We start from the raw sequence: 57,192 nt of genomic DNA, 5'->3' as shown, positions 1-57,192 counted from the left end.
CTCACCCGCCGCCCGTGGTGGACTGGGCCACCACCGGTGCCGGCCCGATCTCGCACCACACCGCCTTGCCCTCGCCGCGCGGCTCCACGCCCCACCGGGACGCGAGCGCGTCGAGCAGGAGGAGCCCGCGCCCCGAGGTGGCCGCCTCGCCGGGCGTACGGCGCCGCGGCCAGGCGCTGGACCGGTCCTGCACCGAGAGCCGGACCCGCCGCACCGGTTCGGGCAGCACCTCCAGGGTCAGCACCGCCCCGCCCTCGGTGTGCAGCAGCACGTTCACGAGGAGCTCGCCCGTCAACAGCTCGGCGTCGTCCGCGAGTTCCTCCATGCCCCAGTCGCGGAGCGCCTGCCCGACGGCCGCGCGCGCGTCCGAGAGGCCCTGGGGGTCGGCCTGGTGGATGTACTGGTGGATGCGCGGCGCCCGGGGCGTGCCCGGGTCGGGGCTGCGCCGGAGCACCAGGAGCGCCACGTCGTCGCCCGAGCCCCACCGCTCCCAGAGGCTCTCGGAGAGGTGGTCGGCGAGCGCCTCGGCCTGCGGCGGGCCGCTGCTGATCGCGTTCGAGAGCGCGGCGAGTCCGGTCTCGATGTCCGTGCCGGGCTGTTCGACGAGTCCGTCCGTGCAGAGCACCAGCGTCTCGCCGGGCACGAGGTCGAGACGGGTCTCGGGGAACTCCTCCTCCCCGAACACCGTCGCGAGGCCCAGCGGCAGCCCGCCCCGCAGCTTGGGCTGCCCGACCCGGCCGTCGGTGTGCCGGATCAGCGGATCGAGATGCCCGGCCCGCACCGCGCGCAGGGTGCCGCTCGTCAGGTCCACCTGCGCGTACGTGCACGTCGCGAAGCGGTTGGTGTCCAGCTCGGCGAGGAAGCGCGAGGCCCGGGCGAGAACGGTCGACGGGGCGTGGCCCTCGCCTGCGTACGCGCGGAGCGCGATCCGCAGCTGCCCCATGATGGCGGCGGCGTGCGTGTCGTGGCCCTGGACGTCGCCGACGACGATCCCGACCCGGCCGCGGGGCAGCGGGATCACGTCGTACCAGTCGCCGCCGACCTGCCGTCCGCTCCACGCCGCGTGATAGCGGACGGCGATCTCGCCGCCGGTGAACTGCGGGATCCTGCGCGGCAGCATCGTGGCCTGGAGTCCGGTCGCCAGCTCCCGCTCCTCGTCGAAGAGGATCGCCCGCTGGAGCGACTGGGCGACGATCGCGGCGAGACCGAGGGCGAGGTTGCGCTCGTCGGCGTTGAACGAGGTGCGGCCCCGGTAGAAGAGCGCCATGCCGCCCAGCGAACGCGCCTGCGCCACCAGCGGGAGGTAGCAGGCGGCCCGGAAGTCGAGCCGTGCCACGTAGGGGGCGAGCTCGGGGAAGTCCCGGCCCAGTGAGGGGAACGAGGAGACGAACCGGGGCCGCCCGCTCAGGACCGCGTCGGCCAGGGGCAGCTTCCGGTCGAGACGGCGGCTGCGGAAGTCGTTGAGGATGTCGAGGGATTCGCCGCTGAGCGCGATGATGTTGAGCGAGCCGTTCTCCACGAGACCGAGCGCGAGACCGTCCGCGCCGAGCCGGGCGAGACCGCCCGGACCGGTCAGGGCGGCCGTCACGTCGTCCACGGTCACCGCGCGCGACAGCGCGTTCGTCGTCCGCTCGACGATGCTCGTCTGGACCTCGCGGCGCTTCTCCAGTTCGTGCACGAAGGCGACGTGCGCCACCTCGGCGGTCGTGTCCCGCACGACGCCGACGATCCGCCGGGCGCGGCCGTCCGGAGAGCGCAGGATCCGCGCCTGCACATGGGTCCAGTGGGGTGAACCGTCGGCCTGCGGGATGGGGAAGTGCGCCGTGTACGACACCGCGCCGCCCTTGACCGCCTTCCGAACGACGCCCTCCAGCTTGGCCCGCTCGTCGGGGTCCAGGCGCGTCACGAGCGACACCGGGCGGCCGTCGTAGGTGTCCGGGCCCACGCCGAAGAGCAGCAGCCCGGACTCGTCGACATCGATGGTGCCCGTGTCGAGATCCCAGTCGAAGCTGCCGGTCCGGTTCATGGCGAGCCACTCGGCGGGCCCGATCTCGCCACTGCGCGTACGCGGGTCGTCATCGGTCATCCTCCCCATTGTCGAACCCGCGCCCCGCGGACGCCATGGCGATGACACGGCGTGGCGCGAGTTCGCCGCGCCCGGCGCCTCGCGGGGGACGGCCGCCCCCGGCCCCGCCGGTCCCCGGACCCGGGCCCCGGTGCCGTGGCCGTCCCCCGCACCGGCCGCCCCGCCCCGGCCCGGCCGGACCCGGACCCGGGCGCCGCCGCGCCGGCCGCAGCCGCGTCCCACCCCCGGACCGGCCCCCGGCCGCGGCGGGCCGCGGGGGCGTGCCGGGGCAGAATGGGCCGGTGCAGCCGTCCTACCGTGTTCTCGGTCCGTGCCAGGCCTTCCGTACCGACGACGGTACGGAGGCCGCCCTCAGCGGTGCCCGGCTCAGGGCCCTGCTCACCGCGCTCGCCGCGGCCGGCGGACGGGCCGCGGGCCCCGGCGCGCTCATCGGCCAGGTCTGGGCCGACGCCGACCCGGCCGACGGCCAGGACCGTACGGCTGCGCTCCAGGCCCTCGTCGGCAGGCTGCGCCGCGCGCTCGGCCGCGAGGCCGTCGTCTCCGCGCCCGGCGGCGGCTACCGGCTCGCCGCCGGACGGGACTCCGTCGACCTGCACCGCTTCGAGCGGCTCGCCGACGAGGGCGCGGCCGCCCTCGCCGCCGGTCACGCCGAACGCGCCGCCTCCCTCCTCGACGAAGCCCTCGGACTGTGGCGCGGACCCGCGCTCGCGGACCTCCCCGGCCGGGACGCCGACCCCCTGGTCGTACGGGTCGAACAGCGGCACGCCCAGGCGCGGCGCGACCGGCTCGCCGCCGACCTGGCCCTCGGGCGGGCCACCGCCGTGCTCGCGCCCCTCGCCGGGCTCGCCGCCGGGCAGCCGCTCGACGAGCCGCTCCAGGCCCTGCGGATCCGCGCCCTGCGGGCGGCCGGACGGCCTGCCGAGGCCCTCGCGGCGTACGAGGAGGTACGCGTGGCCCTCGCGGACCGGCTCGGTACGGACCCGGGGCCGGAACTGCGCTCCCTGCACACCGAGCTCCTCGCCGGGACGAGCCCCGCACCGGCCGCGCCGCCGGCGTCCGGCACCCTTCCGGCCCGCCTGACCTCGTTCATCGGCCGGGACGGCGAACTGGGCGCGCTCGCCGCCTGGGAGGGGCGACGGCTCGTCACGCTCACCGGGCCGGGCGGCGTCGGCAAGACGCGGCTCGCCCTGGAGGCGGCCGGGACGTACGAGGGCCCCGTCCACCTCGCCGAACTCGCTTCCGTACGCGAGGAGTCCACGGTCGCCGCCGCCGTCCTCACCGCGCTCGGAGCCCGCGACACCCAGCTCTGGCACACGCCGGCCGTCGCCCCGGCAGGGCCCGAGGACCGGTTCGCCGACCTCGTGGAGCGCTGCGCCGGGCGCCGGATGCTGCTGGTCCTCGACAACTGCGAGCACGTCGTCGCCGAGGCGGCGGAGCTCACGCAGGCGCTCCTCACGCGCTGCCCGGGCGTGACGGTCCTCGCGACGAGCCGGGAGCCCCTGGGGGTGCCGGGGGAGGAGGTGCGGCCCCTGGGACCGCTGCCCGGGGACATGGCGCTCCGGCTCCTCGCGGACCGGGGCGCGGCGGCGCGTCCCGGGTTCGACCCGGCGCGGGACCCGGAGGCGGCGGCGGAGGTCTGCCGACGGCTCGACGGGCTGCCGCTGGCGATCGAACTGGCGGCGGCCCGGCTGCGGATGCTGTCGGTCCGTCAGATCGCGGACCGCCTCGACGACCGCTTCCGGTTGCTGACCTCGGGTGCGCGGACCGTGCTGCCGCGTCAGCAGACCCTGCGGGCGGTGGTGGACTGGTCCTGGGACCTCCTCGACGCGGACGAACGCGCGGTGCTGCGGAGGCTCGCGGTGTTCGCGGGCGGGTGCGACCTGACGGCGGCGGAGGCGGTGTGCGCGGACGGCGGGGGACCGGGGGACCCGGCCGCCGACGGACCCGCCGGGCCCGTCGCGGAGGCCGTCCCGGCCGCGCCGGACGGCCGCGTCCCGGGCCCGGCGGCCGTCCCGGCCGCCGCCGTCCTCGACCTGCTCGGCGCCCTCGTCGACAAGTCGCTCGTCGTGGCCGCCCCCGACGGCGGCGGGATGCGCTTCCGGCTCCTGGAGACCGTGGCCGAGTACGCCGGGGAGCGGCTCGACGAGGCCGGGGAGCGGGCGGCGGCCGAGCGCCGGCACCTCACGTACCACCGGGAGCTCGCCCGTCGGACCGACCCGGAGCTGCGCGGCCCCGGCCAGGTGGCCGCCGTCGCCCGCCTGGAGCGGGAACACGACAACCTGCGCGGCGCCCTCCGGACGGCCGTGGCCCTCGGCGAGGAGCAGGAGGTGCTCTGCCTGGTCCACGCGCTGAGCTGGTTCTGGCAGCTGCGCAACCACCAGGTCGACGCCCGGACCTGGGCCGCCGAGGCCTGCCGGCTGGGTCCCGACCCCTTCCGGGAGCCCGTCCGGCCCGCCGGGCCGCTGGAGGGCCGGTGCCTGGACGTGCCGCCGCCGTGGACCGGCGAGCGGCTGTGGGAGGCCCGGCGCGGCGGCCGGCTGTACGCCCTCGCGACCGAGGGCGGTGAGTCCGGCGAGGGCGCGACCGTCCTCGAACGGCCCGAGACCCGTGCCCGGCTCTCCGCCCTCGTCGCCGCGTACCGCCCCGGCCTCCCGCAGACCTGCCGCCAGCCGGGCACGATGTGGTACTTCGCCCGGCTCATGACCGGAGAGCTCACCGGCCTCGACGAGACGCTCACTCTGATCGTGGACGCCTGCCGCGCCGACGGCCCCGGCTGGGACCTGGGCTTCGCGCTGCTCATGCGGGCCAAGCTCGCCGGTCACGGCGCCGACGCCGCCGAGGCGCTCGCCCACTTCGAGGCCGCCGGGGACTCCTGGGGCATCGCGGAGTCCCTCGCCGCCCGGGGCGAGGCGCACGAGCGGGAGGACCGGCCGGCCGAGGCCGCCGCCGACTTCGAGCGGGCCACCGAGGCCGCCGCCCGGGTCGGCGCCCGCTCACAGGTGCCCGTCTTCACGGCCCGCCTCGCGGCCGTCCGGCTCCGCCTCGCTCCGGAGGGCGACGCGGCGGCCGAGCGGCTCCTTGCGGAAGCCGCCGACGAGGCCGGGCAGTGGGGAGCGGAAGCCGCCGGGGCCGGCCGGCTGCTGCTCGCCCAGCACTACGGCCACACCGCGCGCACCGGCCTCGCCCGCGCGCAACTCGTCCGTCTGGAGCAGGAGTTCGGCGAGGTCACCCCCGCGCTCTTCTGGGGTCTCGCCGGTGGGACGTGGGCCTGGCTCGACTGTCTCGACGGCGACCACGACCGGGCCCTGGAGCGGCTCGCCCGGGCCGTCGCCGACATCGAGACCCTCGCCCACCTGGTCGCACCGCACCTGGTCGTCGCCCAGTTCGGGACCGCCGCCTGGGCCCGTGGCGGACGCGGAGCACCGGGCGACGCCGGGACGGGCGCGCGGCTCCTCGGGGCGTACGACGCCCACGCCGCCTCCGACACCGGCGGCGGCTTCCGCCCCTTCACCCCGAGGACCGAGGCCGCGATCCGTGCGCGCGCCGAGGAGGTCCTCCGCGCGGCCCTGGACCCGCGGACGTACGCCCGTCGGTACGAGGAGGGCGCGGGTCTCTCCCTCGGAGCCGCCACCGACCTCGTCCGCCCGCCCCGCTAGGCCGTCTCTTTCGGATCTCGCCGGGCTCGCGGCGTGATCCGAAAGGAACGGCCTAGCCGAGCGACAGGCGCTCGCGCGCCTCGGCCAGGTCCTCCTGGGTCGGCGCGTCGTCCTGGGTGAGGCGGCGGCGCCAGTACCCGGTGAAGTGCACCGAGCGCCGGTCGACGCCGCGCTCCTCCACGAGGTGGCGCCGCAGCCCGCGCACCGCCGAGGCCTCGCCCGCGAGCCAGGCGTACGGCCGGCCGGGCGGCAGGCGGTCCGCCCGCACGGCCTGGGCCGGCGAGTCGCCGTCGCGCAGACGGCGTACGGTCAGGTCGCCCGCCGTCGGCAGCGGCTGCTCCTCGGAGCGGTCGGGGACCTGGACGTACGCGAGGGCCCGCCGTCCCGGCGGGAGCGCGGCGACGACCGTGGCGAGCGCGGGGAGGGCGCAGGCGTCGGCGTACAGGAGCGTCCAGTCGCCCGCGCCGGGATCGACGGGGACCGCGAAGGCCGCCGACGGGCCGAACATGCCCAGCACGTCACCGGGGCGCGCCGAGGCGGCCCAGCGGGTCGCCGGGCCCGCGTCCCCGCCCTCCGCGTGGAGGAAGAAGTCGACGTCGACGGTTCCGGCCGCCGGGTCGTGCGCGCGGAGGGTGTAGCTCCGCATCCACGGGCGCTCCGTCTCGGGGAGCGCCGCGTAGGCCCCGTACCAGCGCATCGCGTCGCCGTCGGGCCCGGGCGCCGGCAGGACCGGCTCCGTCCTGCCCGGCCGGGGGAAGAACAGCTTCACCTGCTGGTCGGGGCCCGCGAGGGCGAAGCCGTCGAGGCTCGGGTCGCCGAGGGTGACCCGGCGCATGCGCGGGGTCACGGCGCGGACGGCGGTGACCGTCAGACGGCGCAGGGGCAGGGGCTCGGAGGGGTGCTGGGTCATCGACTGCTCCTCGGGAGGCGGGTCCGGGCCCCCACCCTCCCCGGGGCGGCCGACACGGCGTCGACACCGCGTCGACACGGGAGGGCCGCGGCCCCGGATGCGCGCACGGGGAGCGGACACGAGAATGGCGAGTGCCGGACGCACACGTAGGAGGCGGCATGAACGCTGAGCCCGACAAGACGTCCCCGGGGGACATCCCGACGCCCGACCGGCTGCTGCACACAGGGTCGGAGGGCGAATTCACGCCGGAGGACGTGGTCCTCGCCTCCGGGCGTGACGTGAATGCGAAGAACCTCGCCTGGGCGGAACGCCGCATGGCCGAGAAGGGCCGCGCCTGCATGGACGAGCTCCTGCCCTAGGAACGCACACCACCCTCCCGTGGGCCCCGGACCGGTCTTCCGGTCCGGGGTCGCGCGCGTTCCCGGCGGGTCCCGAGGCTTCCGCATTTGTGGAACACGTTCTACCGTGGCCGCCGTCGCGCGTCGCACCGCACGGGGACGCGGCGGACACCGCGCGCCCTCGCGCGGACACCGACGGACGCCCGCCACGGGAGGACGCCATGCACCTCGAGTACACGCCCGCACAGAACAGCCTGCGCGCCGAGCTGCGGGCGTACTTCGCCGGGCTGGTCCCGGACGACGTCCACACCCGGTACGCGGACCCGGCCGCGCAGAAACGCTTCTACCGGCAGACCGTGCGGCGCCTCGGCACCGACGGCTGGCTCGGGGTGGGGTGGCCCACCGAGTACGGCGGGCGCGGGCTCACCCCCATGGAACAGTTCATCTTCTTCGACGAGGCCGCGCAGGCCGGTGTGCCGCTGCCGCTGATGGCGCTGAACACCGTGGGCCCCACGATCATGCGGTACGGCACGGACGAGCAGAAGGCGTACTTCCTGCCCGGCATCCTGTCCGGCGAGATCGACTTCGCCATCGGCTACAGCGAGCCCGACGCGGGCACGGACCTGGCCGCCCTGAAGACCCGCGCGGTGCGGGAGGGGGACACGTACGTCGTGAACGGCCAGAAGATCTGGACGACGAACGGCGACACCGCCGACTGGGTCTGGCTCGCCGTCCGCACGGACCCCGACGCGCCGCCGCACAAGGGCATCACCATGCTCCTCGTGCCGACGAGCGACCCCGGCTACTCCTGCACGATCATCAACACCCTCGCCTCGCACGACACGACCGCGAGCTACTACGACGACGTCCGCGTCCCCGTCTCCCGCCGCGTCGGCGAGGAGAACAAGGGCTGGCGGCTCATCACCAACCAGCTCAACCACGAGCGCGTGACCCTCGCCGCCCACGGGACCATGGCGATCCGCGCCCTCCACGACGTGCAGCGCTGGGCCGCCGGCACCCCGCTCTCCGACGGCGGCCGGGTCATCGACCTCCCCTGGGTGCGGCGCACCCTGGCCCGCACCCATGCCCGGCTCGACGCGATGAAGCTGCTCAACTGGCAGATGGTGAGCGCCGTCCAGAACGGCACGCTCACCCCCCAGGACGCCTCCGCCGTCAAGGTGTACGGCTCCGAGGCCCGCCGCGACGCGTACGCCGCCCTGATGGAGGTCGTCGGCGCGGCCGGCGCCCTCAAGGAGGGCTCGGCGGGCGCCGTCCTGCACGGCGAACTGGAGCGGGGCTACCGCTCGGCCGTCATCTTCACCTTCGGCGGCGGCAACAACGAGATCCAGCGCGAGATCATCTCCTGGATCGGCCTGGGCATGCCCCGCGTCCGCCGGTAGCGGGCGTCCCGGCGATCTCTTGCCCCGCCTGCCCGCCTGCCCGGCGGGCGGGCGGGCAGGTCAGGCGAACGCCTGCGCGTGGTCCGCCGCCCAGGCGCCGAAGGTCCGTGCGGGGCGTCCCAGGAGCGCGGGCACCGCGGATTCCACCCGGGCCTTCGCGCCGGCCCGCTGGCGCCCGGCGCTGTGCAGCAGCGCTTCGGCGATCGCCTCGGGATAGCGGTCCAGCAGGGCCGAGCGGGCCCGCTCCGGTCCGAGTTCCTCGAAGCGCAGCGGTCGCCCCAAGACCTCGGAGAGCACGGCGGTCTGTTCGAGCGCGGTGACCGGCTCCGGACCCGAGAGCGGGTGCACCCGGCCCCCCTGCCCGTCCCGCGTCAGGGCGTGCACCGCCACCTCGGCGATGTCGCGCGGGTCCACGCAGGCGTTGGCGGACTCCCCGTGGAGCGCCCGCACGACGCCCTCGGAACGGATGGCCGATGCCCACGACAGGGTGTTGGACATGAAGGACCGGGGGCGCAGCAAGGTCCACTCCAGACCCGACTCCCGCACGGCCCGCTCGTTCTCACGCTGCCAGCGGGTGATGAGGTCGTCCGCCTCCGGATCCTCCACGGCGGCCGCGGAGAGCTTGACCAGGTGCCGTACGCCGCAGGCCCTGGCCGCTTCGATGAACCGCGCGTCGTCCTCCTCCGTCACCCGGTTGGTGACCAGGAAGGCGGCGCGGACTCCGGTCAGTGCCCGGTGGAGGCTCTCGGGGTCCGTGAAGCCGCCGCGGACCACGGTGACGGCGGGCCCCTGGGCGGTGACGAGTTCGGGCCGCCTCGTGAGGATGCGCAGCGGCCGGCCGGGGGCCAGCAGGCGGGCGACCTCCCGTCCGACCGTGCCGGTTGCTCCGGTGACAAGGATCATGTCTGCGATACCGTCCGTCAGCAGGCGGGAAGGGCCGAGGAGAGCTCGGCGAGGAACACCGCGCCGTCGTCCTGGCTCCCGGTGATGGTGACGCCGGTCGTCCCGGCGCGCGATGTGGGCAGGGCGTGGGTCCGTATCCAGCAGGGGGTGCCGAACTCGGCGTAGCGCTGGAAGCTGATGCGTCCCGAGGAGGGGACGAACGGCTGGGACGGCGTCCCCAGTCCGGCCGCCTGCCTGGCCGCTTCGAGGAGCAGCATCCCGGGCACGTGGTCCTTCTCGCTCTGGAACAGGATCGGGTGCGTGGTGTCGACGCGCAGCTGCCACAGCCGTTCCTGCGGGGTGGGCGAGAGCAGGACGTCCTCCGCGCTCGACCGGCCGACGAGCGCGGCCGGCACCGGAGGCGTGCGCGGGACCTCGAATCCCGGGACGGCGCGGTCGCCCCGTACCCGGAGATAGGCCTCCGGGCCGACGATCCGCCCCGTGATCACGCCCGTGGCCACGACCGCCCCCGCGCGCCGCACGGCCATGTCGATCCTCAGCTGGGAGACGTGCCCACGGACCCGCCTGACATCGGAGCAGACCACCTGCACCTCCACCTCCCCGGGCCCGTCGTCGATGGCGAGCCGGTCCATGTCGCAGGTGAACTGCAGCTCCGCCAGGAGGAAGTGGTGTCCCACCGGAACGCCGTAGCCGGCGTGCAGCACGAGCAGGGTGGCCTGACGCATGGTCTCGGCGACGAGCAGGGGATCGTAGCGGTGCCCGTGTACGGGGATGAAGTAAGGGTGCTCACCGGGCCAGTGGGCGGTGACCGAGTGGTGGTCGTCCCGCGTCCGCGTCCAGCTGACCGGGAAGGCGTCGGCCTGCCTGGCGCGATGCAGCTGAGCCAGTGACGCGGGAAACGGCCCGCTGGGCGACCGGAGGCTTCCCCCGTCGATCGTCGTCCTGTTCATGAAATCCCCCATGGTTTCCGGCGGCGGCGACAGGCGAGCCGCGCCTGAAACAAGAGCCAACCAGCCGGATGATCCTATTACGTGACGCAAGCCATTGCTCGGCGAAGAGACCCACGTCACGGACGCGAGGACGGCGGCCCGGCGAGGCGGGACCGGGCGGCCCGAACACGCCGGAAGACCGCGGAGGCCGCCCGCCGGCGCCTACCGGGGCTCGCCGAACCACAGGCGCAGCGCGCCGGTGAGGTCGCCCGCGTCCGGTGCCCAGGCGACATGGCCGTCAGGACGCACCAGCACCGCGTCCGACGGGAGGGCGGCATCCGGTGCGGCGACGACGGTGTGCAGCACATGGGCCCAGCCCCGGGCCGACTCGCCGTACGCCGCGGCCTGCCCGCCGGACAGCAGAAGCAGGGGCCGGCCGTCGTGCAGCAGCCCCGTGACGTCCTGCGGCGCCTCGCCGTCCCCCACCGCGACGTTCTCCAGGAACCGCCCCTCCCACCGGGAGGCGGAGCCCGAGCGGGCCGGGTACACCGTCTCCTGCGCGCTGATCAGGTCGCCCACGTGGCGACGGGTCTGCTCCAGCGTCAGCAGCTCGGTGACCATCGCGCGCAGCGGGTCGAGGTCGGGGGCGGGACGCATCAGCGTCAGCTGGACGCGCGTGTTGTCGATGACCCGCTGGGCGGCCGGCCTGCGCTCGGCGTCGTACGTGTCGAGCAGCCCCTCGCCCGCCGTTCCCCGCACGGTGTGGGCCAGCTTCCAGGCCAGGTTGAGCGCGTCGACCAGCCCGGTGCTCAGCCCCTGGCCGCCGATGGGGAAGTGCACGTGCGCGGCGTCCCCCGCCAGGAACACGCGGTCCTTGCGGTACTGGTGCACCAGCCGGGTGAAGTCGCTGAACCGCGTCACCGCGAGCGCGTCCTCCATCGGGATGTCGTATCCGGCGATCCGGGACGCCTCGTCCTGCAGTTCCCGCACCGTCGCCCGAGTGTGCCGGTGGGGATGGGGCCCGTCGCAGTCGAGCGTGCGGACGAGGGAGTGCCCGTCGGGAACGGGCTTCGCGATGACCCAGCCCCGCTCGGTACGGCACCAGCCCCGCGGCGCCTTGTCGGGCTCGGTCAGCCGGACCAGGCCCATCATCGCCGAGACCGTCGCGGGGTGGGTGTCCTCGGTGAAGCCGGCCTCCCGGCGTACGGTGCTGCGCGCGCCGTCGGCCCCGACCAGGAAGAGGGCGCTGTACGTGCGCTCGCCCCCGGGCCCCTCGGCCACCACGTCGACCCCGTCGGGCCCCTGGCGCAGCGCGGTCACCCGGTGGTCGCGCAGCACGGTCACGCCGCGCTCCCGGGCCCGCTGCTCGAACTCCCGCTCCAGGTCGGCCTGGGCACGCTTGAGGATGGGCTCGGGTTCGGCCGCGGGGACCGTGATCGTCAGCCCGGGCATCCCGGCGAAGTGGAACTGCTCGGTCACCGGCGCGTCCGAGGACCGCGGCAGCCCGAGGTAGCCCCGCCGGGTCAGCGCCTGCACGGCCCTGGCGTGGAGGGTCCCGGCCTTGGGGTGACCGGACGTCTCGCGCTTCTCCTCCAGCACCACGACGTCGATCCCGTACGCCCCCAGCTCGGCGGCGATCAGCATGCCGACCGGCCCGCCTCCGACGACGACGATCTCGGTGTGCGTGGCAGTGCGCATGGCAGGTTCGCTCCTCGGCCGGTCGACGGGTGCGACGGTCGCGGGCCGTTCCCTCGTGGTGCGAGCCGATCCGCCGGGCCTTCTCCGGGACTCCCGTTCAGCCGTCTTGATCGAATCTAGTACACCAGTGCGGTCGTGCAGGGCCTGATCCGGAAGACAGGCCCTCGGTCCGTCCCCGCTCGGTCAGCGGTACTCGCACAGGTAGGCCGTGTCCACCGCGACCCTGAGCTGGAACCTGCTGTCCCCGGGGACCTTGAACTCCTCCCCGGCGGCGAAGGTCTCCCACGCGTCGGCGCCCGGCAGCCTGACCGTCAGGGCGCCGCTGACCACGTGCATGACCTCCGGGGCGGCCGTGCCGAACTCGTACTCGCCCGGAGCCATGACGCCGATGGTCGCCGGACCCTGCTCCTGAGTGAACGCGATCGACTTGACCGTGCCGTCGAAGTACTCGTTGACCGTAAACATGGGCATCCTCGGTGAGATCGGGCAGCGCGGGCGGCCGGGGGATCACCCGCCGGCCGCGGGTAGGGGCACCTTAGATCGGGCCGGGGCGGTGGCCCCGGCCGGTCTCACCTGCTGGATGGGTTCAGGCCGTCGGGCGCCCGCCGAAGGCCCAGTGGTGGACCTCGATCCCGGCATACCGGTCGGGGGTCCGCAGGACCGCCGCGGCCCCGGCCTCGTCCGGGGCGCGCACCAGGGCCGCCGTCCCCACCCACGTGCCGCCGTCGTCGGAGAGCAGCGGGCCGTAGGCGATGAGGTCGCCCCCCTCCACGGCCTCCGCCGGGGGCGTGAGGTCGACGGGCTCGCCCTCGCCGAGGCCCAGGACCAGGTAGCGGTTGCCGCCCTCGCGGCCGCCGGGGAACTCCCACATCGTCCGGCCCAGCACGTTGCGCCACCGCCTCACCAGGACGTCCCGGTAGGCCCCGGCCTGGTAGTTGGGCTCGTCGAAGGCGAAGGCCCGGGCCGCGGCGGCGTCGGGCAGGTCGACGATGTGCACGCTCCCGGTGCAGGCCTCGCCCGCCGCGTCGAAGGTCGGCCCGCGGGCGATGAGCCGGTCCGCGAAGCCGTCCATGTACGCCCAGTGCGCCTCGACCAGGGCCTGCCGCAGGGGCATCGATCCGGGCCGGTCGCGGTGGTAGCAGAGGAATTCCATGGGGCCAGGATGTGGCGCCGGAGCGATCATGTCGAGGGGATATCGCCCCACGTCACGGCGGTGCGGGGCGGCGGCCGTGGTCCCTCGCGTACGCCGTGAACACCTCCTCGGGCGCGCCGCCCGTGCGCAGGAAGCGCTCGTCGAGGACACCGGCCAGGTCGTCGAGCGCCGTGCGCAGGACCGCGCCGGAGAGCCGGACGTCCGGATGACGGGCCCGCTCCGCCCTCCCCGCCAGGCCGACCGCGTGGCCGAGCTGCCCGGCCAGGGAGATCTTCGCGTCGCCGTCGTAGAAGTAGTACGACTCGGCGTACTGCAGGAAGTCCACGGTCACCGTCGCGAGCGCCGAGCCGAGACCGTCGAGGAGCGCGGCACCTCCGGGGGAGTCGAGGGACCCGTCCGGGACGCGGACGCGGCGCAGATGGGACAGCCGCAGGGCCAGCGCCCTGCGGCGGGCGAGGGCCGGGTAGATGCCCAGGACCCAGGCGACGGTCGCCGACAGCAGGGCGAACCCCACCAGCGCCTCCAGCGGCGCGAGGACGCGCAGCCACCCCGACGTCGGCGCGATGTCGCCGAGGCCGAGGGTGGCCAGGGTGACCAGCGAGACGTACAGCGCGTCGACCGGGGACGCGTGGTCCGAGGGCGTCAGCCCCGAGGCGTACGAGAAGTCCTCCGGCATGTGGGGCCAGTAGATGAGCCCCCAGCCCGCGGCGACGGTGAACGACCAGACGGCGACGACCGCCATCATGCCCACCGGACCCGCGAGACCGACCGGCCGCCACCGCTCCCCGTGATGGGCCGAGAACCGCCACACGCCCCGCATGACCAGCCTGCTCAGCCCGCCGTGCCGGGTGGGGTGCCAGATGGTGTGGAAGACGTCCCGCAGGATGAGGAGGATCAGCGCCGCTCCCGCGAGGACGGACAGCCACCTCATCCCGCCACCGTCCGCCCCGCGCCCGTCCGCCCGGGCCGGTCGACACGCTCGCAGGCCATGCACCGATCATGCGCGGGCGGGCGGCTCCCCGCACGGCGGACGCTCCCGGGCCCGCCGTGCGCGCGGCACGCGCGGGCGGGCGGGCCCGGGGAGCCGCCTGCCCGCGCCGGTCCTCGCCCGCCCTCGCCGGGCCGCGTCCGAGACGCGTGCCCGACGCGCCTGCCCGTCGTGGAAGAGGACGTCTCCCGACCGGGTCCCCGGGGCCGGTTCCGGCGTAGCCTGAGCGCCATGAGGCAGGACGCCGACCCCGGGCTCTTCGGTCCCCGCTCCGTGACGTGGCAGCTGCACAGCGACCCGGTGATGTGGATCGCCGGTGTCCGGGCCCTCTGGCTGCAGGCCCTGCACCCCGTCGCCGTCCGCGGCGTCATGATCAACAGCGGTTTCCGGAAGGACCCCTGGGGCCGGCTGATGCGGACCGCGGACTTCGTCGGGACCCTCAGCTACGGGACCACCGAGGCCGCCGAGGCGGCGGGCGCCCGGGTCCGGCGGATCCACCGGCTCCTCGGCGTCGACGACCCCGAACTGCTGCTCTGGGTCCACTGCGCCGAGACCGACTCCTACCTCACGGTCGCCCGCCGCTCCGGGATCCCCCTCACCGACGCCCAGGCCGACCGGTACGTCGACGAACACCGCACCTCCGCCCGGCTCGTCGGCCTCGACCCGGACACCGTCCCCGCGTCCACCGCCGAACTCGCCGCCTACTTCGACGCGGTCCGTCCCGGCCTCGCCGCCGGACCGGACGCCCGGACCGTCGAGGACTTCCTGCGCCGCCCGCCCGTCCGACGGGCGCTCGTCCCGGCGCGCGAGGTGCTCTGGCGGCGCGTCACCGCGCTCGCCTACGACACCCTGCCCCCCTACGCCCACGCGCTCTACGGCCGCCCCGCCCCGCCGCCCGGGACCGTCACCCACCGGCTCGTCGCGACCGCCAACCTGCTGCGCTGCGTGCCCGCCCGGCTGCGCTGGCGGCTCCCGCCCCGGCACATCCTGCGCGCCGTGGACCGGCTCGGCCCGGAGACCCGGCCCGACCCCTACGCGTACCCCGCCCCGTATTCACTGTCCGACCCGGCGGCCATACTGGAGGAGCCGAGAAGGCAGTACGGAATCGACGGGGGCGGCAGCACGCGATGGGGGACTCCAGACTGATCCACGGCCGGTACCGCCTGCACGAGGTGATCGGTCGCGGAGGCATGGGCGAGGTGTGGCGCGCCACGGACGAGGCACTCGGGCGCGGCGTCGCCGTGAAGTGCCTCAAGCCGCTCGGACCGCAGCAGGACCCGCAGGTCCTCACCGTGGTGCGCGAGCGGTTCCGCCGCGAGGCCCGGGTGGCGGCGGCGCTCCAGCACCGGGGCATCACCGTCGTGCACGACTTCGGCGAGTACGACGGCGTGCTCTTCCTCGTCATGGAGCTCCTGGAGGGGCGCAACCTCAGCCAGCTCCTGGTAGCCAACGACCAGCACCCGCTGCCCGTCCAGGACGTCGTCGAGATCGCCGACCAGGTCGCCGACGCCCTCGCGTACACGCACCGCCAGGGCATCGTGCACCGGGACCTGAAGCCCGCGAACATCGTGCGGCTGCCGGACGGCACGGTGAAGATCTGCGACTTCGGGATAGCGCGACTCGGCGCCGACATGGGCTTCACGTCCAAGCTCACCGGGACCGGCATCGCCATGGGCACGCCCCACTACATGTCCCCCGAGCAGATCGGCGGCGGCGAGATCGACCACCGCAGTGACCTCTACTCGCTGGGGTGCGTCCTGTACGAACTGGCCACCGGCGCACCGCCCTTCGACCTCGGCGACTCCTGGGCCATCCTCATCGGCCACCGGGACACCGTGCCGAGCCCGCCGCGCGCGCACCGCGCCGAGCTGCCCGACTACTTCGACCGGATCGTCGTCGACCTGCTCGCCAAGGTCCCCGAGGAGCGGCCGGCCGACGCGGGCGACCTGCGCCGCCGGATCGTCTCGGGACGCTCCGGCCCGGCCCCGTTCCCGCCGCCCCCGCACGAGCCCGTGTTCCCCGCCCTGCCGGTGACCGCCCCCCTGCCCGTACCGGCGGCCGAGGAGACGGCCCCCGCGCCCGGGTGGGTCCGGGGAATCACCGGCGGGCACCGCCCGGCGGCCGTCGCCGGACCGCGCCCGGCCGCCCACGATCCCGCCGCGGCCGTCCTCACCACGGAGTGGACCACCGCGGCTCCCGGGGACGCCCCCGCGCCCCCGGCGGAGCTGATCGCCGTGCTCGCCGGACGGTTCCGCGCCGGAATGGGCCTCGGCAGGCTCGGCCGCTGGGACGAGGCCGAGTCCGTGCACCGGTCCGTCGCCCGGGACCGGGCGCGCACCCTCGGCGAGGACCACCCCGACACGCTGACCAGCCGCTACGAGGTCGGCTTCGCCCTCGCCCGGCTCGACCGCGCCGCCGACTCCCTGCGCGTCTTCGGCGAGGTCGCCGAGGCCCGCGCCCGCGTGCTCGGTGACGACCACCCCGACACCCTGGCGGCCCGGCAGGAGCGGGCCTACGCCCTGGGCCGCCTCGGGCGGCACCCCGAGGCGTACGAGGTGTACACCGACGTGCTCGCCGCCCGCGAGCGCACCGTCGGCCCCGACCACCCCGACACCCTGCGCTGCCGGCACAACCTGGCGTTCACCCTGGGCCGTCTCGGCCGCCTGGAGGAGTCCTACCGCACCGCGGACGAGGTCGCCCGGGCCCGCGCCCGGCTGCTCGGCGAGGCCCACCCGGACACCCTCGTGACCCGCCACGAGGTCGCCTTCACCCTGACCCGGCTCGGGCGCGGGGAGGAGGCGCTCGTCCAGTACCGCGCGGTCGCCGACGGACGCGCCGCCGCCCTCGGCCCCGAGCACCCGGACACCCTCGCCGCCCGCTACGAGACCGGCGTCTGCCTGGGCCGCCTCGGCCAGGCCGCGGACGCCCTGGACGTGTGCCGCGAGCTCGTCGCCGCCCGCACCCGCGCGCAGGGACCCGACGGTCCGGAGACCCTCCGCGCGCGGCAGGCCCTGGCCGTCAACCTGGGGCGGCTCGGGCGCTGGACGGAGGCGCTCGCCGAGTCCGAGGGCGTCCACGCGGACCGCGCGCGGGTCCTGGGCGAGGACCACCCGGACACGCTCCTCAGCCGGTGGGAGACGGCCGTCGCCCTCGGGCGGCTCGACCGCTGGGAGGAGGCGCTGGAGTGCCACCGGGCGATCGCCGCCGCCCGGACCCGGCTCCTCGGTCCCGCCCACCCCGACACCCTCGCCGCCCTCGACGACGAGGCCGAGAGCCTGGAGCGCCTCGGCCGCCACACCGAGGCGGCCGCCCTCCTCCTGAGAGCGGCCACCCCACCGGAGGCGTGACGGCCGACGGGGAGGCCCCCCTCGTCGGCGCGCGGCCGGGGCCGGCCGACGGGCCGGAGACCACCACCGGCCGGCCCCCGCCCGGTCCGGTGCCGAGCCCCCCGGCGTCACTCCGCTTACCGGCCCCGCCCCGGTCCGGCGTTCAGCCCCGCGTCACTCCGGCGCTCGGCCCTCAGCCCCGGGGCGTGAGCTCCGTCGGGCCGTAGGGGGCCGTCGCCGCGCCGGTCGCCAGGGCCCAGTAGCGGTCGCCGAAGGACCAGTGCCACCACTCGGTCGGGTAGTTCACCAGGCCCGCCGCCGTCAGCACGGAGCCGAGCAGCTCCCGGTGGGCGCGGGCCTCCTCGCCGATGCCGTCGGCGTGGGTGTAGCAGGCGCCGCCGCTCTCCTCGGGGGACGCGTTCATCCGCGTCCCCAGGCCCAGTTCGCGCCCGTCGGCTCCGGCCAGGGTGAGGTCGACGGCCGCGCCGGCGCTGTGCGGGGCGATCTCGGGCGGCGACACGTAGCGGCTCGCCGCCGCGTGGATCCGCTCCCCGGGCCACTCGGGGTGGAGCGCGCGCAGCTGGTCGGCGTACTCCTCGAAGTACGCCCGCTGGAGCGACGGAGGGCGGTATCCCTCCACGAACAGCAGCCGCAGGCCGTCCGGCAGCAGCTCCTGGGCCGTGAGGAGCCGCTCGACGACTCCCTCCCGCAGGTACGCGAACGCGTCCGCCGCGTCCCGCTTGCGCGGGTCGACCAGCAGCGGGCCGGCACCGCGGACGTCCACCAGGCGTTCACCGCACTCGGCCACGGGTATCGCCGCGACGCTCGGATCCGACATCAGCACGATCTCAGTCATGCGGTGATCATGACGCAGGACGGCGGGGTTCCCCCGGCACGCGGGCGCGTGTGAGCATGAGCCATGACCGCCCCCCACGCCTCCGCAGGGTCCCGCTCCTACGACGCCGTCGTCGTCGGAGGCGGGCACAACGGGCTCGTCGCCGCCGCCTATCTGGCCCGCGCCGGACGCTCCGTCCTCGTCCTGGAGCGGCTCGGCGCCACCGGCGGGGCGGCCGTGTCGACACGGCCGTTCGCCGGGGTCGACGCCCGGCTGTCCCGGTACTCGTACCTGGTCTCGCTGCTCCCCGGGAAGATCGTGCGGGAGCTCGGGCTGCGGTTCGCCGTGCGGAAGCGGTCGATCTCCTCGTACACCCCGAAGGGCGACGGCGGCCTCCTCGTCGGCGGCGGGGCCGACCGCACCCGCGCCTCCTTCGCCGCGCTCACCGGTTCCGACCGGGCGTACGAGGCCTGGGAGGGCTTCTACGCCCGCACCGGCGAGGCCGCCCGCCGGATCTTCCCGACGCTCACCGAGCCCCTCCCCACGCGCGCCGGGCTCCGCGCCCGCGTCGACGACGCCGACACCTGGCGGATGCTCTTCGAGGAGCCCCTCGGCGTCACCGTCGAGAAGACCTTCGCCGACGACCTGGTCCGGGGCGTCGTGCTGACCGACGCCCTCATCGGCACCTTCGCCGACGCCCACGACCCCACGCTCCTGCAGAACCGCTGCTTCCTCTACCACGTCATCGGCGGCGGCACCGGCGACTGGGACGTGCCCGTCGGCGGCATGGGCGCCCTCACCGACGCCCTCGCCGACGCGGCCAGGACCGCCGGGGCCCGCATCCTCACGGGGCACGAGGTCACCCGGATCGAGACCGACGGACAGCGCGCCGCGCTCACGTACCGCACCGCCGACGGCGAGGGCACCGTCGAGGCCGGCCAGGTCCTCGTCAACGCCTCCCCGCAGGAGCTCGCCGCACTCCTCGGCGAGACGCCGCCGCCCGCCCCGGAGGGCGCCCAGCTCAAGGTCAACATGCTGCTGACCCGGCTGCCGCGGCTCCGCGACCGCTCCGTCGACCCGCGCGAGGCCTTCGCCGGCACCTTCCACATCGCCGAGGGGTACGGGCAGCTGGCCACCGCGCACGCCGAGGCCGCCGCGGGGCGCCTGCCCGGCGCCCCGCCGTCCGAGATCTACTGCCACTCCCTCACCGACCCGACGATCCTCGGCCCGGAGCTCGCCGCCACGGGCCACCAGACGCTCACCCTGTTCGGCCTGCACACTCCCGCCCGGCTCTTCGCCGCCGACAACGAGGGCACGCGCGCGAGGCTCTTCGCGGCGACCCTCGCAGAGCTCGACGCGCACCTGGACGAGCCGATCGCCGACTGCCTCGCCCTCGACGCGGAGGGCCGCCCCTGCATCGAGGCGAAGACCCCGCTCGACCTCGAACGCGACCTGCGGCTGCCCGGCGGCCACATCTTCCACCGCGACCTCTCCTTCCCGTACGCGCAGGAGGGCACCGGCCGCTGGGGCGTCGAGACCCGGCACGCCAATCTGCTGCTGTGCGGGGCGGGCGCGGTCCGGGGCGGGGGAGTCAGCGGCATCCCCGGCCACAACGCGGCGATGGCGGCGCTGGGGAGGTAGCCGGCGGTGTCGACGGCGGTGCCGGGGAGGTGGCCGGCCGGGTCGACGGCGGTGCCGGGGAGGTAGCGGCCCGAACCCGACCGGGCGCACATCCGTTCGGCCCCGTCGGCGTCGCCCCCTCCCCGAGAGGGGTGTGAAGCTGATCTGCGAGCGCGCTTAAGAAATCCTCGATGGACCGCGGGCCTTCCATACGGAAGATTCTCTTCCAGGGATCTTGGGCGCGCAGCCGTGCCCGCACCCCCACATCACAGGACACGCACGTCGGGAGCCGTTGCATTGAAGGCGCTGGTCAAGCTGAAGGCGGAGCCGGGACTCTGGCTCACGGATGTGCCCGAGCCGGAGACAGGCCCCGGAGACGTCCTCATCAAGGTCAAGCGGACCGGAATCTGCGGGACCGACCTGCACATCCGCTCCTGGGACGGCTGGGCGCAGAAGACGATCGCCACGCCCCTGACGATCGGCCACGAGTTCGTCGGCGAGGTCGTCTCCGTCGGCCGTGACGTCGCCGACATCGAGGTCGGAGACCTGGTCAGCGGCGAGGGCCACCTCGTCTGCGGCAAGTGCCGCAACTGTCTGGCCGGCCGCCGCCACCTCTGCCGCGCCACCGTCGGCCTCGGCGTCGGCCGGGACGGCGCCTTCGCGGAGTACGTGGCGCTGCCCGCCTCCAACGTGTGGGTGCACCGCGTCCCCGTCGACCTGGACGTCGCCGCGATCTTCGACCCGTTCGGCAACGCCGTGCACACGGCGCTGTCGTTCCCGCTCGTCGGCGAGGACGTCCTCGTCACCGGCGCCGGACCCATCGGCATCATGGCCGCCGCCGTCGCGAAGCACGCCGGCGCCCGCAACGTCGTCATCACCGACGTCAGCGAGGAGCGCCTCGCCCTGGCGCGCAAGACGGGCGTCTCGCTCGCCCTCAACGTCGCCGAGCACACCATCGCCGACGGCCAGCGCACCCTCGGGCTCAAGGAGGGCTTCGACGTCGGCCTGGAGATGTCCGGCAACGCCCACGCGATGCGCGACATGATCGCCAACATGACCCACGGCGGCAAGATCGCCATGCTCGGCCTGCCCGCCGAGGACTTCGCCGTCGACTGGGCGAAGATCGTCACCTCCATGATCACGATCAAGGGCATCTACGGCCGCGAGATGTTCGAGACCTGGTACGCGATGTCGGTCCTCCTGGAGGGCGGCCTCGACCTGAACCCGGTCATCACCGGCCGCTACGACTACCGCGACTTCGACGCCGCCTTCGACGACGCGGCCTCCGGCAAGAGCGGCAAGATCATCCTCGACTGGACCACGGGAGCCTGACCCATGTTCGATTCCGTACGCGACTCCGTCCGCGCCACCCTCGAAGAGATCGAGCAGGCCGGACTGCACAAGCCCGAGCGGGTCATCGGCACCCCCCAGTCCGCGACCGTCGAGGTCACCTCGGGCGGCCGCCCCGGCGAGGTGCTCAACTTCTGCGCCAACAACTACCTGGGCCTCGCCGACAACCCCGAGATCATCGCCGCCGCCCACGAGGCGCTGGACCGCTGGGGCTACGGCATGGCGTCCGTCCGCTTCATCTGCGGCACGCAGGAGGTGCACAAGGAGCTGGAGGCCCGCCTCTCCTCCTTCCTGGGCCAGGAGGACACGATCCTCTACTCCTCCTGCTTCGACGCGAACGGCGGCGTCTTCGAGACGATCCTCGGCCCCGAGGACGCCGTCATCTCCGACGCCCTCAACCACGCCTCGATCATCGACGGCATCCGCCTCTCCAAGGCCCGCCGCTTCCGCTACGCCAACCGCGACATGGCCGACCTGGAGCAGCAGCTCAAGGAGGCCACGGACGGCGGCGCCCGGCGCAAGCTGATCGTCACCGACGGCGTCTTCTCCATGGACGGGTACGTCGCCCCGCTCGACGAGATCTGCGACCTGGCCGAGCGCTACGACGCCATGGTCATGGTCGACGACTCGCACGCGGTCGGCTTCGTCGGCCCCGGCGGCCGCGGCACCCCCGAGCTGCACGGCGTCATGGACCGCGTCGACATCATCACCGGCACCCTCGGCAAGGCCCTCGGCGGCGCCTCCGGCGGCTACGTCGCGGCCCGCGCCGAGATCGTGGCCCTGCTGCGCCAGCGCTCCCGCCCGTACCTCTTCTCGAACACCCTCGCCCCGGTCATCGCCGCCGCCTCCCTGAAGGTCCTCGACCTCCTGGAGTCCGCCGGCGACCTGCGCGAGCGCCTCAACGCCAACACGGCGCTGTTCCGCTCCCGCATGACCGAGGAGGGCTTCGACATCCTCCCCGGCGACCACGCCATCGCCCCCGTCATGATCGGCGACGCCGCCGTGGCCGGCCGGATGGCCGAGCTGCTCCTGGAGCGCGGGGTGTACGTGATCGGCTTCTCGTACCCGGTCGTGCCGCAGGGCCAGGCCCGCATCCGCGTCCAGCTCTCCGCGGCCCACTCCACGGAGGACGTGAACCGGGCCGTGGACGCCTTCGTCGACGCCCGCGCCGCCCTCCGCGGCTGAAGCACCTCCCAGGGTCCTGACCTGCGGATCCGGCACGGGTCCGCGGGCTGAGACACTGGGGGCATGATCGAAGCGCGGCGGTTGCACATCCTCCGTGCGGTGGCCGACCACCGCACGGTCACGGCGGCGGCCGCCGCGCTGTATCTGACCCCCTCCGCCGTCTCGCAGCAGCTCGCCGCCCTGGAGCAGGAGACCGGCCACCGGCTCGTGGACCGCAGCGCGCGCGGTGCGCGCCTCACCCCGGCCGGGGAGATCCTGCTCAGCCACGCCAACGCCGTCCTGGCCCAGCTGGAGCGCGCCGAGGCCGAGCTCGCCGCGTACGGCTCGGGGGACGCCGGTACGGTCACGGTGGCCGCGTTCGCCACCGGCATCGGGCTCGTGGTGGCCCCCGCCATCACGGCCCTCGCCCGCACCGCGCCCGGCATCCGGGTCCGGGTCCGGGACGCCGAGGGCGACGAGAGCCTGCTCATGGTCCTCGACCGGCAGGTGGACATGGCCGTCGCGGTCGAGTACCGCGGCGCACCGGGCGAGGACGACCCCCGGCTCACCCGCGTCCCGCTCTACGCCGAGCCGTTCGACGCGGTGCTGCCGCCCGGTCATCCGCTGGCCACGGGCGAGCGGGTCGCGCTGGGCGACCTGGCGAAGGACGCCTGGATCGGCCAGTCCGCGGGAAACCCCTGTCACGACGTGACCGTCCTCGCCTGCGAGTACGCGGGCTTCACCCTGAACCCGGAGCACTCCTCCGACGACTTCCGCGCCGTCGTCGCCCTCGCGGCGGCGTCCGCGGGCGTGGCGCTCGTGCCGCGTTCGGCCCTGCGCGGGATGGACCTCTCGGGTGTGGAGGTCCGCCCGATCGAGGGCGTCGCCCCGACCCGCCGGGTCTTCGCCGCCGTCCGGCGCGGCGCGGAGGACCACCCTCTGATCCGTCCCGTCCTCGGGGCCCTCGGCGACGCGGCCGTGCCCCGGGGCTGACGGCAGACTTCCGGACGACCCTGCTCCCGTTCACTTGCTTGCATGTCGAACATGTTTCGGATCGTCGCAGGTGAGGCGGTTGTGCAAGCTTGTACGGCCCCCGGGCGGCCGTCCGCGGGGCGCCGCCCGGAGGAGGCCCGCACCCCCTCCCAGCTTCCCGAACGACCAATCGGTCGGGCCTGCCGCACGGGAACGGCCGGAAAGCGCGGACGGATGTGCGATCACTCTGCGCGTCGACAAGACTCCCCTCCGCAGCCGATCGGCTCGCACTCCTGAAACCACGCGAAGGGACACCCCCGTGCGTCACGTCCGTACCCTCGGCGCCACCGCGCTCGCCGCCGCCACCGGCCTCGCCCTCATCGGCACGGCCCTCATCGGCACCGCTGAGGCCGCTCCCGAGGGCCTCTACCCGCCGTCGGCGCTCGTCCTCACCCTCGGCCAGGGCGACAGCCCCGACACGGCCCGGGTCGTCCGCGCCGTCACCCTGAGCTGCGCCCCCACCCCCGGTGGCACCCACCCCGGCGCCGCGTCCGCCTGCGCCGAACTGGCCGCGACCGGCGGAGACCTGGGCGCCCTGACGGTCCGGTCGGACGGCCGGCCCTGTACGCGCGAGTGGGCGCCGGTGACGGTGACCGGCGACGGCGTCTGGCAGGGCCGCCGGGTGTCCTGGTCCGAGACGTACGCCAACGCCTGCGTTCAGCACGCCCGTACGGCCTCGGTGGCGGCCCTCGCCTTCTGACGGCGCGGGACGCGGAGCCGTGCCGTCCCCCGGCGGCACGGCTCCCGGAGAGGACGGCCGGTGCCCGCCCGGGCACCGGCCGTCCCGCCCGCCGGGACCGGCTACCAGATGGTGGAGAAGCCGAGGCGGAGCTTCTCCGCCTCGGTCCTCACCGCCAGGGAGCCCGCCTTCACCTCGGCCGCCTCGGCGTCGGTCAGCGCGGTGTCGAAGAGACGCACGTCGTCCAGGGTGCCGCGGAAGAGCTGCGCCACCCCCGGCGGCTGGTTGGGGAAGTCCGGCCGGGCGCCGATGTGGATGTTGAACTCGCCGGCCGGGGTGAGGTTCCGCTGCGCCGCCGAGTTCCCCGCCGGCATGGCCGCGGTGGCCGCGGGGCCCCCGTCCACGGCGAGGCGGAGGACGAGGCCCTGGCGGGTGAACACGACGTGGTGCCACGCGCCGTCGTTGTACGAGGACGGGAGCGTCACCTCGGTGGTGCCGATGTCGGTGCCGGCGGTGGCCCGCAGGACGCCGGCCGTCCCGGGTTCGGCCCGGACCGAGAAGTGCCGGCCCGTCATGCCGTACGCCCAGACGATCGGCAGCGTGCCCGTCGTGGCGGAGTGCCTGAACCAGGCCGTGACCGTGAAGTCCTTGTCCTCGACCCGCAGGGACGGCGAGCAGACGAGGCGCAGGTAGTCGTCCTGGCCGTCGAACTCCATGGCGGACCCGCCGAGACGGGTGCCCAGCTGCGCGCCGCCGTGGACGACGGCGTGGTTCCCGGCCTCGCCGGGAGCCTTGACGCGCGTGTCGGAGGTGCGCGGGCGGCGCAGCTCCGTCTCGGCGGTCTGCAGGGACTGCTCGGTGAAGGCGGCGAAGACGACGTTGCCGTGCGGGATGTTGCCGGCGGTCTCGTACGCGATGCCGACGGAACCGTTCGGCAGCACCGTCAGATCGGAGTAGCCGGTGCGGGCCGCCGAGACCAGGGTGCCGACGGTCTTCCAGCTCTTCCCCTCGTCGTACGAGGAGCGGACGGCCAGCTCGCGCCGGTCCTCCAGCGCGCTCGCGCCGAGGCGCGAGGCACCCGAGTACAGCAGCCGGTTCGGCTTGCCGTCCTGGTCCACGGCGTGCAGCCGCAGCAGCGAGCCGAACACCGGGGAGGTGTCCAGGTTGGCCACCGGGGTGAAGGCTGCGGCGAAGGTGCCGCCGCCGTCGGTGCTGACGGCCTCCAGACGGTGCTCGTTGGTGGTGCAGTGCGTGGGCGCGGAGTTGCGGGCGTTGACGTGGACGTTTCCGTCGACGGTCTCGGCGACCGTCAGCTCCGCCGGGTAGGCCCCGGACTTGCTCACCTCGGACGTGGCGCCGAGCGACCAGGTGAGGCCGCCGTCGTCGCTGACGTACAGCTGGCCGCCGGCGGTGGTGTCACCGCCGGCCGTGTGGTCGCCGGCCACGACCAGACGGCCGTGGTGCGGCCCGCGGGCGAGCTGGATGCCGTGGCCGGGTCCGGTGGAGACCCAGCCCCAGCCGGCGGCCTTCAGCTGCGGCTGCGGCACGCTCGCGGACCAGGTCGCGCCGCCGTCCGTGCTGTGGACGGCGTGGACCGTGCGCGCGTACCCCGTACGGCTGGGCTTGGCCGGGTCGCGGTTCCAGTCGCTGCTGGAGTACAGGAGCGTGATCCGGCCGGTGACCGCGTCCACGACCGGCGCGGGGTTGCCGTGGGCGAGCTCGTCGGAGCCGCCGGCGACGACCTGGAGGGCCTGCCAGGTCGCGCCTCCGTCGAGGGACCTCCTGAGCACGATGTCGTTGTCGCCGACGTCGTGGCAGCCGGTCGAGTCCAGCCGGGTGCGGCCCTCGGCGAAGGCGAGGAGGACCCCCGTCCCGCTGGTGACGACGGCGGGTATGCGGGTGCAGTAGTAGGCGTCCCGCGCCTTGAACGGCGTGGTGGACACCTGCTTCGCGACCTCCGGCGTGGCGGTCGCGCCCGCCGCCGAGGCGACGGCGGGCGCCTGCGGGGCGACCGCGAGCACGACCGCGGCCAGGACCGCGAGGGAGAGCGCGCCGAGCCATGCGGACAGCGCGAAGCGGCGAGCGCCCGGTGGACGGCGCTCGGACGGGGACGGCATGAAGGGACACCTCTCACGGGACCGGAAGGGACGGCGGAGGCGGCGGACGAGGGCGGCTGGGCCGCGAAGCGGTGGTGCCGCGTTCGTCGGCGGGCCGGTTGCGGCGGCCCCCGCGCGGGAAGGGCACCGCGCACGGGCGACGCGACGGACGGCCGCCTCGGCGTTCGTCCCGTCCCCCCGGTGAGATCTCCCGGCGGGGACGCTACCTCATGTGATCATGTACGTGCGGCCCGGTCGACGGTTCCTCGGTTCGGAGCGTCAATCGGCGCTCCTGGACCATCCGTTCGCCTCGATCCGCGCCCCGTCCGCCGGCCGTGCCTCGTCGAAGAGCGGCCGCCCGGCGCCGTCGAGGAGCCGCAGCCCGTCCACGTACACGCCGCGGCCCACGTACCGCTGGTCCGTGGTGTACCGCCAGCGCAGCCGGGCGTGCGGGTCGGGCAGCGCCGCGGACACCGTGTGCCAGACGCGGCCGGACCAGCCGCCGGCCGTGCCCGCCGGATGCCCGGTGCTGCCGTCGGTGGCGAAGGGGACCGGCCGCCAGGTCGCGCCGCCGTCGGCCGAGGCCTCCAGGGCGACCGGGTCGGCGCCCGGCTCGGTGTCCCACCACAGGGAGCACTCCAGGCGGGCGGCACCCGGCACCTGAGGGAGCGTCAGGGTGGCCGTGACGGCGCTCGCCATGCCGGAGAACCAGGAGGTGCGGCCCCGGGCCGGGCGTACGGGCACGGCCCTGGCCAGCCGGTCCGCCATGGCGACGCGCGGCGCGGAGCCGGAGCGCCACGACCGCACCGGGTGCACGGAGTTGCCGAGCACGACGAGGAACGCGTCGGTCGTCGGGTCGAGGACGAGGCTGGTGCCGGTGAAACCGGTGTGACCGGCCGTGCGCGGGGTCGCCATGGCGCCCATGTACCAGTGCTGGTAGAGCTCGAAGCCGAGGCCGTGCTCGTCGCCGGGGAAGGCGGTGTTGAAGTCGGTGAACATCAGCTCCACCGACGCGGGGGAGAGGATGCGGGCGCGGCCGTAGGCGCCGCCGTTGAGCAGGGTGCGGGCGAGGATCGCCAGGTCCCAGGCGCGGGAGAAGATCCCGGCGTGGCCCGCGACGCCACCGAGGGAGTGGGCGTTCTCGTCGTGGACCTCGCCCCACACCATGCCCCGGTCGAGCCCCGACCAGGGGGGCCGGGCGTCCTCGGTCGCGGCGATCTCCGGCCGCCAGGAGGGCGGCGGGTTGAAACGCGTGCGGTGCATCCCGAGCGGAGCGGTGATCTCGTCGTGGAGCAGGGTGTCCAGACCGTGACCGGTGATCTCCTCCAGGATCAGCTGGAGCGAGATCAGGTTCAGGTCGGAGTAGAGGTACGCGGAACCCGGCGGGTGCGGCAGGGTCTCGGCCCACAGCAGCCGCAGCTTGCCCTCGCGCGTCGGCTCCCGGTAGAGCGGGATCCAGGACCGGAACCCCGAGGTGTGGGTGAGCAGCTGGCGCACGGTGACGTCCTGCTTCCCCCCGCCGCCGAACTCCGGAAGGTACGCGGTGACCTTCGCCTCCAGCTCCAGCGCCCCGCGCTCGATCTGCTGCACCGCAAGGATCGAGGTGAACAGCTTGGAGACCGACGCCAGGTCGAAGACCGTCTCCCCGGTCATGGGGAGCCGGCGCTCCGGCGGCAGTTCGACGCCGCTGTCGGTCTTCTCGTCGTACGCCGCGTACCGCACGGCCGAGCCGATCGCCCGGTGCAGGGCGACCGTCCCGCCCCGACCGGCGAGGAGGACGGCGCCCGCGTACCAGGGATGCGTGGGGGAGGGCCCGAGGAAGCGCTCGGCCTCCGCGACCAGGCCGTCCAGCTGCGGCGCGAGCAGCCCGGCCCGCTCCGCGGAACCACGCCGCAGCGTGGTCCGCCGCGCCTCCGCAGGACCCTCACCGGGGAGACCGCCGGACCCCGCCCCCGCGCCGCCGCCCGCCCCCGCCGCCCGCTCCGGGGAGGCCGCCGCCCCCGGCACCGCACCGATCATCAGCGCCCCTCCGAGGGTCAGTACGCCGCCGCCGAACGCGCGGCGGCCCGGCCTTCCGTGCCGTTCCGTGTCCTCTGCCATGCCCAGCCTCTCCCACCGGGGGCGGCGGTGAAACGCCGACGTGCCGCCCGCAAAGAATCTGACGATGCATCAGAAAAGGTCTTCCCTCCGCCGCGCCGCTGCGGCATCCTGCCGCCCATGGAGACGGAGCTGAGTCGCACACTGGGGATCGAGCACGCCATCTTCGGCTTCACCCCCTTCCCCGCGGTGGCCGCCGCACTCACCAGAGCCGGCGGGTTCGGCGTCCTCGGAGCGGTCCGCTACACCGCGCCCGACGACCTCGCCCGGGACCTCGACTGGATGCAGGAGCACACCGACGGCCTGCCCTACGGCCTCGACGTCGTGATGCCCGCGAAGAAGGCGGTCGAAGGCGTCACCGAGGCCGAGATCGAGGCCATGATCCCCGAGGAGCACCGGGCGTTCGTCCGCGCCACCCTCGCCAAGCACGGAGTCCCCGAACTGGCCGAGGGCGAGGCCTCCGGCTGGCGGATCACCGGCTGGATGGAGCAGGTCGCCCGGAGCCAGCTCGACGTGGCCTTCGACTACCCGATCAGACTCCTCGCCAACGCCCTCGGCTCACCGCCGCCCGACGTCGTCGACCGCGCCCACGAGCACGGCGTCCTCGTCGCCGCCCTCGCGGGCAGCGCCCGGCACGCCCGGCACCACGCGGATGCCGGCATCGACGTCGTCGTCGCCCAGGGGTACGAGGCGGGCGGCCACACCGGCGAGATCGCCTCCATGGTCCTCACCCCCGAGGTCGTCGACGCCGTCTCCCCGCTGCCCGTGCTCGCCGCCGGCGGCATCGGCAGCGGCGAGCAGATCGCCGCCGGACTCGCGCTCGGTGCCCAGGGCGTCTGGCTCGGCTCGATCTGGCTCACCACCACCGAGGCCGAACTGCACTCCCGCGCCCTCACCGCCAAGCTCCTCGCCGCCGGATCCGGCGACACGGTCCGCTCCCGCGCCCTGACCGGCAAGCCCGCCCGCCAGCTCCGCACCGAGTGGACCGACGCCTGGGACGACCCGGCGGGACCCGGCCCCCTCCCCATGCCGCTCCAGGGGCTCCTGGTCGCCGAGGCCGTCTCCCGCATCCAGCGGTACGAGGTCGAGCCGCTCCTCGGCACCCCGGTCGGGCAGATCGTCGGCCGGATGAACTCCGAGCGCAGCGTCCAGCAGGTCGTGGACGAGCTCACCCGCGGCTTCGAGAAGGCCGTCGACCGCATCAACCGCATCGCCGGACGGAGCACCCCGTGACTCAAGGTCCCACCGGATTCTGGGCCCAGGCGGCCGCGGACCCCGGCCGCACGGTCCTCGTCGCGCCCGACGGCGAGGAATGGAGCGCCGGCCGTCTGCACGCCGAGGCGAACCGCCTCGTGCACGGGCTGCGCGCCGCCGGACTCGAACGCGGCGACGCGTTCGCCGTCGTCCTGCCCAACGGGCCCGAGTTCTTCACCGCCCATCTCGCCGCCACCCAGGCCGGCTTCTACCTCGTCCCCGTCAACCACCACTTCGTCGGCCCCGAGATCGCCTGGATCGTCGCCGACTCCGGCGCCAAGGTCCTCGTCGCCCACGAGCGGTTCGCCGAGGCCGTGACCCTCGCCGCCGACGAGGCCGGACTCGCGCCCACCCACCGGTACGCCGTCGGCACGGTCCCCGGATTCCGCCCGTACGCCGACTTGCTCGACGGGCAGGACGGGGCGGCCCCGGCGGAGCGCACCCTCGGCTGGGTCATGAACTACACCTCCGGCACCACCGGCCGGCCCCGGGGCATCCGCCGCCCGCTCCCCGGAAAGCTCCCGGAGGAGACCCATCTCGGCGGCTTCCTCGGCATCTTCGGCATCCGCCCCGCCGACGGCAACGTCCATTTGGTCTGCTCGCCGCTCTACCACACCGCCGTGCTGCAGTTCGCGGCGGCAGCCCTGCACATCGGGCATCCGCTCGTCCTCATGGACCGGTGGACGCCCGAGGAGATGCTGCGGCTGATCGACCGGTACGACTGCACCCACACGCACATGGTCCCGACCCAGTTCCACCGGCTGCTCGCGCTGCCCGCGGAGGTGCGCGAGCGGTACGACGTCTCCTCCATGCGGCACGCGATCCACGGCGCCGCGCCCTGCCCCGAGCACGTCAAGCGGGCGATGATCGACTGGTGGGGCCGGTGCGTCGAGGAGTACTACGCGGCCAGCGAGGGCGGCGGCGCCTTCGCCACCGCGGAGGAGTGGCTCAAGCGGCCGGGGACGGTCGGCCGGGCCTGGCCCATCAGCGAACTCGCCGTCTTCGACGACGACGGGAAGCGGCTGCCGCCCGGCGAACTCGGCACGGTCTACCTCAAGATGAACACCGGCGGCTTCCAGTACCACAAGGACGAGGCGAAGACCGCGAAGAACCGCATCGGCGACTTCTTCACCGTCGGCGACCTCGGGATCCTCGACGAGGACGGCTATCTGTTCCTCCGCGACCGCAAGATCGACATGATCATCTCCGGCGGGGTCAACATCTACCCGGCCGAGATCGAGTCGGCACTGCTGGCCCATCCCGCCGTCGCGGACGCCGCCGCCTTCGGCATCCCGCACGCCGACTGGGGCGAGGAGGTCAAGGCCGTCGTCGAGGCGGCCGAGGGACACGAGTCGGGCCCCGCGCTCGCCGCCGAGATCCTGGCCCACTGCGCCGACCGCCTCGCGGGCTTCAAGCGCCCGAAGTCGGTCGACTTCGTCGCGGCCATGCCCCGCGACCCCAACGGCAAGCTCTACAAGCGGCGCCTCCGCGACCCGTACTGGGAGGGCCGCGAGCGTCCGCTCTAGAAGCGCTCGCCTCCGTCCCGTCCGCTCTAGAAGCGCTCGTCTCCGTCCCGTCCGCGCGCGGGAGACCCGGTCCGGGCCGGCCCGCGCGCCGGGGCGGGGCGCGGCGGACGAACCTCGGGGTCGTGGACCCGGCCCCGGACCCGCCGGCGCGTGCCGGGCCTCCTGCACGTCCGGTGCAGCGAGGACGGGCCCGTCTGGTCAGAGCTCCGGTGCCAGCGCCGGGAGCAGCTGGGCCTCCTCGTACGCGAAGTGCTCCTCCAGGCCCGTCGCCAGGCGGTCGACCTCGGCGCGCAGGGTCTCCGGGGCCGCGCCGGAACTCAGCAGGGCCTCCAGCTCGCCGACCGTCCGGGCGACCACCCGGTGCTCCCCGCGCATCCGTTCCAGCGCGTCGGCGAGATGCGGGAGCTGCGCTTCCAGGAGGTCGAAGACGCCGTCCTCGTGGTGATGGTGGGCGTGCAGCGCGCCGCAGAAGGCCAGGCAGTGGCGGGCGAGCCCCCGGCCGAGCGTCGGCGCCGGCGAGCCCGGGGCCGTGCCGGGGCCGGCGGAGGCCAGGTCCGCGCGGAGCCCGGCGAGTTCGGCGCGGAGTTCGTCGTGGACCTTGACCAGGTGGGCGGCGATCGCCCGGTGCCGCGCCGGGTCCGCGAGGTCCACGCGGTGCAGGGCGACGACGGGGATGACCCGGTCCGTGCCGGCCTGGTAGGCGGCGAACGCGGGATCCCGGGCGCTCTGTTCCGCGTACAGCCGGTCCCGCTCCTCGCCCTCCGTCACCACCGCGCGCGCCGCGAAGCGTTCGACGGTCCCTTCGGGGGTGCCGAGCTCGACGGTGACGTGCGGGTCGGCGCGGAGGTTGTGGAACCAGGCGGGATGCCGCGGGCCGCCGGCGTTCGACGCGAAGACCAGGAGCCGCGCCCCGTCGCGTACGCACACCGCCGGGGTGGTGTGGGGCCGTCCGCCGCGGGCGCCGGTCGTGGTGAGGAGGAGCAGGGAGACGCCCTCGAACATCCCGCCCACGCGCCCTCCGTCGGCCCGGAACTCCTCGATGACCCGCTGATTGAAATCGGACATGACGGTGCCCTTCGGTAGCATCGACCACGACAGATCTATTTGCTTTGAAAGCAAAGCTAAATCGGAGGGTGCAGGGTGTCAACCGCACACGAGGGCGGGCGTGGCGAAGGGCCGGACGTCGACGACGCCGTCCGGACCCTGCTGCTGCTCATGCCCCGGATGGTCGGGCGCGTCAAACGGATCAGGATCCCCGACGAGCTCCACTCGCTCACCCTCGCGCCGAGGCACCTCTCCCTCCTCGCCTATCTGCTCTTCGACGGGCCGCTCGGCGTCAACGAGCTCGCGGCGCGCCTGGAGGTCGCCCCGACCACCGTGAGCCTGATGGTCGGCGACCTCGCCAAGAAGGGAGTCCTGGAGCGGACCGAGGACCCCGCCGACCGGCGGCGGAAGATCGTCTCCATCGCGGAGGCCCACCGCCCGGCCATCGACGGCTGGCTGGGCCGCAGCGCCGGCGCCTGGCGCGCGGCGCTCGCACCCCTCGGCCCGGCCGAACGAAGGATGTTCGTCGAGACCCTCGCCGCGTACGAGCACGGTCTCGCCGAGCAGGACGAATGAACGAGACGACGAACGAAACGGGCGAAAGCCCCTATGTGGCAGGATGCGGATCATGAGTTCGAGCACGGCGTCAATGGCACGACAGTGGACCACCTGGGGGCCGGTGGTGGCGGCGCTTGCGCTCGGCGCGGCCTGGGGCCGCGACCTCCCGGGCTTCGCCGTCGGCCTCATCGCGCTCTGCCTGATCGCCGCCGTCCTCGCGGCCGTCCACCACGCGGAGGTGATCGCCCACCGGGTCGGCGAACCCTACGGCTCGCTCGTCCTCGCCGTGGCCGTCACCGTCATCGAGGTCGGACTCATCGTCTCCCTGATGGCGGGCGGCGGCGAGAAGACCGCGACCTACGCCCGTGACACCGTCTTCGCCGCCGTCATGATCACCTGCAACGGCATCGTCGGCATCTCCCTGCTCGTCGCCGCCCTGCGCAACCGCACCGCCGTCTTCAACGCCGAGGGCTCCGGCGGCGCGCTCGCCACCGTCTGCACCCTCGCGACGATGACGCTCGTCCTGCCCACCTTCACCACGAGCCACCCGGGCCCGGAGTTCTCCTCCGCCCAGCTCGCCTTCGCCGCCGTCGCCTCGCTCGGTCTGTACGCCGTGTTCGTCGCCGTCCAGACCGTCCGGCACCGCGACTACTTCCTCCCCGTGGAGCGCCCGGGGCAGGAGTCGGAGGACGACCACGCCGACCCGCCGGGCAAGCGCGAGACCCTGACCAGCCTCGGGCTGCTCCTCCTCGCCCTCGTCGCCGTCGTCGGCAACGCCAAGCTGATCTCGCCCACCATCGAGGACGGCGTGCAGTCGGCGGGCCTGCCCAAGGCGGTCGTCGGTGTCGTGATCGCCCTGATGGTGCTGCTCCCCGAGACCCTCGCCGCCGTCCGCGCGGCCCGCAGGGACCGCATGCAGACCAGCCTCAACCTCGCCTACGGCTCCGCGATCGCCAGCATCGGCCTGACGATCCCGGCGATCGCGCTCGCCTCGATCTGGCTGTCCGGGCCCCTGGTGCTCGGTCTGGGGCCGCTCCACATGGTCCTGCTCGTCCTCACCGGTGTGGTGAGCGCCCTGACCGTGGTGCCCGGACGGGCCAACCTCCTCCAGGGCGGCGTCCATCTCGCGATCTTCGCCGCCTTCGTGTTCCTGTCGTTCAGCCCCTGAGGCCGGGGTTCAGTCCCTGACGACCACCACCCTCAGCGCGGGCGAGCGCAGGATGTCCTTCTCGCAGAACCGGGAGGTCACCCAGCGCTCGTCCGCGTACAGCCGCGTCTGGTCGCTGTAGTGCGGCGACGCCGGGTTCGAGGACTGGGAGTACGACAGCAGGGTGCGGGCCACCGGACACCGGCTCCCGTCCCAGCCCACCGCCTGCACGTGGCTGGTCCCGTGCGCGACCTCCACGTAGCCGCCGCCCGCCGCGTTCCACACGGGCTCGGCCTTGTTCCAGACGCCCAGCGCCTCGGTCCCGCCGCTCACGGGGATCCGCTCCCCGTTCCGTACGACGAACTGGTGGGCGCCGAGCGGCGCGTCCAGCGCGATGCCCGCCGCACGCAGCTCCGCCGCCGCGTCCGCGAGGGCCTTCGCGAACTCGGGGAGGCCGGTGTTCAGGGTGTGCGGCGTGCGGACCGGGTCGTCCGCCGAGAACGGCACCTTCCACTGGTCGGCCGGCTTCACCGTGCCGGTGAACCTCCGCCAGAACCGGTCGAAGAGCAGCGCGCCCCGGCTGTCGGTGTTCACCGTCCGGTCCCAGGCGCCGATGACCCGGCAGACCTCCGGGTCCTCCGGCAGCGCCGACGCGCAGGCCCTCGCGGCGTCCGCCGCCACCAGGTCACCGGCCGGCGCCCGGTTCGCGAACTGCTGGCGCTGGAGGTCGGCCACCGTCAGCCGGCCCCGCTCCGCCATCGCCGCCACGTCCTCGACCCCGCCCCGGGTGCGCAGCGAGCGCGGCGTGGCGACCGTGCCGAAGATCCGCTCGTACCCGGTCAGCGGCCGGTCGGCGTTGGCCAGCCAGGCGCTGTCGTTGGAGTTCTCGACGTACGGGGCGTCCCGCAGGACCGGCATCCGCGCCGGACCGAACACGCCCGGCTGCACCGCGTCCGGGTCGGAGCCGGGCGCGCAGTCCGACCGCGAGCCGTCGAGCACGGCGACGCCCGAAGCGGGGTAGGTCGCCCGGCCGAGCGGGGTCGAGCAGCGCGCGGCGAGCTCGTCGGTGATCCGGGGGAGCACCTGGGACTGGGTGAAGAGCGAGTGCCCCGCCGAGTCCGCCGCGACCGTGTTCACCCAGGGCAGCCCCTGGGTGCGCCTCAGCGCGTCGGCGACGTCCCGCACGGACCGGGCCCTGGCGAATCCGAGGGCGGTGTCCGAGCCGCGCAGGTTCGCTGCGTTGGGGTCGTTCAGGGCGTACGCCGCGCTCGTGGTCCACGGCAGCGGCAGCTGCGCCCCGAGGCCGCCGACGACCGGTCCGTACCGGGTCCACCACTGGGTACGGGTGACGGGGGAGCCGTCCTTGGTCCCGACGGTCACCTCGCGCGGGGTCATCCGCTCGGGCCTCCCGTCCACCAGGTACGCGGTCGGGTCGCCCGGCACCAGGGCCAGCTGGTGCAGGTTGACCGGGACGCCGGTGGCGACGGTGTGGCTCCACGCCACCTTGTCGTTGAAGCCGATGTTCACGACGGGGGTGCCGAGGAGCGAGGCGCCGGAGACGTTCAGCTCGCCGGGGATGGTCTGCTGCGACTGCCAGAACCGCCGCCCGCCCTGCCAGGGGTAGTGCGGGTTCCCGAGGAGCAGACCGCGGCCGTTCGCCGTCGTGCTCCCGGAGAACGCGACGGCGTTGGAGCCCATCGTGGCGTTCTCGGGAGCGAACAGCTCGCGTGCCGCCTCGGCCGTACGGGCCGGGTCGGGTGTCTCCGGCACGGCGCCCCTGCGCGCGACCGGGGAGGCGGCCGGCGGCCGGGCGGCCGTGATGCCGTCCACCGCCCTGCCCTGTCCGCCGAGCACGGAGACGGCGAAGCCGCGCCGGGCCACGTCGAGCGCCGTCACCGGGCGGACCCAGTCGGCGTGCGCGCAGGCCGGATCGGTGACGCGGTTCTTCCGCAGCCATGCGTTGTAGCCGGCCGCCCAGCCCCGCATCAGCTCCTTGAGGTCCCGGCTCGGCCCGGCCGGGGCCGGGGTCCGGAGCAGCTCCTCGACGGTGCCCGCGTCCTTGACGCCCCGGAAGTACAGGTCGCTGGAGAGGTTCGTCGTGGCGGAGGACAGCGAGCCGTCGGGGGCGCCGTCCGGCCCGAAGTACCGGGAGCGTTCGCCGTTCACGGTCAGGAAGCCGTCGGCGAGCACACAGACCTGGTCGGCGGCCTGGGCCCAGCCCGTGCCGAAACCGAGGTTCGCGTAGTCCCGGGCCACGATGTGCGGAATGCCGTACTCGGTGTAGCGGATGACGGCCGACAGGCCCCGGTCGGACGGGTGGCGTTCCCCGCCGCCGGGGTCGGCGGCCGCCGCGCCGGGCAGCGAGGCCGTGACGACGGCGAGGGCAGCGCCGGTGAGCGCGAGACGTTTCAGACGGGTACGGAGGTGCAAGGTGCCTCCCAACGGGACGATGCGCACTGCGGGTCGGACCATGCACGCAGTCGCGCGCCCCCTTGTCAACATCCCGTTCGGTATCCGAGGTCCCGGCATGTGCGGCGCACCGCGCGGTACTTGACCTCCCGCCCGCTCCCCGCCGAGGATCACTCCCATGGACCGACTCCTCAGCCGCACCGTCGACGGACACCTGCGCGCGAGCGCCCGGCGCGTGCCGGACCGGATCGCCGTCCGCTACGCCGAGCGGAGCTGGACGTACGCGGAGCTGGACGCGGCCGTCTCCACCGCCGCCGCCGTCCTGCGGGAGCCGCACCACGGCCTCGGCCTGCCGGAGCACGCACGGGTCGCCACGTACGGCCACAACTCCGACGCCTACCTCGTCGCGTTCCTCGCCTGCGCCCGGGCCGGCCTGATCCACGTGCCCGTCAACCACCACCTGACCGGCGACGACCTCGCGTACGTCCTGGAGCAGTCGGAGACCGCGCTCGTGCTCGCGGACCCCGCGCTCGCCGACCGGATCCCGCAGGGCTTCGCGGTCAAGGCGCTGCGGGACGCGCCCGGTTCACTGCTCGACGCGCTCGCCGAGCCCGAGGAGCACCTCACCGACCGCGACGCCCGCGACCTCGCCCAGCTGCTCTACACCTCGGGCACCACCGCCCTCCCCAAGGGCGCGATGATGACCCACCTCGCCCTCGCCCACGAGTACGCGAGCGCGATCGAGGCGCTCGACCTGAGCGAGGACGACCGGCCGGTGCACGCGCTGCCGCTCTACCACTCGGCCCAGATGCACGTCTTCCTGCTGCCCTACCTCGCCGTCGGCGCCGAGAACACGATCGTCGACGGTCCCGACCCGGACGTCCTGTTCGACCTGATCGAGGCGGGGCGCGCCGACAGCCTCTTCGCCCCGCCCACCGTCTGGATCGGCCTCGCCAACCACCCCGGGTTCGCCGCCCGCGATCTCTCCGCGCTGCGCAAGGCCTACTACGGGGCCTCGATCATGCCCGTGCCCGTCCTGGAGCGGCTGCGGGCACGGCTGCCCGAGCTCGCCTTCTACAACTGCTTCGGCCAGTCGGAGATCGGCCCCCTCGCCACTGTCCTCGGCCCCGACGAGCACGAGGGCCGGATGGACTCCTGCGGCCGCCCCGTGCGGCACGTCGAGGCCCGCGTCGTCGGCGAGGACGGCGAGGACGTCCCCGACGGAACCCCGGGCGAGATCGTCTACCGCTCCCCCCAGCTGTGCGAGGGCTACTGGGGCAAGCCCGACGAGACGAAGGCGGCCTTCCGGGGCGGCTGGTTCCACTCGGGGGACCTCGCGGTCCGCGACGCCGAGGGCTTCCTGACCGTCGTCGACCGGGTGAAGGACGTCATCAACTCCGGCGGCGTGCTCGTCGCCTCGCGGCAGGTCGAGGACGCGCTCTACACCCACCCCGGCGTCGCCGAGGTCGCCGTCGTCGGTCTCCCGGACGAGCGCTGGATCGAGGCGGTCACGGCCGTCGTCGTCCCGCGCGGGGAGGTCACCGAGGCCGAACTCCTCGACCACGCCCGGGAGAAGCTCGCCCGCTTCACGGCGCCGAAGCGCGTCTTCCTGGTGGACGCGCTTCCCCGCAACGCCAGCGGCAAGATCCTCAAGCGGGAGCTGAGGGACCGCTTCGGCGCCCCGTGATCCGCCCGCCCGTCACGCGGCACGGCCGTGCCGCGTGACGGGCGCGGCGGTCGCGTCAGCCCTTGCGCTCCTCCACCACACAGAGAATGTTGCCCTCGCTGTCCTTGAACCAGGCGCCCCTCATCGTGTCCGACTCGGCCACGCCGTCGACGGTCTTGATCTCGGGCAGGTCGTACTCCTCGAAGGTGACGCCCTTGGAGCGCAGCTCCTTCATCTCGCCGTCGAGGTCGTCGACCTTCCAGCTCGCCAGCGTGTGACCGGCCTGGCCGCCGTAGGGCGTCTCGTAGAGGCCGATCGTCGTGCCACCGCACTCGTACCGGGTGTCCTCGGGCGTCTCCCTCGTGAGGGGAAGTCCCAGGGTCTCCGAGTAGAAGCGCTTGGCCCGGTCCAGGTCACTGACCGGAATGATCGCGGCTATGGGGGAGTCCGACAGCATCGCAACCACCTCCTCCCTCCAGGCTACGCGCCCCTCAGGTCCACGATCCGCCTGATCTTGCCCACCGAGCGCTCCAGCGTCCCGGGGTCGACCACCTCCACGCCGACCGAGACCCCGACGCCGTCCTTCACCGCCGCGGCGACGGCCCGCGCCGCCTCCGCGCGCTCCTCCGGCGTCGCGTCCGGACGGGCCTCGGCCCGCACGGTGAGGGCGTCGAGCCGGCCCTCCCGGGTCAGCCGCAACTGGAAGTGCGGGGCCACCCCCGGGGTGCGGAGCACGATCTCCTCGATCTGGGTGGGGAAGAGGTTCACCCCGCGCAGGATGATCATGTCGTCGCTGCGCCCGGTCACCTTCTCCATCCGGCGGAACACCCGCGCGGTCCCCGGCAGGAGCCGGGTGAGGTCACGGGTCCGGTAGCGGATCACCGGCATGGCCTCCTTGGTGAGCGAGGTGAAGACGAGTTCGCCCTCCTCCCCGTCGGGCAGCACCTCACCGGTGAACGGATCCACGATCTCCGGGTAGAAGTGGTCCTCCCAGATGTGCAGCCCGTCCTTGGTCTCCACGCACTCCTGAGCCACACCGGGGCCGATGACCTCCGACAGGCCGTAGATGTCGACCGCGTCGATCGCGAACCGCTCCTCGATCTCCCGCCGCATCTCCTCCGTCCACGGCTCCGCGCCGAAGACGCCCACCCGCAGGGAGGTCGACCGCGGGTCCACGCCCTGCCGTTCGAACTCGTCGAGCAGCGTCAGCATGTACGAGGGGGTCACCATGATGATCTCGGGGCGGAAGTCCTGGATGAGCTGCACCTGTCGGGCCGTCATGCCGCCGGACGCCGGGATCACCGTGCACCCGAGGCGCTCCGCGCCGTAGTGGGCGCCGAGTCCCCCGGTGAACAGGCCGTATCCGTACGCCACATGGACCTTGTGCCCGGGGCGCGCGCCGGCGGCGCGCAGGGAGCGGGCCACCACGTCGGCCCACATGTCCAGGTCGGCCTCGGTGTAGCCCACGACGGTCGGACGGCCGGTGGTGCCGCTGGAGGCGTGGACGCGCCGGATCCGGGACTGCTCGACGGCGAACATCCCGAAGGGGTAGTGGTCGCGCAGGTCGGCCTTGGCGGTGAAGGGGAACCTGGCCAGGTCCGCGAGCGAACGGCAGTCGTCCGGGGTCAGCCCGGCCGCGTCGAAGGAGCTCCGGTAGAACGCCACGTTCTCGTACGCGTGGCGCAGGGTCGCGCGCAGCCGTTCCAGCTGGAGGGCCGCGAGCTCCTCGCGCCCGAGCCGTTCGCCGCTGTCCAGCAGTTCCGTCATGCGCCGCTCCTCCGCCGTCGTAAAACGGACGACCGATCATTCGGTTGATCCGTTCCCGGCTCAGTAAAACCGGAGGTACCGGGGGGTTGGCAAGGGGGTGGGAGCGACTTTCTCCGCCGGTGGGCCGTCCCGGACGGCGGGGCGGGCGCCGCCCGCGCAAATCCCGTTGCCCGGAGCCGGGCGCGGTGCTGGAGTGGCCGCCATGGAACCTCGGCACCTGCGTGACCTGTACGACCTCCAGCTGCGCCGCGAGGCCCGGCCCGACGGGCCCGGCTGCCGCGTCGAGCGCGTCGGCGCCGTCGTCCGCCAGACCGGCCCCGCGCACGCGTGGAACGGCGTGCTGTGGTCCGGCCTCGACGGGCCCGGCGCCGACGCCGCCATCGCCGCGCAGATCGCCCACTACCGCGCCGCCGGCGTCTCCTTCGAGTGGAAGCTGTACGCGCACGACACCCCCGCCGACCTCGGCGGCCGGCTCCGCGCGGCGGGCTTCACGCCCGAGGACCCCGAGACCCTGATGGTCGCCGAGGCCGCCGCCCTGCCCCCGGAGGTGCCGCTCCCCGAGGGGGTCGAGCTCCGCCCGGTCACCGACGAGGCGGGGGTCCGCCAGGTCGTCGAGGTCCACGAGCGGGCCTTCGGCACCGACAGCTCCCACATCGGCCGGCAGCTCCTGGACCGGCTCGCCGCCGACCCCGGCACGGTCACCGCCGTCGTCGCCCTCGCCGACGGCGCACCCGTCAGCGCCGCGCGCATGGAGCTCTGTCCCGGGACGGACTTCGCGGGCCTCTGGGGCGGCGGCACCGTCGAGGGCTGGCGCGGCCGGGGCCTCTACCGCGCGCTCGTGTCCCACCGCGCCCGCATCGCGGCGGAACGGGGCCACCGCTACGTCCAGGTCGACGCGGCGGACACCAGCCGCCCCATCCTCCGGCGCCTCGGCTTCCTCACGCTGTCGACCACGACGCCGTACGTGTACGGGATCTGATCCCTACCTCCGCTCGTGCGCGTCCACCACGGCCCGGAGGAGGCCCGGGAAGCGCTCCTCGAACTCCTCGCGGCGCAGGGCGTTCATGCGGGAGGTGCCGGCGTAGTGCTGGCGGATCAGGCCGGCCTCGCGCAGGACGTGGAAGTGGTGGGTCGCCGTGGACTTGCTGACCGGAAGCTCGATCGTCCCGCAGGCCAGGTCCTCGCCCGCCGCGTACAGCTCGGCCACGATCCGGCGCCTGACCGGGTCGACCAGGGCCTCCAGGACCTGCTGCAGGCCGATCTCGTCCATCTCGGGGTGGGGCGGGACGCGGTCCCGCCGGCTGGTGCGTGCCGCTGCTGTCATCGTCGTGTCGACCTCCGGGACGCATCGTACGACACCTGTCAAAGTTTCATGATGGTCGAAGTTTGACAGTGGTCGAACCTTACGCTTGGCTGGGGCACGGCGGCGCGGCGGTCCGCGCGTCGCCGTCACCGAGCGGGGAGGGGAAGCCCGATGAGCAAGGCCAGGACGGTGCGGTTCCACGAGTACGGCGGTCCGGAGGTGCTCCGCCTCGAAGACGTGGAGGTCGGCGAGCCGGGCCCCGGCGAGGTCCTCCTCCGGGTGGAGGCGATCGGCCTCAACCGCGCCGAGGCGCTCTTCCGCGCCGGCCACTACATCGAGCGGGCCCGGAGCCTGCCCGCGCGGATCGGCCTGGAGGCCGCCGGCGTCGTGGAGGCCGTGGGGGACGGGGTGACCGGGTTCGCCGCCGGGCAGGCGGTCAGCGTCGTGCCCTCCTTCTCCATGAACGACCACGGCGTCTACGCCGAGCGCGCGCTCGTCCCCGCCTCCTCCCTCGTGCCCCGGCCCGAAGGCCTCGGCCCCGTCGAGGGCGCCGCCGTGTGGATGCCGTACGTCACGGCCTACGGCGGCCTCGTCGAGGTCGGCGGGCTGCGTGCCGGGGACACCGTCGTGCTGACCGGCGCCTCCAGCAGCGTCGGCCTCGCCGCCCTCAGGACCGCCCACCGGATCGGCGCCACCCCCCTCGCCACCACCCGCACCCGGGCCAAGAGGGACGCCCTGCTCCGGGCGGGCGCGGCCGAGGTGATCGTCACCGAGGAGGAGGACGTCGCCGCGCGCATACGGGACCTCACCGGCGGGCGCGGCGCCGACCTCGCCTTCGACGGGGTCGCGGGACCCGGCGTCGGCGACCTCGTCAGGTCCGTCGCCCCCGGCGGCACCGTGCTGCTCTACGGAGCCGTGAGCGGACTGCCCACCCCGTACCCCGGCTTCGACCTCGGGATGCCCGCCGTGTCCCTCCGCACCTACACGATGCTCGAGACCACCCGGGACCCCGAGCGGCTGCGCAGGGCCCGCGCCTTCGTCGAGTCCGGCCTGCGCACCGGGTTCTTCGGGGCGGCCGTCGACCGCACCTTCCCGCTCGACGGGATCGTCGACGCGCACCGCGCCATGGAGGCCGGCCACCAGGTCGGCAAGATCGTCGTGACCGTGCCCCACTGAAGGCACGGGAGGGGCGTCAGGCCGCCCAGTGCGCCGGGCGGTCGAAGCCCTCCGGGAGACGGGTCGCCGCGTCCCCCCGCGCCGCGTTCAGCTGCGGCTGCGTCAGGAAGAGGGCCCCCGTGAGGTCCGCGCCCGACAGATCGGCGTCGCGCAGGTCGGCGCCGATCAGGTCCGCGAGCGTGAGGTCGGCCCCCGTCAGGTCGGCGGCGATGAGCAGCGCCCCGCGCAGGTCGGTGCCCCGCAGCTTCGCCCCGCGCAGCCGCCTGCCGATCAGGTCGGCCCCGCGCCGGCTCTTCGGCCGCCCGCCGGCCGTGGCGCGGACCAGCTCGCTCGTCCTGAGGAGCAGCGGGTTGACCTCGGCGCGCACCGCGCCCACGTCCAGCTTCTCCAGGGCCTCCGGCGTCCCCCCGGCGAGCTCCTCGACACGGGCCAGCGCGGCCCGCAGCCCGTCGTGCACCGGGCGGGCCGTCCCGAGGGCCAGGGCCTCCGTGAGGTAGCGCAGCAGCTCGTGCAGCTGGCGCACCACCGGGAACACCTCGTACATCTGCCGGGCCGTGTCCGGGGCCTCGCGCCAGGACACCCCGCCGAAGGTCACCTGGGAGACCCGCTGGCCGGCGCCGAAGCAGTCGTACACCGTGCAGCCCTGGAAGCCGCTGGGCCGCAGACGGGTGTGGATCCCGCACCGGAAGTCCTCCTGGAGGTTCCGGCAGGGGTCGCCCGAGGACTTGTCCACGGCGAAGTCGGCCGACCTGGCGAAGGGCAGTGCCACACAGCACAGGCCGAAGCAGCTGGCGCAGTCGCCGCGGAGGGCGGAATCCCGGGTGTCGGGCACGGTGGAACGGTCCTTCGTGGTGCGGGGGACGGTCCTCCACCGTATCGCGACGCCGTCCTCGTCCCGCCCGCGGCGAAACCCGTTGCGGTGATCCACCGGCTCCGGTGAGGATCGGCGGCATGCCGACGTTCACCACGTATGACGGGACCGAACTCTCCTACCGCGTCCAGGGGGAGGGGGAGCCGCTGGTCTGCCTCGCGGGCGGGCCGATGCGCGACGCCGGCTACCTGGGGGACCTCGGCGGCCTCGCCGCCCACCGCGCCCTCGTCCTGCTCGACGCCCGGGGCACCGGGGCGAGCGCCGCACCCGCCGACCCCGGCACCTACCGCTGCGACCGGCAGGTCGGCGACGTCGAGGCCCTCCGGGCCCACCTCGGCCTGGAGCGGATCGACCTCCTCGGCCACTCGGCGGGCGGCAACCTCGCCGTCCTGTACGCCGCCGCCCACCCCGGGCGGATCCGTTCCCTCGTCCTCGTCACCTCCGCCGGACGCGCCCTCGGCGTCGAGACCACCGACGAGGAGTGGGACGAGGCCGCCGAGGTCTTCGCCGGCCGGTCCTGGTACCCGGAGGCCAGGGCAGCGATCGACGCGATCGACGACGACACCCCGCTGCGGCGCGTCCACGAGATCACCGCCCCCTTCGCGTACGGCCGCTGGGACGCCGCCGCCCGCGCCCACGCGGCGGGCAGCGGACGCGAGACGAACTGGGAGGCCGCCCCCGCCTACCACGGCGCGGGCGCCTACGACCCGGACGCGACCCGGCGCGCGCTCGGCGCGCTCACCGCGCCGGTCCTGGTCCTGGCCGGTGAGTACGACGCGGGCCCGACGCCGGCCAAGGCGGCCGAGGCGGCGGCCTTCTTCCCGCACGCCGAGGTCGTCGTCCAGCCGGGCGCCGGACACTTCCCCTGGGTCGACGACGCGGAGGCCTTCGTCCGCCCGCTCGCCGCCTTCCTCGACCCCGCCGTCCGTACCGTCACCGTGGACGGCGTACGCCTCGCCCACCGGGTCACGGGACCCGAGGACGCCCCGCCCGTCGTGCTCGTCCACGGCCGCGGCGAGAACGGCACGACCTGGACGGAGATCGCCGCGGACCTCGCGGCCGACCACCGGGTGTACGCGGTCGACCTGCGCGGCCACGGGCTGAGCGACCGGCCGGGCCGCTACGGCTTCGACGACTTCCGCGACGAGCTCGGCGGCTTCCTGAAGGCCCTCGGCCTCGTCGGCGCCACCGTCGTCGCCCACTCGATGGGCGCGGGCGCCGCGTACCTCCTCGCCCAGCGCGAACCCGGCCTCATCGGCCGCCTCGTCCTGGAGGAGGCCCCGGCCTTCGTCCCGCTCGACCCGCCGCGCCCCGCCGCCGAGCGCCCCGAGGGCCCCCTCGCCTTCGACTGGGCGATCGTCCCCGCCACCGACGCCCAGCTGAACGCCCCCGATGCCGCCTGGCGCGCGGACGCCGCGACGATCACGGCCCCCACCCTCGTCCTCGCGGGCGGCCCGTCCAGCCACATCCCCCAGGACCAACTCGCCCGCCTCGCCGAGGACATCCCCGGCGCCCGCCTCGTCGGCATCGACGCCGGACACCTGATCCACGAGACCCGCCCGGCCGAATTCCTGTCCGCACTCAGGGAGTTCCTCGCCCGGTGAGGCCACGGTGACGCCACCCGCCGGTCCTGGTAGGACGGTTCGGCATCGCACACGGTCTGCGGCGGGGGAGTGGGACGTGGCTGGACGGAACGGTCCGGTGGACCCTCGCGCACCGCACCCGGCCGAGTGGAGCCCGCGGCGCGTGCGCCCCCGATCCCTCCAGGACGGCCCTGCTCGCCGTCGTGCCGCCCGCGCGGGAGACCGACCGGACCGAGGTGCTCGTGGCCCTGGACCTGGCGACCGGCGTGGTCCTCGCCGAGGAGCCGCTCCCGACGTCCTGGAGGCCGTACGAGTTCCAGCAGCCGCTCGGGCCGGTGGGCTCGGGGGTCCTCTTCCTCGACGCGACGCGGGTCCTCGCCGCGGTCGGCGAGGACCCGTGGGAGGAGGAGTGCCGGCACGTGCTGCTCGACGCCACGGATCTGCGCCCGCGGGCCGGGATCACGTACCCCCGGGGCGGCGAGCCGGTGTCCCGCGTGCTGCCGCTCGGCGACGGCACCTGGCTCACGTTCGACGGGGACACCGTGCGCCGGTGGCGTACCGGCTGATCGCCTCAGGGAGTCTCCGCGTCCGCCTCCACCGCCACCGCGCGCGCCCAGCGGTAGTCCGCCTTGCCGCTGGGGGAGCGCTGGATGCGGTCGGTGAGGACCAGCTGGCGCGGGACCTTGTAGCCCGCGAGCTGCCGGCGGCAGTGGGTCTGGAGGGACTCCAGGTCCAGCGGCACCGCCCCGTCCCGGAGCTGGACGACGGCGGCGACGTGGTTGCCCCACGTCGCGTCCGGCACCCCGGCGACCAGTGCGTCGTACACGTCGGGGTGGGACTTCAGGGCCTGCTCGACCTCCTCGGGATACACCTTCTCCCCGCCCGTGTTGATGCACTGCGAGCCGCGGCCTAGGACCGTGACCACCCCGCTCTCGTCCACGGTCGCCATGTCCCCGAGGAGCACCCACCGCACCCCGTCCCGCTCGAAGAACGTCTCGGCGGTCTTCGCCGGGTCGTTGTAGTAGCCCAGCGGTACGTGGCCGCGCTGGGCCAGGCGGCCGGTCTCGCCCGGCGCGACGGGCACCCGGGTCGCCGGGTCGACGACCTGCGTGCGCTCGTTGACGTGCAGCCGGAAGCCCTTGGCCGGGCCCGAGTCGTCGGTGGCGCGGCCGTTGGAACCGGACTCGGTGGAGCCGAAGTTGTTCAGGAGCAGCACGTTCGGCATGAGCTCCTGGAGCTGGGCCCGCACGGTCTCGGACATGATCGCCCCGGACGAGGAGAGGCTGAAGAGCGCGGAGAGGTCCGTGTCCCTGAGCGGTCCGCGCAGCGCGTCCACCAGCGGCCGCAGCATCGCGTCCCCGACCAGCGAGATGCTGGAGACCTTCTCCTTCTCCAGGGTGCGCAGCACCTCCTCGGGCACGTACTTGCGGTGCAGGACGACCCGCTGCCCGTAGTTGAGGGCGATGAACGCCGTCAGGGTGGAGGTGCCGTGCATGAGGGGCGGCGCGGGGAAGAAGGTGATGCCGGCGCCGCCGGCCGCGACCCGCTCCGCCAGTTCCTCGGGGCGCTTCACGGGTTCGCCCGAGGGGTCGCCGCCGAAGAGCCCCGCGAAGAACAGGTCCTCCTGACGCCACAGGACGCCCTTGGGCATGCCGGTCGTGCCGCCGGTGTAGATGATGAAGAGGTCGTCGGGCGAGCGGGGCCCGAAGCCCCGGCCGGGTGAGCCGGCGGCCTCGGCCTCCGCGAAGGACGCGCAGTCGAGCGCCGGGGCGTCCTCGGGAGGGGTCCCCACCCTCACGAGGTGCCGCAGCTTCTCCGTCTGCGGCAGCGCCGCCGCGACCCGTCCGGTGAACTCGGCGTCGAAGACGAGCGCGGCCAGGTCGGCGTCCCGGTAGAGGTAGACGAGCTCCTCCTCCACGTACCGGTAGTTCACGTTGACCGGCACGATCCGTGCCTTGAGGCAGGCGAGGACCGTCTGCAGGTACTCGACGCCGTTGTACAGGTGGAGGCCGAGGTGCTCGCCGGGCCGCAGGCCCGCGTCGATCAGGTGGTGCGCGAGCCGGTTGGCGGCGGCGTCGAGCCCGGCGTAGGTGAGCCGCCGCTCCGCGCCGGTGCCCGGATGGTCGACGTACACCAGCGCTTCGCGGTCGGGGACCACGTCGACGACCGATTCGAACAGGTCGGCAAGGTTGTACTCCACCGTTCCTCCTGACCCCGGCTCGCGCTGACCGATATGGACGTGGCGGTCATTAGAGCGCCGACCGGTCACCGGGGGAAGGGGGTGCGCAGAAGAATCTGACTGAGTGTCAGAAAACTATTGAACTGGACCCCGGGCTCCTGCAACCTGTTCCAGAACTGGAGACGGGAGACCCCCATGGGCGGCACCGAACACCTCAGCGTCCGGCGCGAAGGCGCCACGCTCGTCCTCACCTTGAACCGGCCCGAGGCCAAGAACGCGCTCTCGCTGCCGATGCTCGTCGGCCTGTACGACGGCTGGCTGGAGGCCGACGCCGACGACGGCGTCCGCTCCGTCGTCCTCACCGGCGCCGGCGGCTCGTTCTGCGCGGGCATGGACCTCAAGGCCCTCGCCGGCAGGGGAATGGAGGGCGAGCAGTACCGGGACCGGCTCAAGGCCGACCCCGACCTGCACTGGAAGGCGATGCTCCGCCACCACCGCCCCCGCAAGCCCGTCATCGCCGCCGTCGAGGGCTACTGCGTCGCCGGCGGCACCGAGATCCTCCAGGGCACCGACATCCGGGTCGCCGCCGCCTCCGCCACCTTCGGCCTCTTCGAGGTGCGGCGGGGGCTCTTCCCGATCGGCGGATCCACCGTCCGCCTGCCCCGGCAGATCGCCCGCACGCACGCCCTCGAAATGCTCCTCACCGGCCGCCCGTACAGCGCCGAGGAGGCCGCCGCGATCGGCCTCGTCGGGCGCGTGGTCCCCGACGGCACCACCCTGGACACCGCCCTCGACATCGCGGAACGCATCAACGCCTGCGGACCGCTCGCGGTCGAGGCCGTCAAGGCCTCCGTGTACGAGACGGCCGAGCTGACCGAGACGGAGGGGCTCGCCGCCGAACTGAAGCGGGGCTGGCCGGTCTTCGACACGGCGGACGCGAAGGAGGGGGCGCGGGCGTTCGCGGAGAAGCGCCCACCGGTGTACCGGCGGGAGTGACCCCCGCCCCGCCCCCCCACCCCACCACCCACCCAAGGAGCCGTCCCGTGACAGCCGCCGCCCCTCCGCCGGAGGCCCTCCGCGCCCCCCTCGTCGTCGAGTTCCCCTTCACCCGCTCCCTCGGCCCCGTCCAGTCCGCCTTCCTCACCGGACTGCGCGAGCGCACCGTCCTCGGTGTGCGCACCGAGGCGGGTGAGGTGCTCGTCCCGCCCGTCGAGTACGACCCCGCGACCGCCGCCGAACTCCGCGAGCTCGTCGAGGTCGCCGCCACCGGCACCGTCACCACCTGGGCCTGGAACCCCGAGCCCCGCCGCGGACAGCCCCTCGCGACGCCCTTCGCCTGGGTCCTCGTACGCCTCGACGGCGCCGGCACCGCCCTCCTCCACGCCCTCGACGCCCCCGGACCCGAAGCCGTCCGCACCGGGATGCGGGTGCGGATCCGCTGGGCCGCCGAACGCTCCGGCGCCATCACCGACATCGCCTGCTTCGAGCCGTACGAGAGCACCGAGGACGTCGACGGACCGGCCCCGCACGACGGCCGGTTCGACGAGCCGGTGACCGGCATCGTCGCCCCGGCCCGCCTCGACTACACGTACAGCCCCGGCCGCGCCCAGGCCCGCTACCTGGCCGGGCTCGGCGAGCGCCGCACGATCGGCGAACGCTGCCCCTCCTGCGCCAAGGTGTACGTGCCGCCCCGCGGCGCCTGCCCCACCTGCGGCGTCGCCACCACCGACCGGGTCGAGGTCGGCCCCCGCGGGACCGTCACCACCTTCTGCATCGTCAACATCAAGGCGAAGAACCTCGACATCGAGGTCCCCTACGTCTACGCCCACATCGCCCTGGACGGCGCCGGACTCGCCCTCCACGGACGGATCGGCGGCATCCCCTACGACGAGGTCCGCATGGGCCTGCGCGTCGAACCCGTGTGGAGCGAGGACGGCCGCTACCCCGACCACTACCGGCCCACCGGCGAGCCCGACGCCGACTACGACACCTACAAGGAGCTGCTGTGACGCCGGACCGAGAGGTGGCGATCGTCGCGTTCGCCCAGAGCGACCACCGGCGGCACACCGACGACCTCTCCGAGGTCGAGATGGTGATGCCCGTGCTGCACGAGGTGCAGCGGCAGACCGGCCTGAAGGCCGCCGACATCGGCTTCACCTGCTCCGGCTCCTCCGACTACCTGGCCGGGCGCGCCTTCTCCTTCACGATGGCCCTCGACGGCGTCGGGGCCTGGCCGCCGATCTCCGAGTCCCACGTCGAGACCGACGGCGCCTGGGCCCTCTACGAGGCATGGGTGAAGCTGCTCACCGGAGAGGCCGACACCGCCCTCGTCTACTCGTACGGGAAGTGCTCGCCGGGCTCCGTCCGCGACGTCCTCACCCGCCAGCTCGACCCGTACTACCTCGCCCCGCTCTGGCCCGACTCCGTCGCCCTCGCCGCCCTCCAGGCGCAGGCCCTCGTCGACGCCGGCGACATCGACGAACCGGCCCTCGCCGCGATCGCCGCCCGCAGCCGGGAGGACGCCAGGACCAACCCCCACGCCCAGCTGCCCGGCGCCCGCCCCCAGGGCGGATACGAGGTCCGGCCCCTGCGCACGGGCGACTGCCCGCCCATCGGCGACGGCGCCGCCGCCGTGATCCTCGCCGTCGGCGACCGGGCCCGCGAGCTCTGCGAGCGCCCCGCCTGGATCCGGGGCATGGACCACCGGATCGAGGCCCACTCCCTCGGCGTCCGCGACCTCACCGACTCGCCCTCCACCCGCCTCGCCGCCGAACGGGCCGGGGCCTTCGACCGCCCCGTCGACACCGCCGAACTCCACGCGCCCTTCACCTCCCAGGAGGTCGTCCTGCGCAAGGCCCTCGGTCTCGACGCGAGCGTCACCGTCAACCCCTCGGGCGGCGCCCTCGCCGCCAACCCCGTCATGGCCGCGGGACTCATCCGGCTCGGCGAGGCCGCCGCCCGCATCCACCGCGGCGCGTCCGACCGCGCCCTCGCCCACGCGACCTCGGGACCCTGCCTCCAGCAGAACCTGGTCGCGGTCCTGGAAGGAGAGAACCGTGCCTAAGGAGCCCGTGGCCGTCGTCGGCGTCGGCCAGACCAAGCACGTCGCCGCCCGCCGGGACGTCTCGATCGCGGGACTCGTCCGCGAGGCCGCCGTCCGCGCCCTGGAGGACGCGGAGCTGACCTGGGCGGACATCGACGCCGTCGTCATCGGCAAGGCCCCCGACTTCTTCGAGGGCGTCATGATGCCGGAGCTGTACCTCGCCGACGCCCTCGGCGCGGTCGGCAAGCCCATGCTCCGGGTGCACACCGCCGGATCGGTCGGCGGCTCCACCGCGCTCGTCGCCGCCAACCTGATCTCCGCGCGCGTGCACCGGACCGTCCTCACCCTCGCCTTCGAGAAGCAGTCCGAGTCCAACGCCATGTGGGGCCTGTCCCTGCCGGTCCCCTTCCAGCAGCCGCTGCTCGCCGGCGCCGGAGGCTTCTTCGCCCCGCACGTCCGGGCCTACATGCGCCGCACCGGAGCCCCCGACACGATCGGCTCCCTCGTCGCGTACAAGGACCGGCGCAACGCGCTCAGGAACCCGTACGCCCACCTCCACGAGCACGACCTCACCCTGGAGAAGGTCCAGGCGTCCCCGATGCTCTGGGACCCCATCCGCTACTCCGAGACCTGCCCCTCCTCCGACGGCGCCTGCGCCATGGTCCTCACCGACCGCGCCGGCGCCGACCGCGCCCCGCGCCCGCCCGCCTGGGTGCACGGCGGGGCGATGCGCAGCGAGCCCACCCTCTTCGCGGGCAAGGACTTCGTCTCCCCGCGGGCCGGCAGCGACTGCGCCGCCGACGTCTACCGGCAGGCCGGCATCACCGACCCGAGGCGCGAGATCGACGCCGTCGAGATGTACGTGCCGTTCTCCTGGTACGAACCCATGTGGCTGGAGAACCTCGGCTTCGCCGAGGAGGGCGAGGGCTGGAAGCTCACCGAGGCCGGGGTGACCGAACTCGACGGCGACCTGCCCGTGAACCCCTCCGGCGGCGTGCTCTCCACGAACCCCATCGGAGCCTCCGGGATGATCCGCTTCGCCGAGGCGGCCCTTCAGGTGCGGGGCGACGCCGGCGCCCACCAGGTCGAGGGGGCGCGCCGGGCGCTCGGGCACGCCTACGGCGGCGGCGCCCAGTTCTTCTCCATGTGGCTCGTCGGGGACACCCCGCCCACCGGCTGACCCGCCGCCCGGGGGCCTACCCTGGCCCCCATGAACGCGGAACGTGACCTGACCAGGCTCCTCGCCGGCATGCGCCCGGACCTCGACCCCGGCCGCTACGTCTTCACCACGGTGGACGGCCCCGCCCCGGCCGGGGTCGCCCCCGTCGTCACCGTCGCCGAACCCGAGGGCCTCACCCTCGTCGTACGGCAGGAGGAGGCCGACTCCGCCGGGCTCGCGTACGACTACGTGGCGGGCCGGATCACGCTCCGGGTGCACTCCGCGCTCGACGCGGTCGGGCTCACCGCGGCCGTCGCCGGCGAGCTCGCCGCCGCCGGCCTGAGCTGCAACGTGGTGGCCGGATTCCATCATGACCACCTCTTCGTCGAACACGGTCGCGCGGGTGAGGCGTTGGACGTTCTGAGCGCGCTCTCGCGCCGTTCGGCCGACGCGGCGGACCCGGCCGGCTGAGGGGGAGCCGTCCCGCCCCGCGGACACGGGCCGTGCGCACTGCGCCACCGGCCGGATCCTCCGGGTGACAGTCCGCGCCCCCGGACGCGCACGGGCCCCACCCGCGGGCGGGCGCCCGGCGCGTCGCGTCGCGCGCCGGGGCACGTACCATGGCCGTATGTCCTTCCTCCGCCGCCGCAGCGCCGCCACTCCCGCGGGCCCGGACTTCGACGTCCTGGCCATGGATCCGGGGGACTGGCCCGGCAATCTCGGCGCCGGTCTGCTGCCCGCACCCGACGGTTCCTGCCAGGGCGTGTTCCTCCGCTACGACCTGTTCGGCGGCCGCGGACCCGCGATGATCATCGGCAACCTCCCGGAGGGCTCCCCGGCGCGCGAGCTCTCCGACGGCCAGATCCCCTTCGAGGTGGCCCAGCTCCTCGCGGCCCTGGAGAACGACGAGCCGGTCGAGGTCCTCGACACCGAGGACATCCCCGTCATGCAGGGCGACAACCTCCTCATCGTGCGCCGCCTCAAGCTCTCCGAGAGCCGGATCTCCTGTGTGCAGTTCGACCGCAGCGACAACGTCCTCGTGACGATCGCCAGTTGGGACCGGCCGATCACCGACGACCTGTACGCGCTGCTCAAGCCCCTGCCCGCCGAGCTGTTCCAGCAGGGCTGACGGGGAGCGGGGCCCATGAGCGCGCGCGTCGACGCCTGGATCTGGGCGGTCCGCCTCACCAAGACCCGCTCCCAGGCCGCGGCCGCCTGCCGGGCCGGACACGTCAAGGTGAACGGCGAGCGGGTCAAGCCCGCCCAGGCGGTGAAGCCGGGCGACGAGGTCCGGATCCACCACGCGGGCCGGGAGCGGATCGTCGAGATCAAGGAGCTCCACGTCAAGCGGGTCGGCCCGCCGGTGGCCGCCGAGGCGTACGTCGACAACAGCCCGCCCCCGCCGCCGCGCGAGCACGTGGCCGTCGCCGCCGTGCGCGACCGGGGCGCGGGGCGCCCCACCAAGCGCGAGCGCCGCGAGCTCGACGACCTGCGCGGCCGGCGCTCCTGACCGCACGCGCCCGACGCGACGACCGAAGGCCTCCGGGGACCGCCCGGAGGCCTTCGGCGTTCCTCAGCGCGGGCCCGCGCCGAGCAGTTCGGAGATCCGCGCCGCCGAGGTCCCGAGCCCCCTCGGGCCGCGCCGCAGCAGCGCGCTGCCGCTGCCCGCGCGCACGTCCTCGGGGCCGTAACGCCGCACGCTCCGGTGCCAGTTGAGGACACCGGCGAGCCAGTCCTCAAGGCCCCGCAGATACGCCTCGAAGGCCGCACGCCCGGCCGCGTCGAGTTCGAAGTCCTCGTAGAGCAGGGGGACTTCGCGCTGCTTCAGGTTCTCGTACTGGCGCAGCCGGCCCCGCATCAGGTCGTCGACCATCGACACGGCGGTCGGGTAGTCGCAGTCGAAGAACTTCTGCAGCACCAGCACGCCGTTGTGCACCTCGCCCTCGACCTCGACCTCCTTCTGGTACGAGAAGAGGTCGTTGACGAGTGCCCCGTAGTCCATCACCGCGTTCTCCAGGCTGCGGACCGTGCCCGACCGGAAGACCTCGGGCGGTAGCGCCGCCTCCTGCCGGAGCCGGCACAGCAGCATGGTCAGTTCGGAGCCGAAGGTGCTGCGCCGCATCTCGACGTAGTCGACCGGGTCGGGCACCCGGTGCTGCGCCACGTTGTGCAGCTCCCACAGCCAGCTGTCGAGCATCAGGTCGAGTGCGCGCCGCAGCTCCGCCCGCGCCGCGGACGTCATCGGCACCGCGGTCCGCGCCCAGACGTCGGCGAGGGCGCGCTCCAGCGGGTTCACCGCGGCCGCCGCGCCGGCCGCCGGCTCGTCGAGCGGCATGCAGGCCTTGAGCCGGTCGGTCTGCTCCTTGGCGGCGGCCAGGCCGCCCGTCCGCCCGAAGAGCGCCGGGTAGTAGTCGTCGGCGTACGTCCCCCAGGTCAGCCAGTCCGCGCTGAGCTCCAGCTCCTCGGCGGAGGCGTCCGGGTCGAGGCCCGCCGCGCACAGCGCCAGGTCGAAGCCCTCCGCCGTCGGCCGATCCCACAGATCGTCGAGGAGCCCCATCCGCTCGGCCCAGTCGACCGTGTGCCGTGCCGCCTCCCCGTGACGGGGGTTGACGGTGAGCGGGTACGGCAGGTTGAACTCGGGGAGCAGCGACGGGCCCACGTGCTGGTGCGGCGCGTGCGTGAAGGCCCGGTGCCGGGCTGCCGCCGGCCGCCCGAAGAGGGACCGGATGTCGAGGGCGGAGGTGCCGATGATCCCGTCCAGGTGCGAGGGCCCGCCGACCATGCCCTCGTTCATGTAGCGGCTGGACCGCATGTGCCACTCATGGCCGCCGGACTGCCAGTCCTGGAGCCCCTTCGCGTACGCCGCGACGGCCGCGCACTCCGCCGGGCCCAGGCCCTTCTCGGCGGCGAGCAGCGGCACCTCGGTGAGGGCCGTGTTCTCGAACTGCTGGACCCGTGAGGTCAGCAGGTCGTTGACGGCGTTCGCCGCCTCCTGGGTCGTGCAGCCGAGGAACCGCTCCAGGACCAGGACGCCGTTGCTGTTCTCGCCCTCCTCCTCCACCTCGCGCTGGTACGAGAAGAGGTCGTTGCGCAGGTGCACCGCGTCCGAGAAGGAGTCCCTGAGCACCCGCAGCGGCCGGGAGTACGCCACGGCCTCCGGGACCTCGGCCCCCGCCGCGTACTCGACGAGCCCGGCGGACCAGGGCGCGCCGCCCACCTTGCGGCGCATCTCGATGTACTCCAGGGGGTTGGCGACCCGCCCGTCGTTGATGTTGTCGAGCTCCCACAGGGACTCGTAGAGCAGATGCTCCGTCGCCTCCGCGAACCGCGTCCGCCAGCCCCCGGACATCGCGGGGACGGTGCGCCGCCAGAGGTCCGCGAGACCCGCCTCGACGGGGTTGACCGGCTCGGGCATGCCCACGGCCGGATCCGCCGGCATGAACAGCGGCAGCCGGTCCAGGTAGGCCTTGCTGCCGGCCCGGTCCTGGGTGCGCTTGAAGACCTCGAGGAAGTGGTCGTCGAAGAAGAAGACCCAGGTGTACCAGTCGGTGACGAGGTTCAGGACCTCCTCGGCGCAGTCCGGGTGCGTGTACGCGCAGAGCAGCGCGTAGTCGTGGGAGTCGAGGTCGTGCTCCTCCCAGACCCCCGAGCCCTCCAGCATCCCCATCGCGCGCGCCCAGTCACGCGTGTGCGTGCGGGCGGCCTCCACATGGGGGTTGAGCCGGGCCGGATACGGAACATAGAAATCCGGCATGACGAAGGGCTGAGGCATGTCCTGGAGGGCCTTCCGGTGAGCGGGGGCGATGACCGGCCCAGCCTTACCCGTCGCCCGTACGGCGCACGCGATCTCCTTGATAGTCGTATGAACGCCGAAAGGGTGGCGCCGGACCCCACGCCCGGCACCACCCCGCATCTTTCGGCCAGCCCTCCGTCAGGCGCGGGAAACCCGCACGTCAGCTGCCTTCACGAAGGCGACCCGGTGGCCGAACTGGATCTGGTAGTACTCCTCCTGACCCCGGACCACCGTGTGGCCGGTCGGGTCGAACACCGGCGCGAAGTAGTACTCGCCCGGGGTGCGTCCCCCCACCACGTACCGCTGACCGGCGAGCAGCCTGTACGGCAACGGCGACACCGCCTGCACGGGGACGCCCGCCGGATAGGCCGAGGCCTCCGGATACGCCCGTCCGTACACCGGCACCTCCGTCAGACCCTCCCGGGGCGTCAGGACGAGCCCCCGCGCGTTCACCGCGGTCGGCTCCTTCACCGGGTTCGGGAACCACGCCTTCTGCCCCAGGTACCAGACGGCCGTCCAGTCGCCCCGGCGCTCCGCCACCGCGAAGCTCTGCCCGGTCGAGGCCCGCGCCCCCGTGTCGTTGACCCCGGTCGTGGAGTCCTGCCCGCCCGGGCGCAGACCGATGTCCTTCACCAGGGGCGCGTCGGCGCTCGGCGCCGTGTGCAGGCGCACCGCCCCGCTGCCGTGCGGCGCACACGCCTGTCCCGCCGTCGCGCAGTCCGTGTAGACCGGCCGGCTGGTGTCGTAGTCGGGCCGGATCGTCACCACCCCCGCGCGCGGACCGGCGCTCGGCGTGATCGGACGGCCGAGGAGCCGGAAGTAGTGCGCCCAGTCCCAGTACGGCCCCGGGTCCGTGTGCATGCCCTTGATCGTGGACGTCACCGTGCCCGGCACGTTGTCGTGGCCCAGGATGTGCTGGCGGTCCAGCGGGATGTCGTACCGGGCGGCGAGGTACCGCACCAGGCGCGCCGACGAGCGGTACATCGCCTCCGTGTACCAGGAGTCCGGCGAGGTCAGGAAGCCCTCGTGCTCCAGGCCGACCGACTTGGCGTTCACGAACCAGTTGCCCGCGTGCCAGGCGACGTCCTTCAGCGGCACGTGCTGGGCGACGTGCCCGTCGGAGGAGCGCAGCGAGTACTGCCAGGACACGTACGTCGGGTCCTGGACCAGCTTCAGGGTGGTGTTCCAGTCGGCCTCGGTGTCGTGGATCACGATGTAGTCGATCGACTGCGAGGCGGGCCGGTTCGCCTTGTCGTGGTTGCCGTAGTCCCCGTCGCCGAACTCCTCGTACGGCGCCGGGACCCACTCGCAGGCCACCGAGGCCGGGCACTCCACGGGACCCGCGGCGGGCCGGCGCAGACCCAGGGCCGCCACCTGGCCCGTGGCGGGCGCGACCGCCGGAGCGGCCGGGAGCGTCACCACCTGCCCGCTGTCCGTCGTCCGCGTCTCCCCGGTACGGATCACGTCGAACACGTCGTTCGCGTACGCGGCCGCCGTCGCCGAGTCGTCCGCACCGGAGAAGCGCGCCACCGCCCCGTACCAGTCGGCCGGGTCCGCGCCGGCCGGGAGCCCGGCCTCGCGCTGCGCCGCCGCGAGCAGCGCCGCACCGCCCTCGATGTTCGCGGCCGGCACGGTGCGCAGCTCCTCGGCCGGGATCCCGGTCAGCGCGGAGGCCCGCTCCAGGGTGCGCAGCCGCCCGGGCAGCTCGTCGGGCGCCGGCACCGGGACGTCGCCGCCCGTCCGGACCGGGCGCGAGGCGTCGCCGCGGGCGTCCTCGTCCCCGTCGGAGTGGTGCGGGACGGTCCCGGCGAGCGCCGTCGCCGTGTCCGTCAGGTGCATCGGGCCGTAGCCGCCGGTCACGCTCGGCGCACCACCATGGGTGTCCCACCGCGACTGGAGGTACGCGACGGCGAGCAGCACGCTCTCGGGGACGCCCTGACGCTCGGCCGCCCGGGCGAACTGCCCCTGGAGGACACCCGCCTCGGGCACCTCGGCGCCGGCGGGCGGGGCGGCGGACAGCAGGGGGACCAGCAGGGCGGCGGACGCCAGGGCGCCCACCGCCCCCGGCACGCGGAACGGTGACGGACGTCTGCGCGACGCGGAACGCAGCAAGGCGGCCTCCAGAGGCAGGGGGTGACACGGGGGGCGTGCGGGGCCGGACCCGTACAGGGGTATCGGCTCCCGGACGTCCCGTCAATCACACCTGCGTAAAAGGAAGTTCCCACGTCAGAGTGGGAATGGAGGCCGGACGGCGGAGTTTCGCGGAGACGGGTCCCGGGCCTGGGACGCGTCACTGGAGTGGACCAATGGAGGTGTTCCCCGGCCGGGGAGGAGGACCCGGACAAGCCGGGGGGGCCCGCGCCCGGGGGTTTGCGCGCCCCGCACAGCCCGCCCCCCCCCCCGCGTAGGCGACGACCCCCCCACCAACGCGGCCCCCCCCCCCCCCCCCCCCCC

At 74.3% G+C, this 57,192-nt stretch carries 46 protein-coding genes; 26 read left to right on the top strand and 20 right to left on the bottom strand.

Going from position 1 to position 57,192, the window contains the following annotated elements; all coding sequences use genetic code 11:
* Position 1: 1 nt before the first annotated feature.
* Entirely contained in the window at positions 2–2,086 is a 2,085-nt protein-coding gene (locus tag ACFV2S_RS02220; RefSeq protein ID WP_385553404.1) for a SpoIIE family protein phosphatase, read from the bottom strand.
* A gap of 281 nt (positions 2,087–2,367) precedes the next feature.
* On the opposite strand from ACFV2S_RS02220, the gene ACFV2S_RS02215 reads away from it, so the two are divergent.
* The gene (locus ACFV2S_RS02215) at positions 2,368–5,742 is read left to right on the top strand and encodes an ATP-binding protein (RefSeq protein ID WP_385553402.1); all 3,375 of its coding nucleotides are present in this window, start codon (positions 2,368–2,370) and stop codon (positions 5,740–5,742) included.
* Positions 5,743–5,794: 52 nt separating this feature from the next.
* Here ACFV2S_RS02215 and ACFV2S_RS02210 read toward each other — a convergent pair whose 3' ends face one another.
* Complete coding sequence (locus ACFV2S_RS02210) at positions 5,795–6,652, bottom strand: siderophore-interacting protein (protein ID WP_385553400.1); 858 nt, start codon at positions 6,650–6,652, stop codon at positions 5,795–5,797.
* A 158-nt stretch (positions 6,653–6,810) separates the two neighbouring features.
* Between ACFV2S_RS02210 and ACFV2S_RS02205 the strand changes: the two genes are divergently transcribed.
* Positions 6,811–7,011 (top strand): hypothetical protein, encoded by a 201-nt coding sequence (locus ACFV2S_RS02205; RefSeq protein ID WP_385553398.1) that lies wholly within the window; start codon positions 6,811–6,813, stop codon positions 7,009–7,011.
* 200 nt (positions 7,012–7,211) lie between these two features.
* Entirely contained in the window at positions 7,212–8,390 is a 1,179-nt protein-coding gene (locus ACFV2S_RS02200) for an acyl-CoA dehydrogenase family protein (RefSeq protein ID WP_385553396.1), read from the top strand.
* Positions 8,391–8,450: 60 nt separating this feature from the next.
* Here ACFV2S_RS02200 and ACFV2S_RS02195 read toward each other — a convergent pair whose 3' ends face one another.
* The 6 genes from ACFV2S_RS02195 to ACFV2S_RS02170 form a co-directional block, all read right to left on the bottom strand.
* Positions 8,451–9,293, bottom strand: coding sequence for an NAD(P)H-binding protein (locus tag ACFV2S_RS02195; protein WP_385553394.1), 843 nt, complete (start codon positions 9,291–9,293; stop codon positions 8,451–8,453).
* A 17-nt stretch (positions 9,294–9,310) separates the two neighbouring features.
* Positions 9,311–10,243 (bottom strand): ScbA/BarX family gamma-butyrolactone biosynthesis protein, encoded by a 933-nt coding sequence (locus ACFV2S_RS02190; RefSeq protein WP_385553392.1) that lies wholly within the window; start codon positions 10,241–10,243, stop codon positions 9,311–9,313.
* Positions 10,244–10,444: 201 nt separating this feature from the next.
* On the bottom strand, positions 10,445–11,920 hold the full coding sequence (locus ACFV2S_RS02185) for an FAD-dependent monooxygenase (protein WP_385553390.1): 1,476 nt from the start codon (positions 11,918–11,920) through the stop codon (positions 10,445–10,447).
* 183 nt (positions 11,921–12,103) lie between these two features.
* The gene (locus tag ACFV2S_RS02180; RefSeq protein WP_385553388.1) at positions 12,104–12,385 is read right to left on the bottom strand and encodes a pyrimidine/purine nucleoside phosphorylase; all 282 of its coding nucleotides are present in this window, start codon (positions 12,383–12,385) and stop codon (positions 12,104–12,106) included.
* Positions 12,386–12,506: 121 nt separating this feature from the next.
* Positions 12,507–13,073, bottom strand: a complete 567-nt coding sequence (locus tag ACFV2S_RS02175; RefSeq protein ID WP_385553386.1) for a YciI family protein — start codon at positions 13,071–13,073, stop codon at positions 12,507–12,509.
* Between the two features lie 52 nt (positions 13,074–13,125).
* Positions 13,126–14,004: a potassium channel family protein gene (locus ACFV2S_RS02170; RefSeq protein ID WP_385553384.1), complete on the bottom strand. Its 879-nt coding sequence runs from the start codon at positions 14,002–14,004 to the stop codon at positions 13,126–13,128.
* Positions 14,005–14,292: 288 nt separating this feature from the next.
* Here ACFV2S_RS02170 and ACFV2S_RS02165 point away from each other — a divergent pair, with 288 nt between their 5' ends.
* On the top strand, positions 14,293–15,207 hold the full coding sequence (locus ACFV2S_RS02165) for an oxygenase MpaB family protein (protein ID WP_385553382.1): 915 nt from the start codon (positions 14,293–14,295) through the stop codon (positions 15,205–15,207).
* A complete protein-coding gene (locus ACFV2S_RS02160; protein WP_385553380.1) occupies positions 15,189–17,408 on the top strand; it encodes a tetratricopeptide repeat protein in 2,220 nt (739 codons plus the stop codon). Before ACFV2S_RS02165 ends, ACFV2S_RS02160 begins: the two co-directional genes overlap by 19 nt.
* A gap of 172 nt (positions 17,409–17,580) precedes the next feature.
* Here the strand turns inward: ACFV2S_RS02160 and ACFV2S_RS02155 are convergent, their stop codons facing one another.
* Entirely contained in the window at positions 17,581–18,243 is a 663-nt protein-coding gene (locus tag ACFV2S_RS02155; RefSeq protein WP_385553378.1) for a M15 family metallopeptidase, read from the bottom strand.
* Positions 18,244–18,306: 63 nt separating this feature from the next.
* Here ACFV2S_RS02155 and ACFV2S_RS02150 point away from each other — a divergent pair, with 63 nt between their 5' ends.
* The 5 genes from ACFV2S_RS02150 (at position 18,307) to ACFV2S_RS02130 (ending at position 24,088) form a co-directional block, all read left to right on the top strand.
* Complete coding sequence (locus ACFV2S_RS02150) at positions 18,307–19,863, top strand: phytoene desaturase family protein (RefSeq protein ID WP_385553376.1); 1,557 nt, start codon at positions 18,307–18,309, stop codon at positions 19,861–19,863.
* 276 nt (positions 19,864–20,139) lie between these two features.
* Positions 20,140–21,174, top strand: coding sequence for an L-threonine 3-dehydrogenase (gene tdh / locus ACFV2S_RS02145; protein ID WP_385553374.1), 1,035 nt, complete (start codon positions 20,140–20,142; stop codon positions 21,172–21,174).
* 3 nt (positions 21,175–21,177) lie between these two features.
* Positions 21,178–22,377: a glycine C-acetyltransferase gene (locus tag ACFV2S_RS02140; protein ID WP_385553372.1), complete on the top strand. Its 1,200-nt coding sequence runs from the start codon at positions 21,178–21,180 to the stop codon at positions 22,375–22,377.
* 63 nt (positions 22,378–22,440) lie between these two features.
* The gene (locus ACFV2S_RS02135; RefSeq protein WP_385553370.1) at positions 22,441–23,349 is read left to right on the top strand and encodes a LysR family transcriptional regulator; all 909 of its coding nucleotides are present in this window, start codon (positions 22,441–22,443) and stop codon (positions 23,347–23,349) included.
* 298 nt (positions 23,350–23,647) lie between these two features.
* Positions 23,648–24,088 carry a subtilase-type protease inhibitor gene (locus ACFV2S_RS02130; RefSeq protein ID WP_385553369.1) on the top strand — a complete coding sequence of 147 codons (441 nt, stop codon included), beginning with the start codon at positions 23,648–23,650 and terminating at the stop codon, positions 24,086–24,088.
* 101 nt (positions 24,089–24,189) lie between these two features.
* On the opposite strand, the gene ACFV2S_RS02125 is transcribed toward ACFV2S_RS02130, so the two are convergent.
* On the bottom strand, positions 24,190–26,184 hold the full coding sequence (locus ACFV2S_RS02125) for an exo-alpha-sialidase (protein ID WP_385553367.1): 1,995 nt from the start codon (positions 26,182–26,184) through the stop codon (positions 24,190–24,192).
* A 258-nt stretch (positions 26,185–26,442) separates the two neighbouring features.
* A complete protein-coding gene (locus ACFV2S_RS02120; RefSeq protein WP_385553365.1) occupies positions 26,443–28,263 on the bottom strand; it encodes a serine hydrolase in 1,821 nt (606 codons plus the stop codon).
* Positions 28,264–28,380: 117 nt separating this feature from the next.
* On the opposite strand from ACFV2S_RS02120, the gene ACFV2S_RS02115 reads away from it, so the two are divergent.
* On the top strand, positions 28,381–29,493 hold the full coding sequence (locus tag ACFV2S_RS02115; protein ID WP_385553363.1) for an NAD(P)H-dependent flavin oxidoreductase: 1,113 nt from the start codon (positions 28,381–28,383) through the stop codon (positions 29,491–29,493).
* Positions 29,490–31,040 carry an acyl-CoA synthetase gene (locus ACFV2S_RS02110; protein WP_385553361.1) on the top strand — a complete coding sequence of 517 codons (1,551 nt, stop codon included), beginning with the start codon at positions 29,490–29,492 and terminating at the stop codon, positions 31,038–31,040. The genes ACFV2S_RS02115 and ACFV2S_RS02110 overlap by 4 nt, the downstream gene beginning before the upstream one ends.
* A gap of 198 nt (positions 31,041–31,238) precedes the next feature.
* Here the strand turns inward: ACFV2S_RS02110 and ACFV2S_RS02105 are convergent, their stop codons facing one another.
* Entirely contained in the window at positions 31,239–32,105 is an 867-nt protein-coding gene (locus ACFV2S_RS02105) for a nitroreductase/quinone reductase family protein (protein ID WP_385553359.1), read from the bottom strand.
* 150 nt (positions 32,106–32,255) lie between these two features.
* Here ACFV2S_RS02105 and ACFV2S_RS02100 point away from each other — a divergent pair, with 150 nt between their 5' ends.
* Positions 32,256–32,660 (top strand): MarR family winged helix-turn-helix transcriptional regulator, encoded by a 405-nt coding sequence (locus ACFV2S_RS02100; RefSeq protein WP_383794192.1) that lies wholly within the window; start codon positions 32,256–32,258, stop codon positions 32,658–32,660.
* A 52-nt stretch (positions 32,661–32,712) separates the two neighbouring features.
* On the top strand, positions 32,713–33,810 hold the full coding sequence (locus tag ACFV2S_RS02095) for a calcium:proton antiporter (RefSeq protein WP_383794176.1): 1,098 nt from the start codon (positions 32,713–32,715) through the stop codon (positions 33,808–33,810).
* A gap of 9 nt (positions 33,811–33,819) precedes the next feature.
* Here ACFV2S_RS02095 and ACFV2S_RS02090 read toward each other — a convergent pair whose 3' ends face one another.
* A complete protein-coding gene (locus ACFV2S_RS02090) occupies positions 33,820–36,219 on the bottom strand; it encodes a penicillin acylase family protein (RefSeq protein WP_385553357.1) in 2,400 nt (799 codons plus the stop codon).
* A gap of 157 nt (positions 36,220–36,376) precedes the next feature.
* Between ACFV2S_RS02090 and ACFV2S_RS02085 the strand changes: the two genes are divergently transcribed.
* Positions 36,377–37,885 (top strand): fatty acyl-CoA synthetase, encoded by a 1,509-nt coding sequence (locus ACFV2S_RS02085; RefSeq protein ID WP_385553355.1) that lies wholly within the window; start codon positions 36,377–36,379, stop codon positions 37,883–37,885.
* 55 nt (positions 37,886–37,940) lie between these two features.
* On the opposite strand, the gene ACFV2S_RS02080 is transcribed toward ACFV2S_RS02085, so the two are convergent.
* The gene (locus ACFV2S_RS02080) at positions 37,941–38,321 is read right to left on the bottom strand and encodes a VOC family protein (RefSeq protein ID WP_385553353.1); all 381 of its coding nucleotides are present in this window, start codon (positions 38,319–38,321) and stop codon (positions 37,941–37,943) included.
* Positions 38,322–38,344: 23 nt separating this feature from the next.
* The gene (paaK, locus tag ACFV2S_RS02075) at positions 38,345–39,631 is read right to left on the bottom strand and encodes a phenylacetate--CoA ligase PaaK (RefSeq protein WP_385553351.1); all 1,287 of its coding nucleotides are present in this window, start codon (positions 39,629–39,631) and stop codon (positions 38,345–38,347) included.
* Between the two features lie 202 nt (positions 39,632–39,833).
* Here paaK and ACFV2S_RS02070 point away from each other — a divergent pair, with 202 nt between their 5' ends.
* Positions 39,834–40,610: a GNAT family N-acetyltransferase gene (locus ACFV2S_RS02070; protein WP_385553349.1), complete on the top strand. Its 777-nt coding sequence runs from the start codon at positions 39,834–39,836 to the stop codon at positions 40,608–40,610.
* A 3-nt stretch (positions 40,611–40,613) separates the two neighbouring features.
* Here ACFV2S_RS02070 and ACFV2S_RS02065 read toward each other — a convergent pair whose 3' ends face one another.
* Positions 40,614–40,955 (bottom strand): ArsR/SmtB family transcription factor, encoded by a 342-nt coding sequence (locus ACFV2S_RS02065; protein ID WP_385553347.1) that lies wholly within the window; start codon positions 40,953–40,955, stop codon positions 40,614–40,616.
* Between the two features lie 150 nt (positions 40,956–41,105).
* On the opposite strand from ACFV2S_RS02065, the gene ACFV2S_RS02060 reads away from it, so the two are divergent.
* Positions 41,106–42,110: a zinc-dependent alcohol dehydrogenase family protein gene (locus tag ACFV2S_RS02060; RefSeq protein ID WP_385553345.1), complete on the top strand. Its 1,005-nt coding sequence runs from the start codon at positions 41,106–41,108 to the stop codon at positions 42,108–42,110.
* Positions 42,111–42,126: 16 nt separating this feature from the next.
* On the opposite strand, the gene ACFV2S_RS02055 is transcribed toward ACFV2S_RS02060, so the two are convergent.
* On the bottom strand, positions 42,127–42,942 hold the full coding sequence (locus tag ACFV2S_RS02055) for a pentapeptide repeat-containing protein (protein WP_385553343.1): 816 nt from the start codon (positions 42,940–42,942) through the stop codon (positions 42,127–42,129).
* Positions 42,943–43,061: 119 nt separating this feature from the next.
* Here ACFV2S_RS02055 and ACFV2S_RS02050 point away from each other — a divergent pair, with 119 nt between their 5' ends.
* Complete coding sequence (locus tag ACFV2S_RS02050) at positions 43,062–44,585, top strand: alpha/beta fold hydrolase (protein WP_385553341.1); 1,524 nt, start codon at positions 43,062–43,064, stop codon at positions 44,583–44,585.
* 182 nt (positions 44,586–44,767) lie between these two features.
* Positions 44,768–45,130: a hypothetical protein gene (locus ACFV2S_RS02045; RefSeq protein ID WP_385553339.1), complete on the top strand. Its 363-nt coding sequence runs from the start codon at positions 44,768–44,770 to the stop codon at positions 45,128–45,130.
* A 5-nt stretch (positions 45,131–45,135) separates the two neighbouring features.
* Here the strand turns inward: ACFV2S_RS02045 and ACFV2S_RS02040 are convergent, their stop codons facing one another.
* Positions 45,136–46,764 carry an acyl-CoA synthetase gene (locus ACFV2S_RS02040; RefSeq protein WP_385553337.1) on the bottom strand — a complete coding sequence of 543 codons (1,629 nt, stop codon included), beginning with the start codon at positions 46,762–46,764 and terminating at the stop codon, positions 45,136–45,138.
* A gap of 174 nt (positions 46,765–46,938) precedes the next feature.
* Between ACFV2S_RS02040 and ACFV2S_RS02035 the strand changes: the two genes are divergently transcribed.
* The 7 genes from ACFV2S_RS02035 (at position 46,939) to ACFV2S_RS02005 (ending at position 52,455) form a co-directional block, all read left to right on the top strand.
* Positions 46,939–47,739, top strand: coding sequence for a crotonase/enoyl-CoA hydratase family protein (locus tag ACFV2S_RS02035; protein ID WP_385553335.1), 801 nt, complete (start codon positions 46,939–46,941; stop codon positions 47,737–47,739).
* A 47-nt stretch (positions 47,740–47,786) separates the two neighbouring features.
* The gene (locus tag ACFV2S_RS02030) at positions 47,787–48,752 is read left to right on the top strand and encodes a Zn-ribbon domain-containing OB-fold protein (protein ID WP_385553333.1); all 966 of its coding nucleotides are present in this window, start codon (positions 47,787–47,789) and stop codon (positions 48,750–48,752) included.
* Positions 48,749–49,807, top strand: coding sequence for a thiolase domain-containing protein (locus tag ACFV2S_RS02025; protein ID WP_385553331.1), 1,059 nt, complete (start codon positions 48,749–48,751; stop codon positions 49,805–49,807). Before ACFV2S_RS02030 ends, ACFV2S_RS02025 begins: the two co-directional genes overlap by 4 nt.
* Entirely contained in the window at positions 49,800–50,966 is a 1,167-nt protein-coding gene (locus ACFV2S_RS02020) for a thiolase domain-containing protein (protein WP_385553329.1), read from the top strand. The genes ACFV2S_RS02025 and ACFV2S_RS02020 overlap by 8 nt, the downstream gene beginning before the upstream one ends.
* Positions 50,967–50,996: 30 nt before the next feature.
* Complete coding sequence (locus tag ACFV2S_RS02015) at positions 50,997–51,416, top strand: ACT domain-containing protein (RefSeq protein ID WP_385553327.1); 420 nt, start codon at positions 50,997–50,999, stop codon at positions 51,414–51,416.
* Positions 51,417–51,573: 157 nt separating this feature from the next.
* On the top strand, positions 51,574–52,074 hold the full coding sequence (locus tag ACFV2S_RS02010; RefSeq protein ID WP_383802574.1) for a hypothetical protein: 501 nt from the start codon (positions 51,574–51,576) through the stop codon (positions 52,072–52,074).
* Between the two features lie 15 nt (positions 52,075–52,089).
* Positions 52,090–52,455 carry an RNA-binding S4 domain-containing protein gene (locus ACFV2S_RS02005; RefSeq protein ID WP_383802572.1) on the top strand — a complete coding sequence of 122 codons (366 nt, stop codon included), beginning with the start codon at positions 52,090–52,092 and terminating at the stop codon, positions 52,453–52,455.
* 63 nt (positions 52,456–52,518) lie between these two features.
* On the opposite strand, the gene ACFV2S_RS02000 is transcribed toward ACFV2S_RS02005, so the two are convergent.
* Both ACFV2S_RS02000 and ACFV2S_RS01995 read right to left on the bottom strand, forming a co-directional pair.
* Positions 52,519–54,717 carry a germacradienol/geosmin synthase gene (locus tag ACFV2S_RS02000; RefSeq protein WP_385553325.1) on the bottom strand — a complete coding sequence of 733 codons (2,199 nt, stop codon included), beginning with the start codon at positions 54,715–54,717 and terminating at the stop codon, positions 52,519–52,521.
* Between the two features lie 159 nt (positions 54,718–54,876).
* A complete protein-coding gene (locus ACFV2S_RS01995) occupies positions 54,877–56,808 on the bottom strand; it encodes an N-acetylmuramoyl-L-alanine amidase (protein WP_385553323.1) in 1,932 nt (643 codons plus the stop codon).
* Positions 56,809–57,192 lie beyond the last annotated feature (384 nt).

This window comes from Streptomyces sp. NPDC059695 (assembly GCF_042733785.1).
In the GTDB taxonomy this organism is placed as follows: domain Bacteria; phylum Actinomycetota; class Actinomycetes; order Streptomycetales; family Streptomycetaceae; genus Streptomyces.
This window is presented reverse-complemented; position numbering and strand designations above follow the sequence as displayed.

Bases quoted from the DNA above. Each gene is read 5' to 3' on its own strand.
- ACFV2S_RS02210 (WP_385553400.1), bottom strand. From the start codon at position 6,652: ATGACCCAGCACCCCTCCGAGCCCCTGCCCCTGCGCCGTCTGACGGTC.
- ACFV2S_RS02085 (WP_385553355.1), top strand. From the start codon at position 36,377: ATGGACCGACTCCTCAGCCGCACCGTCGACGGACACCTGCGCGCGAGC.
- ACFV2S_RS02100 (WP_383794192.1), top strand. From the start codon at position 32,256: ATGCCCCGGATGGTCGGGCGCGTCAAACGGATCAGGATCCCCGACGAG.
- ACFV2S_RS02035 (WP_385553335.1), top strand. From the start codon at position 46,939: ATGGGCGGCACCGAACACCTCAGCGTCCGGCGCGAAGGCGCCACGCTC.
- ACFV2S_RS02070 (WP_385553349.1), top strand. From the start codon at position 39,834: ATGGAACCTCGGCACCTGCGTGACCTGTACGACCTCCAGCTGCGCCGC.
- ACFV2S_RS02010 (WP_383802574.1), top strand. From the start codon at position 51,574: ATGTCCTTCCTCCGCCGCCGCAGCGCCGCCACTCCCGCGGGCCCGGAC.
- ACFV2S_RS02175 (WP_385553386.1), bottom strand. From the start codon at position 13,073: ATGGAATTCCTCTGCTACCACCGCGACCGGCCCGGATCGATGCCCCTG.
- ACFV2S_RS02115 (WP_385553363.1), top strand. From the start codon at position 28,381: ATGGAGACGGAGCTGAGTCGCACACTGGGGATCGAGCACGCCATCTTC.
- ACFV2S_RS02140 (WP_385553372.1), top strand. From the start codon at position 21,178: ATGTTCGATTCCGTACGCGACTCCGTCCGCGCCACCCTCGAAGAGATC.
- ACFV2S_RS02120 (WP_385553365.1), bottom strand. From the start codon at position 28,263: ATGGCAGAGGACACGGAACGGCACGGAAGGCCGGGCCGCCGCGCGTTC.
- ACFV2S_RS02190 (WP_385553392.1), bottom strand. From the start codon at position 10,243: ATGAACAGGACGACGATCGACGGGGGAAGCCTCCGGTCGCCCAGCGGG.
- ACFV2S_RS02065 (WP_385553347.1), bottom strand. From the start codon at position 40,955: ATGACAGCAGCGGCACGCACCAGCCGGCGGGACCGCGTCCCGCCCCAC.
- ACFV2S_RS02165 (WP_385553382.1), top strand. From the start codon at position 14,293: ATGAGGCAGGACGCCGACCCCGGGCTCTTCGGTCCCCGCTCCGTGACG.
- ACFV2S_RS02200 (WP_385553396.1), top strand. From the start codon at position 7,212: ATGCACCTCGAGTACACGCCCGCACAGAACAGCCTGCGCGCCGAGCTG.
- ACFV2S_RS02205 (WP_385553398.1), top strand. From the start codon at position 6,811: ATGAACGCTGAGCCCGACAAGACGTCCCCGGGGGACATCCCGACGCCC.
- ACFV2S_RS02170 (WP_385553384.1), bottom strand. From the start codon at position 14,004: ATGAGGTGGCTGTCCGTCCTCGCGGGAGCGGCGCTGATCCTCCTCATC.
- ACFV2S_RS02060 (WP_385553345.1), top strand. From the start codon at position 41,106: ATGAGCAAGGCCAGGACGGTGCGGTTCCACGAGTACGGCGGTCCGGAG.
- ACFV2S_RS02220 (WP_385553404.1), bottom strand. From the start codon at position 2,086: ATGACCGATGACGACCCGCGTACGCGCAGTGGCGAGATCGGGCCCGCC.
- ACFV2S_RS02080 (WP_385553353.1), bottom strand. From the start codon at position 38,321: ATGCTGTCGGACTCCCCCATAGCCGCGATCATTCCGGTCAGTGACCTG.
- ACFV2S_RS02180 (WP_385553388.1), bottom strand. From the start codon at position 12,385: ATGTTTACGGTCAACGAGTACTTCGACGGCACGGTCAAGTCGATCGCG.
- ACFV2S_RS02050 (WP_385553341.1), top strand. From the start codon at position 43,062: ATGCCGACGTTCACCACGTATGACGGGACCGAACTCTCCTACCGCGTC.
- ACFV2S_RS02135 (WP_385553370.1), top strand. From the start codon at position 22,441: ATGATCGAAGCGCGGCGGTTGCACATCCTCCGTGCGGTGGCCGACCAC.
- ACFV2S_RS02000 (WP_385553325.1), bottom strand. From the start codon at position 54,717: ATGCCTCAGCCCTTCGTCATGCCGGATTTCTATGTTCCGTATCCGGCC.
- ACFV2S_RS02105 (WP_385553359.1), bottom strand. From the start codon at position 32,105: ATGTCCGATTTCAATCAGCGGGTCATCGAGGAGTTCCGGGCCGACGGA.
- ACFV2S_RS02095 (WP_383794176.1), top strand. From the start codon at position 32,713: ATGAGTTCGAGCACGGCGTCAATGGCACGACAGTGGACCACCTGGGGG.
- ACFV2S_RS02005 (WP_383802572.1), top strand. From the start codon at position 52,090: ATGAGCGCGCGCGTCGACGCCTGGATCTGGGCGGTCCGCCTCACCAAG.
- ACFV2S_RS02125 (WP_385553367.1), bottom strand. From the start codon at position 26,184: ATGCCGTCCCCGTCCGAGCGCCGTCCACCGGGCGCTCGCCGCTTCGCG.
- ACFV2S_RS02155 (WP_385553378.1), bottom strand. From the start codon at position 18,243: ATGACTGAGATCGTGCTGATGTCGGATCCGAGCGTCGCGGCGATACCC.
- ACFV2S_RS02185 (WP_385553390.1), bottom strand. From the start codon at position 11,920: ATGCGCACTGCCACGCACACCGAGATCGTCGTCGTCGGAGGCGGGCCG.
- ACFV2S_RS02015 (WP_385553327.1), top strand. From the start codon at position 50,997: ATGAACGCGGAACGTGACCTGACCAGGCTCCTCGCCGGCATGCGCCCG.
- ACFV2S_RS02150 (WP_385553376.1), top strand. From the start codon at position 18,307: ATGACCGCCCCCCACGCCTCCGCAGGGTCCCGCTCCTACGACGCCGTC.
- paaK (WP_385553351.1), bottom strand. From the start codon at position 39,631: ATGACGGAACTGCTGGACAGCGGCGAACGGCTCGGGCGCGAGGAGCTC.
- ACFV2S_RS02195 (WP_385553394.1), bottom strand. From the start codon at position 9,293: ATGATCCTTGTCACCGGAGCAACCGGCACGGTCGGACGGGAGGTCGCC.
- ACFV2S_RS02160 (WP_385553380.1), top strand. From the start codon at position 15,189: ATGGGGGACTCCAGACTGATCCACGGCCGGTACCGCCTGCACGAGGTG.